General features: G+C 60.0%; 53 protein-coding genes and 1 pseudogene (1 of these 54 only partly in view). 31 read left to right on the top strand and 23 right to left on the bottom strand.

Annotated elements, in window-relative coordinates; translation table 11 throughout:
* Positions 1 to 437 carry the 5' end (the start) of an MFS transporter gene (locus ASG55_RS17700; protein WP_024013467.1) on the bottom strand. The gene continues 721 nt to the left of window position 1, outside the view, so the window shows 437 of its 1158 coding nt (coding positions 1–437); its start codon is at positions 435 to 437; its stop codon lies off the left edge, out of view.
* Positions 438 to 744: 307 nt separating this feature from the next.
* On the opposite strand from ASG55_RS17700, the gene sstT reads away from it, so the two are divergent.
* Positions 745 to 1977 carry a serine/threonine transporter SstT gene (gene sstT, locus ASG55_RS17695; RefSeq protein WP_024013468.1) on the top strand — a complete coding sequence of 411 codons (1233 nt, stop codon included), beginning with the start codon at positions 745 to 747 and terminating at the stop codon, positions 1975 to 1977.
* Between the two features lie 157 nt (positions 1978 to 2134).
* On the opposite strand, the gene ASG55_RS17690 is transcribed toward sstT, so the two are convergent.
* Complete coding sequence (locus ASG55_RS17690; RefSeq protein ID WP_041477165.1) at positions 2135 to 2644, bottom strand: DUF1993 domain-containing protein; 510 nt, start codon at positions 2642 to 2644, stop codon at positions 2135 to 2137.
* Between the two features lie 125 nt (positions 2645 to 2769).
* Here ASG55_RS17690 and ASG55_RS17685 point away from each other — a divergent pair, with 125 nt between their 5' ends.
* On the top strand, positions 2770 to 3414 hold the full coding sequence (locus ASG55_RS17685; protein ID WP_041477166.1) for a YceH family protein: 645 nt from the start codon (positions 2770 to 2772) through the stop codon (positions 3412 to 3414).
* Positions 3415 to 3543: 129 nt separating this feature from the next.
* On the opposite strand, the gene ASG55_RS17680 is transcribed toward ASG55_RS17685, so the two are convergent.
* Positions 3544 to 4062, bottom strand: a complete 519-nt coding sequence (locus tag ASG55_RS17680) for a cupin domain-containing protein (protein ID WP_056788746.1) — start codon at positions 4060 to 4062, stop codon at positions 3544 to 3546.
* Between the two features lie 187 nt (positions 4063 to 4249).
* Positions 4250 to 5068, bottom strand: coding sequence for a shikimate 5-dehydrogenase (locus ASG55_RS17675; RefSeq protein WP_056788742.1), 819 nt, complete (start codon positions 5066 to 5068; stop codon positions 4250 to 4252).
* A gap of 243 nt (positions 5069 to 5311) precedes the next feature.
* Between ASG55_RS17675 and ASG55_RS17670 the strand changes: the two genes are divergently transcribed.
* The 3 genes from ASG55_RS17670 to ASG55_RS17660 all read left to right on the top strand — a co-directional run bounded on the left by ASG55_RS17670 (position 5312) and on the right by ASG55_RS17660 (position 6402).
* Complete coding sequence (locus ASG55_RS17670) at positions 5312 to 5692, top strand: hypothetical protein (RefSeq protein ID WP_024013471.1); 381 nt, start codon at positions 5312 to 5314, stop codon at positions 5690 to 5692.
* A gap of 229 nt (positions 5693 to 5921) precedes the next feature.
* Positions 5922 to 6116, top strand: a complete 195-nt coding sequence (locus tag ASG55_RS17665; protein WP_056789862.1) for a hypothetical protein — start codon at positions 5922 to 5924, stop codon at positions 6114 to 6116.
* A gap of 103 nt (positions 6117 to 6219) precedes the next feature.
* Positions 6220 to 6402: a hypothetical protein gene (locus ASG55_RS17660; protein WP_041477171.1), complete on the top strand. Its 183-nt coding sequence runs from the start codon at positions 6220 to 6222 to the stop codon at positions 6400 to 6402.
* Here the strand turns inward: ASG55_RS17660 and ASG55_RS17655 are convergent.
* A complete protein-coding gene (locus ASG55_RS17655; RefSeq protein WP_041477173.1) occupies positions 6399 to 7460 on the bottom strand; it encodes an AI-2E family transporter in 1062 nt (353 codons plus the stop codon). The two genes, ASG55_RS17660 and ASG55_RS17655, sit on opposite strands and share 4 nt — an antisense overlap.
* Before the next feature lie 156 nt (positions 7461 to 7616).
* Here ASG55_RS17655 and trhP point away from each other — a divergent pair, with 156 nt between their 5' ends.
* Complete coding sequence (trhP, locus tag ASG55_RS17650; RefSeq protein ID WP_056788739.1) at positions 7617 to 8945, top strand: prephenate-dependent tRNA uridine(34) hydroxylase TrhP; 1329 nt, start codon at positions 7617 to 7619, stop codon at positions 8943 to 8945.
* 159 nt (positions 8946 to 9104) lie between these two features.
* Here the strand turns inward: trhP and ASG55_RS17645 are convergent, their stop codons facing one another.
* Both ASG55_RS17645 and ASG55_RS17640 read right to left on the bottom strand, forming a co-directional pair.
* Positions 9105 to 9335, bottom strand: coding sequence for a hypothetical protein (locus ASG55_RS17645; protein ID WP_056788736.1), 231 nt, complete (start codon positions 9333 to 9335; stop codon positions 9105 to 9107).
* Positions 9336 to 9426: 91 nt separating this feature from the next.
* Positions 9427 to 10140 (bottom strand): FadR/GntR family transcriptional regulator, encoded by a 714-nt coding sequence (locus ASG55_RS17640; protein ID WP_056788733.1) that lies wholly within the window; start codon positions 10138 to 10140, stop codon positions 9427 to 9429.
* A gap of 354 nt (positions 10141 to 10494) precedes the next feature.
* On the opposite strand from ASG55_RS17640, the gene ASG55_RS17635 reads away from it, so the two are divergent.
* Both ASG55_RS17635 and gudD read left to right on the top strand, forming a co-directional pair.
* A complete protein-coding gene (locus tag ASG55_RS17635) occupies positions 10495 to 11841 on the top strand; it encodes an MFS transporter (protein ID WP_024013478.1) in 1347 nt (448 codons plus the stop codon).
* Between the two features lie 25 nt (positions 11842 to 11866).
* Positions 11867 to 13210, top strand: coding sequence for a glucarate dehydratase (gene gudD / locus ASG55_RS17630; RefSeq protein ID WP_056788730.1), 1344 nt, complete (start codon positions 11867 to 11869; stop codon positions 13208 to 13210).
* A gap of 129 nt (positions 13211 to 13339) precedes the next feature.
* On the opposite strand, the gene ASG55_RS17625 is transcribed toward gudD, so the two are convergent.
* Positions 13340 to 14212 (bottom strand): LysR family transcriptional regulator, encoded by an 873-nt coding sequence (locus ASG55_RS17625; protein WP_056788727.1) that lies wholly within the window; start codon positions 14210 to 14212, stop codon positions 13340 to 13342.
* Positions 14213 to 14372: 160 nt separating this feature from the next.
* On the opposite strand from ASG55_RS17625, the gene ampC reads away from it, so the two are divergent.
* Positions 14373 to 15539 (top strand): class C beta-lactamase, encoded by a 1167-nt coding sequence (ampC, locus tag ASG55_RS17620; RefSeq protein WP_056788724.1) that lies wholly within the window; start codon positions 14373 to 14375, stop codon positions 15537 to 15539.
* Positions 15540 to 15636: 97 nt separating this feature from the next.
* On the opposite strand, the gene ASG55_RS17615 is transcribed toward ampC, so the two are convergent.
* A complete protein-coding gene (locus ASG55_RS17615) occupies positions 15637 to 15903 on the bottom strand; it encodes a hypothetical protein (protein ID WP_056788721.1) in 267 nt (88 codons plus the stop codon).
* Positions 15904 to 15919: 16 nt separating this feature from the next.
* A complete protein-coding gene (locus ASG55_RS17610; RefSeq protein WP_056788718.1) occupies positions 15920 to 16249 on the bottom strand; it encodes a DUF6124 family protein in 330 nt (109 codons plus the stop codon).
* Positions 16250 to 16729: 480 nt separating this feature from the next.
* Between ASG55_RS17610 and ASG55_RS17605 the strand changes: the two genes are divergently transcribed.
* Complete coding sequence (locus ASG55_RS17605; RefSeq protein WP_056788715.1) at positions 16730 to 18097, top strand: AAA family ATPase; 1368 nt, start codon at positions 16730 to 16732, stop codon at positions 18095 to 18097.
* Positions 18090 to 18719 (top strand): hypothetical protein, encoded by a 630-nt coding sequence (locus tag ASG55_RS17600; protein ID WP_056788711.1) that lies wholly within the window; start codon positions 18090 to 18092, stop codon positions 18717 to 18719. Before ASG55_RS17605 ends, ASG55_RS17600 begins: the two co-directional genes overlap by 8 nt.
* Before the next feature lie 67 nt (positions 18720 to 18786).
* On the opposite strand, the gene ASG55_RS17595 is transcribed toward ASG55_RS17600, so the two are convergent.
* From ASG55_RS17595 to ASG55_RS17585, 3 genes are all read right to left on the bottom strand, one after another.
* Positions 18787 to 19350, bottom strand: a complete 564-nt coding sequence (locus tag ASG55_RS17595; RefSeq protein WP_016775365.1) for a DUF4174 domain-containing protein — start codon at positions 19348 to 19350, stop codon at positions 18787 to 18789.
* A 185-nt stretch (positions 19351 to 19535) separates the two neighbouring features.
* Positions 19536 to 20321 (bottom strand): sulfite exporter TauE/SafE family protein, encoded by a 786-nt coding sequence (locus ASG55_RS17590; protein WP_041477188.1) that lies wholly within the window; start codon positions 20319 to 20321, stop codon positions 19536 to 19538.
* Positions 20322 to 20556: 235 nt separating this feature from the next.
* Positions 20557 to 21306, bottom strand: a complete 750-nt coding sequence (locus tag ASG55_RS17585; RefSeq protein ID WP_056788708.1) for a hypothetical protein — start codon at positions 21304 to 21306, stop codon at positions 20557 to 20559.
* A 277-nt stretch (positions 21307 to 21583) separates the two neighbouring features.
* Between ASG55_RS17585 and ASG55_RS17580 the strand changes: the two genes are divergently transcribed.
* From ASG55_RS17580 to ASG55_RS17570, 3 genes are all read left to right on the top strand, one after another.
* Complete coding sequence (locus tag ASG55_RS17580; protein WP_056788705.1) at positions 21584 to 22732, top strand: aldose epimerase family protein; 1149 nt, start codon at positions 21584 to 21586, stop codon at positions 22730 to 22732.
* A gap of 280 nt (positions 22733 to 23012) precedes the next feature.
* On the top strand, positions 23013 to 23834 hold the full coding sequence (locus tag ASG55_RS17575; RefSeq protein ID WP_056788703.1) for an aldo/keto reductase: 822 nt from the start codon (positions 23013 to 23015) through the stop codon (positions 23832 to 23834).
* Positions 23835 to 23858: 24 nt separating this feature from the next.
* Positions 23859 to 24329: a DUF1810 domain-containing protein gene (locus ASG55_RS17570; protein WP_056788700.1), complete on the top strand. Its 471-nt coding sequence runs from the start codon at positions 23859 to 23861 to the stop codon at positions 24327 to 24329.
* On the opposite strand, the gene ASG55_RS17565 is transcribed toward ASG55_RS17570, so the two are convergent.
* Entirely contained in the window at positions 24294 to 26654 is a 2361-nt protein-coding gene (locus ASG55_RS17565) for a DNA polymerase II (RefSeq protein WP_162245420.1), read from the bottom strand. The two genes, ASG55_RS17570 and ASG55_RS17565, sit on opposite strands and share 36 nt — an antisense overlap.
* A gap of 194 nt (positions 26655 to 26848) precedes the next feature.
* Positions 26849 to 27070 carry a hypothetical protein gene (locus tag ASG55_RS17560; RefSeq protein WP_056788695.1) on the bottom strand — a complete coding sequence of 74 codons (222 nt, stop codon included), beginning with the start codon at positions 27068 to 27070 and terminating at the stop codon, positions 26849 to 26851.
* Between ASG55_RS17560 and ASG55_RS17555 the strand changes: the two genes are divergently transcribed.
* Positions 27069 to 27509: a CBS domain-containing protein gene (locus tag ASG55_RS17555; protein WP_056788691.1), complete on the top strand. Its 441-nt coding sequence runs from the start codon at positions 27069 to 27071 to the stop codon at positions 27507 to 27509. The two genes, ASG55_RS17560 and ASG55_RS17555, sit on opposite strands and share 2 nt — an antisense overlap.
* 99 nt (positions 27510 to 27608) lie before the next feature.
* On the opposite strand, the gene ASG55_RS17550 is transcribed toward ASG55_RS17555, so the two are convergent.
* Entirely contained in the window at positions 27609 to 28232 is a 624-nt protein-coding gene (locus ASG55_RS17550; protein ID WP_056788687.1) for a glutathione S-transferase N-terminal domain-containing protein, read from the bottom strand.
* 1071 nt (positions 28233 to 29303) lie between these two features.
* Between ASG55_RS17550 and ASG55_RS17540 the strand changes: the two genes are divergently transcribed.
* From ASG55_RS17540 to ASG55_RS17485, 12 genes are all read left to right on the top strand, one after another.
* Complete coding sequence (locus tag ASG55_RS17540) at positions 29304 to 30119, top strand: energy transducer TonB (RefSeq protein WP_056788680.1); 816 nt, start codon at positions 29304 to 29306, stop codon at positions 30117 to 30119.
* A gap of 45 nt (positions 30120 to 30164) precedes the next feature.
* Positions 30165 to 30872 (top strand): MotA/TolQ/ExbB proton channel family protein, encoded by a 708-nt coding sequence (locus tag ASG55_RS17535; protein ID WP_056788677.1) that lies wholly within the window; start codon positions 30165 to 30167, stop codon positions 30870 to 30872.
* Complete coding sequence (locus tag ASG55_RS17530; protein WP_016775377.1) at positions 30872 to 31273, top strand: ExbD/TolR family protein; 402 nt, start codon at positions 30872 to 30874, stop codon at positions 31271 to 31273. Before ASG55_RS17535 ends, ASG55_RS17530 begins: the two co-directional genes overlap by 1 nt.
* Positions 31274 to 31484: 211 nt before the next feature.
* The gene (locus tag ASG55_RS17525) at positions 31485 to 34196 is read left to right on the top strand and encodes a TonB-dependent receptor (RefSeq protein WP_056788674.1); all 2712 of its coding nucleotides are present in this window, start codon (positions 31485 to 31487) and stop codon (positions 34194 to 34196) included.
* 225 nt (positions 34197 to 34421) lie between these two features.
* Positions 34422 to 36287, top strand: a complete 1866-nt coding sequence (locus tag ASG55_RS17520) for an extracellular solute-binding protein (protein WP_056788671.1) — start codon at positions 34422 to 34424, stop codon at positions 36285 to 36287.
* Between the two features lies 1 nt (position 36288).
* Positions 36289 to 37353: a microcin C ABC transporter permease YejB gene (locus ASG55_RS17515; RefSeq protein ID WP_056788670.1), complete on the top strand. Its 1065-nt coding sequence runs from the start codon at positions 36289 to 36291 to the stop codon at positions 37351 to 37353.
* Positions 37353 to 38375: an ABC transporter permease gene (locus tag ASG55_RS17510; RefSeq protein ID WP_056788667.1), complete on the top strand. Its 1023-nt coding sequence runs from the start codon at positions 37353 to 37355 to the stop codon at positions 38373 to 38375. The genes ASG55_RS17515 and ASG55_RS17510 overlap by 1 nt, the downstream gene beginning before the upstream one ends.
* A 1-nt stretch (position 38376) precedes the next feature.
* Entirely contained in the window at positions 38377 to 40011 is a 1635-nt protein-coding gene (locus tag ASG55_RS17505; protein ID WP_056788665.1) for an ABC transporter ATP-binding protein, read from the top strand.
* A 170-nt stretch (positions 40012 to 40181) separates the two neighbouring features.
* The gene (locus ASG55_RS17500; RefSeq protein WP_056788662.1) at positions 40182 to 40703 is read left to right on the top strand and encodes a DUF3455 domain-containing protein; all 522 of its coding nucleotides are present in this window, start codon (positions 40182 to 40184) and stop codon (positions 40701 to 40703) included.
* Positions 40704 to 40864: 161 nt separating this feature from the next.
* A complete protein-coding gene (locus ASG55_RS17495) occupies positions 40865 to 41392 on the top strand; it encodes a sigma-70 family RNA polymerase sigma factor (RefSeq protein WP_056788660.1) in 528 nt (175 codons plus the stop codon).
* Positions 41389 to 42081, top strand: a complete 693-nt coding sequence (locus ASG55_RS17490) for an anti-sigma factor (RefSeq protein ID WP_056788657.1) — start codon at positions 41389 to 41391, stop codon at positions 42079 to 42081. Before ASG55_RS17495 ends, ASG55_RS17490 begins: the two co-directional genes overlap by 4 nt.
* A gap of 132 nt (positions 42082 to 42213) precedes the next feature.
* Entirely contained in the window at positions 42214 to 42693 is a 480-nt protein-coding gene (locus ASG55_RS17485) for a hypothetical protein (RefSeq protein WP_024013496.1), read from the top strand.
* A 70-nt stretch (positions 42694 to 42763) separates the two neighbouring features.
* On the opposite strand, the gene ASG55_RS17480 is transcribed toward ASG55_RS17485, so the two are convergent.
* Positions 42764 to 43846 (bottom strand): DUF1615 domain-containing protein, encoded by a 1083-nt coding sequence (locus tag ASG55_RS17480; protein WP_056788655.1) that lies wholly within the window; start codon positions 43844 to 43846, stop codon positions 42764 to 42766.
* 268 nt (positions 43847 to 44114) lie between these two features.
* Here ASG55_RS17480 and ASG55_RS17475 point away from each other — a divergent pair, with 268 nt between their 5' ends.
* The 3 genes from ASG55_RS17475 to ASG55_RS17465 all read left to right on the top strand — a co-directional run bounded on the left by ASG55_RS17475 (position 44115) and on the right by ASG55_RS17465 (position 48614).
* Positions 44115 to 46319: a TonB-dependent receptor gene (locus ASG55_RS17475; protein WP_056788653.1), complete on the top strand. Its 2205-nt coding sequence runs from the start codon at positions 44115 to 44117 to the stop codon at positions 46317 to 46319.
* Positions 46320 to 46521: 202 nt separating this feature from the next.
* On the top strand, positions 46522 to 48048 hold the full coding sequence (locus tag ASG55_RS17470) for an FAD-dependent oxidoreductase (RefSeq protein ID WP_056788650.1): 1527 nt from the start codon (positions 46522 to 46524) through the stop codon (positions 48046 to 48048).
* Between the two features lie 122 nt (positions 48049 to 48170).
* Positions 48171 to 48614 carry a hypothetical protein gene (locus tag ASG55_RS17465; RefSeq protein ID WP_056788647.1) on the top strand — a complete coding sequence of 148 codons (444 nt, stop codon included), beginning with the start codon at positions 48171 to 48173 and terminating at the stop codon, positions 48612 to 48614.
* Between the two features lie 96 nt (positions 48615 to 48710).
* Here the strand turns inward: ASG55_RS17465 and hemB are convergent, their stop codons facing one another.
* On the bottom strand, positions 48711 to 49685 hold the full coding sequence (gene hemB, locus ASG55_RS17460; protein WP_016775388.1) for a porphobilinogen synthase: 975 nt from the start codon (positions 49683 to 49685) through the stop codon (positions 48711 to 48713).
* A gap of 255 nt (positions 49686 to 49940) precedes the next feature.
* The gene (locus tag ASG55_RS17455) at positions 49941 to 50639 is read right to left on the bottom strand and encodes a glutathione binding-like protein (protein WP_056788645.1); all 699 of its coding nucleotides are present in this window, start codon (positions 50637 to 50639) and stop codon (positions 49941 to 49943) included.
* A 283-nt stretch (positions 50640 to 50922) separates the two neighbouring features.
* Between ASG55_RS17455 and ASG55_RS17450 the strand changes: the two genes are divergently transcribed.
* Positions 50923 to 51597: a hypothetical protein gene (locus ASG55_RS17450; RefSeq protein WP_024013504.1), complete on the top strand. Its 675-nt coding sequence runs from the start codon at positions 50923 to 50925 to the stop codon at positions 51595 to 51597.
* A gap of 109 nt (positions 51598 to 51706) precedes the next feature.
* Here the strand turns inward: ASG55_RS17450 and mnmH are convergent, their stop codons facing one another.
* The 4 genes and pseudogenes from mnmH to ASG55_RS26940 all read right to left on the bottom strand — a co-directional run.
* Positions 51707 to 52813, bottom strand: a complete 1107-nt coding sequence (gene mnmH, locus ASG55_RS17445; protein ID WP_056788642.1) for a tRNA 2-selenouridine(34) synthase MnmH — start codon at positions 52811 to 52813, stop codon at positions 51707 to 51709.
* Complete coding sequence (gene selD / locus ASG55_RS17440) at positions 52813 to 53847, bottom strand: selenide, water dikinase SelD (RefSeq protein WP_056788639.1); 1035 nt, start codon at positions 53845 to 53847, stop codon at positions 52813 to 52815. Before selD ends, mnmH begins: the two co-directional genes overlap by 1 nt.
* Before the next feature lie 172 nt (positions 53848 to 54019).
* Positions 54020 to 55129 (bottom strand): hypothetical protein, encoded by a 1110-nt coding sequence (locus tag ASG55_RS17435; RefSeq protein WP_156388201.1) that lies wholly within the window; start codon positions 55127 to 55129, stop codon positions 54020 to 54022.
* Positions 55119 to 56643: pseudogene (locus ASG55_RS26940) on the bottom strand (toxin VasX); the annotation flags it as partial. The gene ASG55_RS17435 and the pseudogene ASG55_RS26940, both read right to left, overlap by 11 nt.

Raw genomic sequence — 56643 nt, 5'->3', positions numbered from 1 at the left:
ACCGGAATGCCAAACACCGTGGCGCAGACAATACCGAAGCCGATCTTGGCGATGGCGCGGCCGGCGAAATCCGGGCCGACGATGTCCACCGCCGTCTCACTGGCCAAAGCCCAGAACACCGGCAAACCCAACGCTGGAATCAAGCGCGCGATGGCCATCACCCAGATATTCGGCGCCAACGCTGCAACGGTATTGGCCAGACCGAACATGATCAGAATGCTGATGAACAGTTTGCGCCGTTCGAAACGGGCGAAATACGCGGTCAGGAATGGGCCGAACAGCGCCACGGTAAAGGCGAACAAGGTCACCAGCAGCCCGGCTTGCGGGATGCTGACTTCGAGGTCTCGGGCGATCGCCGGCAACAGGCCGACAATGACGAATTCCGTGGTCAGCACCGTGAACCCGGCGGCGGACAACAGAAGAATAGGCAACAGCATGCGCAACTCCAGCAAAACGACGACACCAGCGATGACCCGGAGGCCCGCTGGCAGAACTTGAAAATGAGGATGGCGAAGCTTAACAGACTGCGTCCGCACTGAGTTGCCCAAAACTGCCGATCTGCCGGGCCGATCCGGTGGCAGATCGTCACAGGCCTGAAGGTTCACGCCTACGCTGTGATAAAGTCCGCGCCCTGAAAATCGTACAGCTGTTCAACGTGCCGTTTGGCGGCGTTGATGTCACTTCGACAGGCGTTTCGTGACTGCCCACGACGCTTCGCACCCTATAAAAAACAGAGATGCCGCTATGACCGCTTCATCCCCTTCGTTACTGCAACGCCTGAAACGCCTGAGTCTGGTCAGCCAGATCGTCATTGGTCTGATCGCCGGTATTGCCCTGGCCCTGATTGCACCGGAGCTGGCGAAGTCCACCGCGTTCATCGGCAAAGTGTTTGTCTCGGCGTTGAAAGCCGTGGCGCCGATTCTGGTGTTCGTGCTGGTGATGGCCTCGATCGCCAACCACAAGCACGGCCAGGAAACCCACATCCGGCCGATCCTGTTCCTGTACCTGCTGGGCACATTCAGCGCTGCGGTGGTGGCCGTGGTCGCCAGCATGGCGTTCCCGTCGAATCTGGTGCTATCGACCGAAAACGTTGCCGTGACTGCGCCTGGCGGCATCGGCGAAGTCCTGCAAAGCCTGTTGCTGAGCGTCGTCGATAACCCGGTCAGCGCGCTGATGAATGCCAACTTCATCGGCATTCTGGCCTGGGCGATCGGCATGGGCATTGCCATCCGGCATGCCGGCGACACCACCCGCGAGGTACTGGGTGACTTGTCCAATGGCGTCACCGTGATCGTCCGCGTGGTCATTCGCTTCGCGCCGCTGGGCATCTTTGGCCTGGTCGCGTCGACACTGGCCACCTCCGGTTTCGGCGCGCTGCTCGGCTATGCGCACCTGCTGGCAGTGCTGCTGGGCTGCATGCTGTTCGTCGCGCTGGTGATGAACCCGCTGATCGTGTTCTGGAAGCTGCGCCGCAATCCGTACCCGCTGACCCTGATGTGCCTGCGTGAAAGCGGCATTACCGCGTTCTTCACCCGCAGCTCGGCGGCGAACATTCCGGTCAACCTGGAATTGAGCAAGCGCCTGGGCCTGCACGAAGACACCTACTCGGTATCGATCCCGCTGGGTGCGACCATCAACATGGCCGGTGCGGCGATCACCATTACCGTGCTGACCCTGGCGGCGGTGCACACCTTGGGCATCGCTGTGGACATTCCGACCGCAATCCTGCTCAGCGTCGTCGCAGCCATTTGCGCCTGCGGCGCGTCCGGTGTGGCCGGTGGTTCGCTGCTGCTGATTCCGCTGGCGTGCAGCCTGTTCGGCATCCCGAGCGAGATCGCCATGCAGGTCGTGGCGGTGGGCTTCATTATTGGCGTGCTGCAGGATTCGGCGGAGACCGCGCTGAACTCGTCGACTGACGTGCTGTTTACAGCGGCGGCTTGCCTGGGCGAAGAAGAGAAGGCTCAGCGTACGGCGTAACCGCCTTACCTTGTGGGAGCGAGCCTGCTCGCGAAAGGGGCGAGACATTCAGTATTAATATCGCCTGATACGCCGCATTCGCGAGCAGGCTCGCTCCCACAGAAAAACAAAAGCCCGCCAAGGCGCGAACCTTGGCGGGCTTTTCGTATCCGGGCGTTTAGAACGCGCCCATGTAATCGCGCTTGCCCACTTCAACGCCGTTATGACGCAGCAGCGCGTAGGTGGTGGTGACGTGGAAGAAGAACTGCGGCAAGCCGTAAGTCAGCAGATACGCCTGACCACTGAAGCGCTTCTCCTTCGGCGTGCCCGGACGGGTCACGATTTCGATGCCTTCCTTGCCGTCGATCTGCTCTGGCTTGATCTCGCCAATGAAGGCCAGAACCTTGGTGATCAGCGCTTGCAGTTCGGCAAAGGTAGTTTCAGTGTCGTCGTACTTCGGCAGTTCGACTTCGGCCAGACGCGCCGACACGCCTTTGGCGAAATCCACGGCGATCTGCACCTGACGCACCAGCGGGAACATGTCCGGGTACAGACGCGCTTGCAGGAAGACGCTCTGGTCGATGTTTTTCGCGCTGGCGTGGGCTTCGGCCTTTTTCAGCACATCGCTCAGGGCGTTGAGCATTTGTTGAAAAACCGGGACGGATGCGGCGTACAGTGAAATGGTCATGGCAGTCTCATGTGATGGCTGGGTAATACGTGGTGGCGATTATAGCCATGCTTGATGAGCACACGGCTTGCCTTTTGTTTGGCAAGGATTAGGCTAGGCGGCTTCGACTGCAGAGGGAACGCGCGATGAGCAACGAACAAGAATCCACCTCCGAACAGCCACGGTTAAATGCCACGGAAATCCGCATTCTCGGTGCGCTGATCGAAAAACAGGCCACCAGCCCGGAAACCTATCCGCTGACCCTCAACGCGCTGGTGCTGGCCTGCAATCAGAAAACCAGTCGCGAGCCGGTGATGAACCTCAATCAGGGTCAGGTCGGGCAGAGCCTGCGGGCGCTGGAAGGTCGAGGTTTCACCCGGCTGGTGATGGGCAGCCGTGCCGACCGCTGGGAGCACAAGGTCGACAAGGCGCTGGAACTGGTGCCAGCACAGGTGATTCTGACGGGTTTGATGTTTCTGCGCGGTCCGCAGACCGTCAACGAACTGCTGACCCGCAGCGGACGCATGCACGAGTTCGAGGACGCCGAGCAGGTGGTTCATCAGCTTGAACGGCTGATCGCACGCGGTCTGGCGGTATTGATTCCGCGTCAGGCCGGGCAGCGTGAGGATCGCTACACCCACGCCTTGGGCGATCCGGCGGATATCGAGGCGATATTGGCGGCGCGGCAAAATCCTGGGGAGCGCTCGAGCGCTGGTGTTTCCCTGGAGCGTATCGAAGAACTGGAAGCGCGGATCGCCGCACTGGAAGAACGCCTGGCCCGCCTCGAATAACCACCGCAAAGCCCTTGTGAGAGCGAGCCTGCTCGCGAAAGCGCAGTGTCAGTCACCACGATGTTGAATGACCCGCCGCCTTCGCGAACAGGCTCGCTCCCACAGGGGGGCATCCGCAAATTTCAGATTTTATTCCCCGTCCCAATAATCCACCCCATCCACCTGCCGCGCGACAGCGACAAAACCCGAGGCATTGCCGTCGGCATCCACCGCGAAATTATCCATCACCGCATACTTGTTCGAGTCCGGATACTCGCAGATCTCCGGCTGCTGCTGAGTGCTCACCGCCAGATAACGCAGTTCGCCCGCGCTGGTATTGATGATCTGATGTGCCTTCTCCGGTCCGCCCGGTGGGCAGGCGATCACATCACCGGCGCGGATCGGAAAACGCTCGCCTCCCAGGCGTACCTCGCCCTCCCCGGCCACCACGTAGAACATCTCCTCATTGACCCGATGGCTGTGGAACGGACTGCCGCGCATGCCCGCTGGCAGCGCATACAGGCGATAACCGAGTTTCTGCGCACCCAGTTGCTGACCGATCCGCGCGATACGCTGCTGATAACGCCCGGCGGTGTCGCCTTCAGGGGCCAGGGCTTCGGGAAGGGCTTCGAGTTCGACCTCGTTGAGATTGAGGATGGGCGGATGCATGGGCGGCCTCGGTTATGGTTTTTGTGGTGGGCACATCTGTGCGTGCTGGCGAGGATTATAGATAGTGATCCAGAACCGCAGCGCCGCCTTCGCGAGCAGGCTCGCTCCCACATTCAATCGCATTCCAGCTCAACCTGTGGGAGCGAGCCTGCTCGCGAAGAGGCCAGCCCAGCCACTAAAAGATCAATCAGCTACGCGCAAAATCCACCGCCGCCGCAAACTGCGCCTCATTCGGGCGCACCCCGGTGTACAGGACAAATTGCTCCAGCGCCTGAATCGCAATCACCTCAAGCCCGGTAATCACTCGCTTGCCCTCGGCCCGCGCCCGCACAATCAGCGGCGTCTCCGAAGGGATCGCCACCACGTCGAATACAGTCTCAGCCGCTTTGATCACTTCAGGATCGAACGCCAGTTGCCCCGCCTCCGGCCCGCCGTCCATGCCTACCGGGGTGACATTGATCAGCATCTGAGGGCGCTCGTCACCCAGCTCGGCCTGCCAGCGATAACCCAGCGAATCCGCCAGGGCGCGGCCGGCCCGCTCGTTACGGGCGACAATCAAACCGTTCTTGTAGCCACCATCGCGCAGGGCGCTGGCCACCGCTTTGGCCATTCCGCCGCTGCCACGCAGGGCGAAGGTGGAATCCTTCGGCACCGCGTGGCTCTCCAGCAATTGCGCGACGGCGATGTAATCGGTGTTGTAGGCCTTGAGGTGGCCGCCAGTGTTGACGATGGTGTTGATCGACTGGATCGCCGCCGCCGACGCATCCAGCTCATCGACCAGCGCAATGCAGGCTTCCTTGAACGGCATCGACACGCCGCAGCCACGAATGCCCAGTGCCCGGATGCCGCCGACCGCGCCGGTCAGGTCCTGGCTGCTGAACGCCTTGTAGTAGAAGTTCAGGCCCAGCTGTTCATACAAATGGTTGTGAAAACGCAGACCGAAATTCCCCGGCCGCCCGGACAGGGACATGCACAATTGGGTGTCTTTGTTCGGGTTCATCTGCATGAAACTTCTCCTTCAAACGCACTTTCGGATGGACGGGATTGGCCAGCCCACCGGGTTCTGAATCATCATTTGGGCTTGTTTGTGGCGCCGCGTAGCCGGGTAAAGAAGCCGGTACAGACCTTACACAAAATTTACCCAGCGGCTGTGCTGAATTTCGCAAATTTGCTGTCTTAGCTGTATCCCCGCGACAACTGTGGGCCTGATTCAGGCCGCGGCGCCGGGTCGAAGAACCGAGGACTTATCATGATTCGTAAACTTCCCATCATGGCTTTGTTGATTGGCGCACTTGCCGTCACCGGCCAGGCTGAAGCGGGTGGTGGCCATGGCTGGCAGGGCCCTGCAGTGTTTGGCGCGATCGTCGGCTCGGCCATCATCGGCTCGGCACTGATCAACCAGGATCGGCCGGTGTACGTGCAGCAGCAGCCGGTTTATGTACAGCCGCAACCGGTCTACGTGCAGCAACCGCCGCCACCGGTCTATTACCAGCCGGCGCCGGTGTATGTACAACAACCGGTCTACGTGCAGCCGGCCCCCGTCTATTACGGCCCGCCTCGTGGTTATTACGGTCGCCCCCACGGCTACTACGGCGGCCCGCATGGCTACTACGGCGGTCCACGCTGGTAAGCGCAACACAGAGCCCCGTTTTCAAGCGGGGCTTTTTTATGACCACTGGTCGGCCAACGTCTGAAAAAATCTCGCCAAGGTCGCTGTGAGAACAGTTTGAGCAGCTAAAGTCGGCATGATGGAATCGACCGTCGGGCTTTTTTCATCAAACGGTCACCGCTTTGTCATGACGGAACCGCAATCTGAATCCGTCCGCAAACAACAGATCGATAACAACAAGGACGACTGTATGCCCACACAAAACCCGCACCGCATCGTCGGTCTGTGCACCTCGAACAAGGTGTACAGCGCGCTCACCGAGCTCAAGCACCTGGAAGGCCATCGCTGCGCCAAGCTGCTGTCCCTGCTCGCCGAAAACCTCGTGCACAAGGGCCTGCTCAATGAGCGCGAAGTCATGCACATGCTCGATCAAGTGGTCGAATGACGCCAGACCTCACTGGCATCAATGACCACTATCGAAAGCGTTGATTGTCCGTCGTGCCGGCAAATCCCTAAGGTAGCCCCATCAGTTTGATGGAGGTTTTCCCATGGCACAGGTTCAAATCATGTCGGTCATCGGCAGCGCAGTTCCCGCTTCGCTGCGTGCATCCGGTTTGCTCGCTTGCTGGTATCTGGTGCGCGATGGCGAGCCGATCAGCGGCCCGCTCACCTCGTTACCAGCAGCGCAGGCCTTGTCGCAACAGGTCGCCAGCAGCACATTTCATGCTTAAGGCAGTTGCACCTTGGGCTTGGTCTCGACGAACAGCGCCCAGCTCGACAGGAACAATGCGGCAATCAGCGGCCCGATCACAAAGCCGTTGAGGCCGAAGACCGCGAGGCCGCCGAGGGTGGAAACCAGAATCAGGTAATCGGGCATCTTCGTATCCTTGCCCACCAGAATCGGGCGCAGCACGTTATCGACCAGGCCGATCACGAATACCCCGAACAAGCCCAGCACCACACCCTGCCAGATCATGCCGCTGAGCAGGAAGTACACCGCCACCGGCGCCCAGACAATCCCCGCGCCCACCGCTGGCAACAGCGACAGAAACGCCATCAGTACCGCCCAGAGCAATGCGCTGGGAATGTCGAGAAACCAGAAAATCAGCCCGCCCAGCGCACCTTGGGTCACGGCCACCACCACGTTGCCTTTGACTGTCGCGCGCACCACGCGGTTGAACTTCAGTTGCAGGCGGCGCTTGTGGTTTTCTTCCAGCGGCACGGCAGTGCGCATCTTGCGCGCCAGCTCGGGGCCGTCACGCAGAAAGAAAAACAGCAGATACAGCATGATGAAAAAGCTCACCACGAATTCGAACGTGCCCTGACCGAAACTGAACGCCTGAGTCGCCAGCGCCTGGCTGCCCTGCATCGCCGCTTTGACGATCTTCTCGCGCAAGCTGTCGAGTTCGCCCATGCCAAAGCGGTCGAGCAAGTGCTGAAAGTACGGCGGCAGGCTGTGCTTGAACTGCGCCAGATACGCAGCGATGTCCAGCTCGCCACTTTCGATGTTCTTGTAGACAGTCGCGCCTTCCTGCACCAGCAGGATGCTGACGATGATCACCGGTAGAATCGCGACCACCAGGCACAGGCTCAAGGTGCACAGCGACGTCACGTTGCGTTGCCAGCCGAACTTCTGCTGCAACCTGCGCTGTACCGGCGCAAACAGAATGCCGAGGATGACAGCCCAGAATACCGCGCCGTAGAACGGCAGCAGAATCCAGATAAAGGCCACCGTGACCAGCACCAGCAGCACTGTCAGGGATTTGAATTGCAGACTCTTTTCGTTCATATCCGGTCCATGTCAGTCAGGCGTCACGCACGCCCGCCCCACTTAGTCAGCCGCCGAGCGCGCGAGTGCCATGTTTATTCATGGAGCATAGATCCAGATCAATGAACCCTCGCAACAGCTGCCCTACCCTGCGCGGCTTTTGCGACCGACATCCAAATGCCAACTCTCATCGCCCCCGAGCTTCTCGCCCCCGCCGGCACCCTGAAAAACATGCGCTACGCCTTCGCCTACGGCGCCGATGCGGTCTACGCCGGCCAGCCGCGCTACAGCCTGCGGGTGCGCAACAACGAGTTCGATCATGCCAACCTGGCGCTGGGCATCCGTGAGGCGCAGGCGCAGGGCAAGCGCTTCTACGTCGTGGTCAACATCGCCCCGCACAACGCCAAGCTGAAGACGTTTCTCAAAGATCTGGCGCCAGTGATCGAGATGGCCCCGGATGCGCTGATCATGTCCGACCCGGGCCTGATCATGCTGGTGCGCCGGCATTTTCCGCAAATGCCGATTCACCTGTCGGTGCAGGCCAACACGGTGAATTGGGCGAGCGTCGAGTTCTGGCAGCAACAGGGGCTGAGCCGGATCATCCTGTCGCGCGAACTCTCGCTCGAAGAAATCGGTGAAATCCGCGAGCAGGTGCCGGGCATGGAGCTGGAAGTGTTCGTGCACGGCGCGCTGTGCATGGCCTATTCCGGGCGCTGCCTGCTTTCCGGTTACATGAACAAGCGCGATGCCAATCAGGGCACCTGCACCAACGCCTGCCGCTGGAAGTACACGGCGCAAGAAGCGACGGAAAACCAGCTCGGCGAGATCGTCCAGACCTTTGAACCCGAGCCGACGCTGGGTCTCGGCGCACCGACCGATCAAGTCTTCCTGCTCCAGGAAGCCAATCGCCCCGACGAATTGATGCCGGCGTTCGAAGACGAACACGGCACCTACATCATGAACGCCAAGGACCTGCGCGCGGTGCAGCATGTCGAGCGGCTGACGCGCATGGGCGTGCACTCCTTGAAAATCGAAGGCCGGACCAAATCGCATTTCTACTGCGCACGCACCACCCAGGTATATCGCCGGGCGATCGATGATGCCGTGGCCGGGCGCGAGTTCGATCGCAGCCTGATGCTGGATCTGGAATCGCTGGCCCAGCGCGGCTACACCGAAGGTTTTCTGCGCCGACATGTGCACGACGAATATCAGAATTATCAACACGGCAGTTCGGTGTCGGAGCGGCAGCAGTTCGTTGGCGAGCTGACCGGCGAGCGCCGGGATCGCCTGGCCGAAGTAAAAGTGAAGAATCGTTTTGCCGTGGGCGATCATCTGGAACTGATGACGCCCAAGGGCAATTTCCATTTTGATCTGCATGAGTTGCAGAGTGTCAGCGGGCAAGCGATCGAAGTGGCGCCGGGGGACGGGCATACGGTGTACGTGCCGATTCCGGATGCGGTGGATTTGCGCTTTGGGTTGTTGATGCGGGATTTGCGTGTTGGTTGACTGGCGATCTTGTCTGGCACTCGCAGCATGGCCGTAATTTGCTGCGAAGCCGATGCCGTCTTCGCGAGCAGGCTCGCTCCCACAGGGAGTTTGTGTCATCCACTGTGAGAGCGAGCCTGCTCGCGAAGAGGCCGGCCCACTCAATGAATAATCCAGACCTCAGCGCAAATCATCCGACAACGGCGTCGGCTCGTCCGCCGGCGGTACATTGTCGTCATCCGGCGGATCCTTCCAGTCATCCGGCCGGTCGGCATCGCTCAATGGGTCGCGGCCCGGATCCATGCCCGGCGGTGCGTCGTGATCGCTCAGGGTCGGCTCGTCAGTGCCGGATACAGGGCGGGTCTGCCCGGTGGGCGCCATGCCACGGGGAACAAGCGAGTCATCAGCCATGCTGCACCTCACAATACTGGCCCGGATTATCCGGGGCCTATTACTTGGAAGCGCGGGTGCTAAGGGCGTGCGGTAGATCAGACCAGCGGCATCAGCCTTGGGCGGTAAAGCGATCGCGACTGTTGGTCAGGTGCAACCACATCGCGGCACGGGCGGCATCGGCGTCCTGACGCTTGATCGCATTCAGAATCGCCTCGTGTTCCAGATTGGCCAAGTGGCCGAGCTTGCTCAGATCCGCCGCGCCGCGCTCGGCGGCATTCAGGCGATTGCGCGGGATCATCGCACTGCCCAGGTGCTGCATGATCTCGCTGAAACAAGCGTTGCCGGTGGCCTCGGCGATCAGCAGATGAAAACGCCGATCGGCCTCCACGCAGCTGTCGTTGTTCGCCAGCAGCCGTTGATAGTCATCCAGCGCCTGACGCATCTGCTGCACCTGCTGCTCACTGCGCCGCTGCGCCGCCAGCGCCGCCGCTTGCGTCTCCAGGCCCATGCGCAATTCGAGAATGCTGCGCACGCCGAGCGCCGTATCGACGTTCAGGCGCAGGCCCTGCTCCGCTGCACGCTCGATGACGAAAGTGCCGATGCCATGGCGCGTCTCCACCAGCCCCGAGGCCTGCAACTTGGAGATCGCCTCGCGCACCACCGTGCGGCTGACCCCGTGCTCCTGCACGATGGAGTTCTCCGAAGGCAGCTTGTCACCGGGCGACAGTTGTCCGAGCAGGATGCTCTGGGTGAGCTTTTCCACCAGGTCATGAGCGAGGTTGTGCGTGCGTTTGCGCGCGGGCGCGTCGAGGTCTTCTTGCATGATCGGTTCCGGTGATCGGGGCTTGCCGATCGTAGCACTGCGGGATGACGGTTGAGATGGATTTTAGCGGTCGATGGGTCGTCAGCTTGTATGACAACACTCCATTACCTCGAATATTTTCGATAGCCAGCCATCACGCATCATCATTCATATCTCAAAAAGGCGCTGCGCTCGACTGGCGAAATGTTCAATGAATACGAGCTAGAATCCGGTTTTCGCATAAAAAACCGAACAATCAGAAGAATTTGATCGCCCTCCCCACTTGTAGGACAAAAAATTACAGTTGTATGATGTCTAGCAACAACGCAGCACCCAGTCCTACCCGCATAAAAATAATCAGTGGGAGAAACATCAGTGAAAACCTCCATCTCCGGGATGCAGGACAGCGTCGATCCGACGCTCGCCTCTGCCATATCCAAAGTCAAACGCCATGTCCTGCCGCTCTTCGTGATCATGTTCATCGTCAATTACATTGACCGGGTGAACATCGGCTTCGTCCGCACCCACATGGAAACCGATCTGGGCATTGGTGCTGCCGCCTATGGCTTCGGCGCCGGGCTGTTCTTTATCGGTTACGCGCTGTTCGAAGTGCCGTCCAACATGCTTTTGCAGAAAGTCGGCGCACGCATCTGGCTGACCCGCATCATGTTCACCTGGGGCATAGTCGCGGCCTGCATGGCCTTCATCCAGAACGAAACCCACTTCTATATCCTGCGTTTCCTGCTCGGTGTCGCCGAGGCCGGGTTCTTTCCCGGGGTGATTTATTACTTCACCCGTTGGCTGCCTGGCGTCGAGCGCGGCAAGGCGATCGCGATCTTCCTCAGCGGCTCGGCCGTGGCCTCGCTGATCTCCGGTCCGCTGTCCGGCCTGCTCCTGCAGATCAACGGACTGGGCATGCACGGCTGGCAGTGGATGTACTTCATCGAGGGGATGTTCTCGGTGTGCCTGTGCGTCTTCGTCTGGTTCTGGCTGGACGCCAAACCCCACGACGCGAAATGGCTGAGCCGCGCCGAACAGGATGCACTGGTCAGCGCCATCGACGACGAGCAAAAGGCCCGCGAAGCCGCGACGCCGATCCGGCCGTCGCTGGGCAAACTGCTCAAGGACCGGCAGATCATTCTGTTCTGCCTGATCTACTTCTTCATTCAACTGACTATCTACGCCGCGACCTTCTGGCTGCCGAGCATCATCAAGAAGATGGGCGAACTCAGCGACGTGCAGGTCGGCCTGTTCAACTCGATTCCATGGTTGCTGTCGATCGTCGGCATGTACGCCTTCGCCTCGCTGTCGGCGAAGTGGAAACATCAACAAGCTTGGGTCGCCACCGCCCTGTTGATCGCCGCAGCGGGGATGTTCATGTCCACCACTGGCGGGCCGATCTTTGCCTTCGTCGCGATCTGCTTTGCGGCGCTGGGTTTCAAATCCGCCTCGTCGCTGTTTTGGCCGATTCCCCAGGCTTATCTGGATGCACGCATTGCGGCGGCAGTAATCGCGCTGATCAACTCGGTGGGCAACCTCGGCGGCTTCGTCGCGCCAACCACCTTCGGCCTGCTCGAACAACACACCGGCTCGATTCAGGGCGGCCTCTATGGTCTGGCCGCGACCTCGATCATCGCCGCAATCATCGTCTTCGCCGCGCGCACCACGCCGAAACCCGCTGCAGAAAAGGCTGTGGCCGACGCCGCGCCGAAACACGCCTGACTTCGTCTCGACAAGGAAAACAATAATGACTGTTCACGACACCGCCAAAGCTCCGATCATCACCGACATGCAGGTCATTCCGGTGGCCGGTCACGACGGCATGCTGCTCAACCTGAGCGGCGCCCACGGGCCGTTTTTCACCCGCAACATCGTCATCCTCAAGGACAACGCCGGCCATACCGGCGTCGGCGAAGTGCCCGGTGGCGAGCGCATTCGCCAGACCCTCGAAGACGCGCGCAGCCTGGTGGTCGGCAGCCCGATCGGCACTTACCAGAAAATTCTCAATCAGGTGCGCCAGACCTTCGCCGACCGCGATGCCGGCGGCCGTGGTCTGCAGACATTCGACCTGCGCATCACCATTCACGCGGTCACCGGCCTGGAAGCCGCCCTCCTCGACCTGCTCGGCCAACATCTGGACGTGCCGGTGGCGGCGCTGCTCGGTGAAGGTCAGCAACGCGACGAAGTGAAGATGCTCGGTTATCTGTTCTACGTCGGCGATCAACACGAAACCGATCTCGCCTACCGCAGCGAACCGGACGCCGACAACGACTGGTTCCGCGTGCGCCACGAGAAAGCCATGACCGCCGAAGCGGTCGTGCGTCTGGCGGAGGCGGCGCACGCCAAGTACGGCTTCAAGGATTTCAAACTCAAGGGCGGCGTACTCAGTGGCGATGCCGAAATCGAAGCGGTCACGGCACTGGCCGAGCGCTTCCCCGACGCGCGGATTACCCTCGACCCGAACGGTGCATGGTCATTGAAAGAGGCGATTCGTCTATGCCGCGATCAGCATCACGTACTCGCCTACGCCGAAGACCCGTGCGGCGCGGAAAACGGCTATTCCGGTCGCGAAGTCATGGCTGAATTCCGCCGCGCCACCGGGCTGAAAACCGCGACCAACATGATCGCCACCGACTGGCGCGAAATGGGCCACGCGATTCAGTTGCAGTCAGTGGACATCCCGCTGGCCGACCCGCACTTCTGGACCATGCAGGGTTCGGTGCGCGTCGCGCAGATGTGCCACGAATGGGGCCTGACCTGGGGTTCGCATTCCAACAACCACTTCGATATCTCTCTGGCGATGTTTACCCACGTCGCCGCTGCGGCACCGGGCGAGATCACGGCCATCGACACCCATTGGATCTGGCAGGACGGCCAGCGCCTGACCAAGGCACCGCTGCAAATTGTCGACGGCTGCGTGCAAGTGCCGCAGAAACCGGGACTGGGCGTGGAGCTGGATCTGGATCAAGTGGCCAAGGCCCACGAACTGTACAAAGGCATGGGCCTCGGCGCGCGGGATGACAGCGTGGCGATGCAGTTCCTGATTCCGGGGTGGAAATTCGATAACAAACGGCCGTGTCTGGTGCGGTGATCCAGCAGGCGCCGCTGATTTCAATTGTGGGAGCGAGCCTGCTCGCGAAGGCGTCAGGTCAGTCGATAGTGCTGTCGCTGATGCACCGCTTTCGCGAGCAGGCTCGCTCCCACAAGGGGGGGGTTTGTGTCAGGCAGAAACTTGCAGTAACCACGCCTTGAACGCGTTCATCGCCGCCGTTTCCGCTCGCGACTGCAACCGCGTCAGCCAGTAACTGCCGGTGGTGATCTCGATCGCGAACGGCTGGCAAATCGCATCAGCCGCCAGTTGCCGGGCGAACATCAGCGGTGGTGCCAACGCCACGCCGCCGCCCTGCAACGCCGTTTCCATCATCGCCAGTGAAGAGTCGAAGACGATGCTTTGCGGTGGCGCAGCCTGGGTCGCCAGGCCCGCCGCCTGAAACCACTGCGGCCATTCATCAGTGCGATAGGAACGCAGCAAGGTCTGCTGCAACAGGTCCGCCGGCGCGTGCAGTTGCCGGGCAATCTCCGGCACGCATAACACCGACAACGGCGCATCGAGCAAGCGTGTCGCCTCAATGCCATGCCAGGCGCCAGCGCCGAACCGAATCGCGTAATCCAGCCCTTCCGCCGCCACATCGACCCGGTTGTTGTGGGTCGACAGGCGTAAATCGATCAGCGGATATTTCGCCCGAAAGTCCGCCAGCCTCGGCAACAGCCAGCCCACGGCAAACGTGCCCACCGCGCCGACCGTCAACATGTCGCGATACTGCCCACCAGCCAGACGCTCGAGCATCTGCGCAATGTGGTCGAATGAGGTGCTGAGCACCGGCAGCAAGGTTTCGCCCTCACTGGTCAGCATCAGCCCACGGGGCAGGCGTTTGAACAGGGTCAGGTTGAGCTGCGCTTCCAGGCTTTTGACCTGATGGCTGACCGCTGCCTGCGTTACGCACAGTTCGACGGCGGCGCGGGTGAAGCTCAGATGACGTGCCGAGGCTTCAAACGCGCGCAGAGCGTTGAGCGGCAGTTGCGGTCGAATCATGGGTTGTCCCAAATTTTTCTAAGGCTTCGTGCGAGTTTTCATCGTTTGTCGAAGGTCGGCAAAGTGCCTAAATTAACCGCGCTGATCAGCCGCCCGATGAAAAAATCACCCGCAGTGTAGCGGGATACAACAAACGACACTCATGGAGAGTGATTCACTCATGTGTTCCTTCAAACCGAGCAAGGTCTTTTCCTACAGCGCTTTCGCACTGTTCTTCGGCAGCGTTGCCTGCCATGCCGCGACGCCGACCGATGGGCAATTGCAGGCACTGGTCAGCCAAGCCGTCACCCCAGTGATGCAACAAAACAACATCCCCGGGATGACCGTGGCGATCACCCTGAACGACAAGGTGCATTACTTTAATTACGGAGTCGCTGCCAAAGACACCGGGCAAAAAGTCAGTGAAAACACCCTCTTCGAAGTCGGCTCGGTGAGTAAAACCTTCACCGCCACCCTCGCCGGTTACGCCCAGGCCACCGGCAAACTCGACCTGTCGAGCAAGGCCAGCCAGCTCTGGCCTGAGCTCAAGGGCAGCGCCTTCGACAACATCAGCGTGCTGCAACTGGGCACCTACAGTGCTGGCGGTCTGCCGCTGCAATTTCCTGCCGAGGCGGATTCTTCCGACAAGATGCTCGGCTATTACCAACAGTGGAAACCGCAATTTCCCGCCGGCAGCCATCGCCTGTATTCCAACCCGAGCCTGGGCCTGTTCGGCTACCTGACGGCGAAAAGCCTCGGCCAACCGTTCGAGCAGTCAATGACCCAATCCCTGCTGCCGAAACTCGGTTTGCAGCACACCTTCCTCAGCGTGCCGTCAGCGCAGTCGAAGCTTTACGCCCAAGGCTACGACAGCGCCGACCAACCCGTGCGCGTCAGCCCCGGCGCCCTTGACGCCGAGGCCTACGGTATCAAAACCAGCGCCGCCGACCTGCTGCGTTACGTCCAGGCACAACTGAAACCGGCCAGCCTTGCGCCTGATCTGCACCAAGCCATCGCCAACACCCACATCGGTTATTACCGCGTCGGCGACATGACCCAAGGCCTGGGCTGGGAACGCTACGCCTACCCGATCACTTTGGAAAAACTGCAAAACGGCAACTCGACCCCCATGGCCATGGAACCTCACAAAGTCGAGTGGCTGACCCCACCGCAAGCTGAGCCGGCCAATGTGCTGTTCAACAAAAGCGGTTCTACGCGGGGCTTTGGTGCGTATGTAGCGTTCGTGCCGTCGCGGGACATGGGCATCGTGATTCTGGCCAACAAGAATTACCCGAACATCGAACGGGTGAAGATTGCGCATGAGATTTTCAGTCAGTTGACCGAATAAAGATCAAAAGATCGCAGCCTGCGGCAGCTCCATTGACCGAGTGAAAACCCGATCCTGTAGGAGCCGCCGCAGGCTGCGATCTTTTTCGTTTCAGCGCTTAAAGCTGCGCCTGCAAGCGCCAGCCAATGACATCCATCAAGTCACAGCTATCGCGCAACGGAATCGCCAGCACCTGGGCGAAATCCTGCAACAGCAATGCATCGTGTCCCTTGCCCTCGTCCAGCGAAAGGCTCTCCATCAGCTGCGTCACACAGCGCAAGCGGTAAGCCGCGGTGCCGTGCAACACGTCGATGGGGGCTTCGCTGTCGATCAGCAGACAAGGAATCTTGCAGTCGATCCCGGTGATCGGTATGTAGCGCGCCATGGTAGAACCTCCCTGTTCAATGTTGAGTCGCCGTTGCGGGTGAATCGAGATTGTCCAGCGCGCGGTTGACCAGCAGTTCTCCGACTACCGCCAATTGCTGGATCGACAACGTCAGGCTGCGCTGCGCACCGCTCAATTCACAGGCAAGGTCGGTGGTCAGTACGTTCAGTGAGGCAAGGGTTTCGCAGGCATGGCTCAGCAGTGTCGCCGTGTCGATGTCGGGGAGAATGGTGAAAACGTGGCTGATGGGATCGGGTTGGCCGGGGTGGCGCAGACGCGGGTTATTGGAGTCGACGGAGCTTGAATCCATGGGGGATTCGGGGGGATTTGGAGTGTGTTTTTTCATTAATAAATCCTCGGGACATTTAAAGAAAAAACTGCCGAACTCACTTCCACGAGAGGGTGGCAGCTTTGCGCAGGTGTGGAAGTCCGGGGAAGCCCGAGGAACCCGGTGCACTCGAGAGTGCTCCTGCGCATAGCTGCCATAAGCAAACAATGTTGGCATAAAAACCACCAACATGTGTCTACAGGCGCAATGCGCGCTCGGGAATCACCGGACTTCCACATCCGACCACTGTGTTTTTCAGCGGCCGAAAGAGGTTATCCCCCTGCGCCACAACGCACCAGTTCACCACGGCCGCCGCGTCTTGCAGGAAAAATCCACTGGGTTTGAAGGGTGTTGGCGTCAGACGTTTCGGCAGGCACACCCTGCAACGAGTTTTGATTAGCGGATAAATTCGTTGTATCTACACTGATCGATTCAATCCGGGGACGGTGATGACATAATGCGCATAACTTCATATCGACAGAATCTAAGGGTGACGCATTGCAAGTTTTCAGCCTAAGCCTTACCGATGTCGGCCGGTTCGCCGATCTGACGATCTACTTGGCACCGACCTCCAAGAATCCATCCAATGTGACAGTGTTGGTGGGGAACAACGGGGCTGGCAAAACCACGGTTTTGAAATCGCTTGCGACATCCTTGAGCTGGCTGGTCGCCAGGATCCGTTCCGAAAAAGGTGTCGGAAGTCCCATAACTGATGATGTTATTCGTAACAATAGTTCTATTGCGATGATTAACGTCGCTGTGATCGACACATGCAATGCGCAGTCCGAAACACTTGAGGAATGGGCAAAAGAAATTTTGTTTAGCTGGACAGTTGCCCGCGGCAAAAGAGGACGAAAGTCTGCGTCTCATAGCGTGTTGGCGGACGCTACCTTAGTAGCCGATCACTATCGCACTCAACTTTTAGGCGACGACAGCGCTTCCCTACCACTGATTGCCTACTACCCAGTTGAACGCTCCGTTCTTGAAATACCGCTAAAAATTCGCACCAAACATTCCTTTGACCAACTCGATGGTTACGATAACTCACTCAATAGAGGCGTTGATTTTCGCCGTTTTTTCGAATGGTTTCGCCAGCGCGAAGACAGTGAGAACGAGACAGGTATTTCAGATACCGCACTGACCGAAATTTCTGAAATATTCGGTTCAAACAGTGACGTATGGAAGACTCTTGCCGAGTTAAGGGCATCCACCAGAGATCGCCAACTAATAGCGGTACGCTCAGCCATAAGCGCATTTATGCCAGGCTTTAGCAATCTGCGCGTCAAACGCAAACCACGACTACACATGGCAATAGATAAGGACGGCGTCACTCTAAACGTCGCCCAACTCTCTCAAGGTGAGAAATCGATAATGGCACTCGTCGGCGATATTGCTCGTCGTTTGGCGATGATGAATCAATCGATGGAAAACCCACTGCACGGTGACGGCATCGTGCTCATCGACGAGGTCGATTTGCACCTGCATCCGAAGTGGCAACGCAGCCTGATCCGTCAGTTGAGCGAAACGTTCCCGAACTGCCAGTTCGTACTAACTACCCACTCCCCCCTCGTCATCAGCGATGCTAAGGAGGTGCTGGTTTACGTACTCAATGACGGCGAACTCCACGAACACAACGGCCTTTACGGACTCGACGCCAATCAGATACTGCTGGAAGTCATGGACACCGACATCCGCAACAGCGACGTGCAGAAGCGCCTGAATCAGCTGTTGAAGGAAGTACAGGATGGAAATCTGGATAAAGCCAAATTGCTGTTCGCTGAGCTTTCCTCAGAGCTCCCCGAAGGTCATATCGAACTAGCGAAAGCCGCTCTACTGATCCGCAAGCTGGAGTTGCGTCGTGCGTAAGATAATCAAAGGAGCTGAGCCGGACTCATTTGCGAAATGGAAGCTGAAAAACAAGACCGCCACCTACCCTGACCTTCCGCACGAAGAACGTCAAACCGTCAGGGCCGCTTGCGTCACCGAGCAGTTCGGACTTTGCGCTTATTGCTGTCAGTCCATCACGGTCGATGGTTCCCACAATGAGCATGTTGAAGCTCAGAATCGCGTCCACAACCGCACATTGGATTTCACCAACATCGTAGCCAGTTGCGAGAATCGCCCTCATTGCGGGCACGGTCGAGGAACGCAGCCGTTGGGGCTGACTCCTTTCATGGATGAGTGTGAAACCGAACTCAAGTTTTACCTTTCAGGCTTGGTCGCGGGAAAAACTGCACGCGCAAAAGATGCCATAGAAACGTTGAATCTGGGCCACACCGAAGAGAGCAATCGCGCTCTTATCGGCAGAAGAAGAACCTTGGTTGAAGCGCTGATTTATAAGGTTGGGGTCCAACCCGGCGAATTGCCGGAGATTGAGGATAAGGAAATACTCGACCTGCTCCTGGATGATTTACTTCTGCCGAAAGCGCAAAAGCTCGAACCCTTCTCGCCCGTGCTAGTAAACATCATTCGCCAGATGCCAGCGTAAAAAAGGGGCGAGAAGATAAATCTTCTCGCCCCTTTTTTACGCTTATGAAACATCTCTCAAAAACCGATCAATCATCCGGCATCTGCGGCGGTTTGCTCGGTTTTGCCGGTTTGCTGCCCTTCGCGCCTTTGGCCGGTTCCGGCTCGGTGGCGGCAGGCGTTTGTGCGGCGGCGGCCGCAGCGGCGGCTTCTTTTTCGGCCATGGGCATGGCGTCGATGGTTTCGAAGATTTTCGCCAGGCTCAATGCCTTGGCTTCGTCACCCGAGGCGGAGAGCTTAGTTTCGCCGTCCTTGCCCACCAGGAACACTTTTGGATAAGCGCCGGCGCCGAGCTTCAGCGAGCGCAGCAGGGCCATGGTGTCCTGCTGGCCCATGTCCTTGCCGTCGAGCTGGCCGGACATGCTGAGGATGGTGTAGACCTTGATGTTGCGGTCGGTGACGCCCTTTTTGTTGGCCGGGTCTTCCAGTGACTTTTTCAAGCTCAGCCAGACCGGGTCGACGGTGCTTTGCGCAATCACGATCAGCGGACGGGCGCGGCCCACGTCCCCGGCCAAGGGTGAATCGCTGTCGGCGGCGAACAAGGGGCCGGCGATTGCCAGCAAGAGGGTCAGGGTCAGGGACCTGATGAGCATGCGCATCTCCTTTTGATATCCACGCACTACTGATTGCGCATCGTGGCGATTGTTCCGGCGGCGTCTGGCAAAAAGGCATTGCCCTGTCAGAAGCTTAGGTCAGGGAGAACTTTGCGCAACATGACGTAAGCGATCATCGGCACCCCCTACGGCCGCTGCACAGGAACTGTTTTCTCCAGGCTGACTCAGAACGCCAACTTGTAACCAATCAACACCAGCATCGTCGCCAGGCACGGGCGCAGGACTTCGTCGGAGATGCGTCCGGTCAGGTGGCTGCCGAGCCAGATGCCCGGCAGCGAGCCCATCAGCAGGAAGCCCAGCACGCCCCAATCCATGTTGCCCATGCTTGCGTGGCCGAGGCCGGCGACGAGGGTCAGTGGAACGGCGTGGGCGATTTCGGTGCCGACCAGGCGGCGGGTTGGCAGTAGCGGGTAGAGGATGAACAAGGCGACGGTGCCCAGTGCGCCGGCACCGATCGAGGTCAGGGCGACCATGGTGCCGAGAATCAGACCGGTGATCACCGTCATCACGTTAAGCCGCGAACCGCTCGGGTTGTAGTTGCCGCCGGCGCGTTTGTGGGCAAATTCGAGCAAGCGTTTCTTGAAGAAAATCGCCAGGGCGGTGGCGAAGAGGACGAAGCCGAGCGCCTGCTTGATGATGGCGTTCATCGCGTCCGGCGCGGTGTGCAGGGTGCTGAGGAACCACAGGGTCATGGCCACGGCTGGCACGCTGCCGAGGGTCAGCCAGCCGGTGATCGCCCAGTCGATGTTCTTGTTTTTTTTGTGAACGAGGACGCCGCTGGATTTGGTGATCGCGGCGTACAGCAGGTCCGTACCCACCGCCGTCGCCGGGTTGATGCCGAACCACAGCAGAATCGGCGTCATCAACGAACCGCCGCCGACACCGGTCATGCCTACGATAAACCCCACCACCAGCCCGGCAATCACCAAGCCGAAATTTGCCAATTCCATTCAAACGTCCAGAAAACGACAGGAAAATCTGGCCCGCAGCATAGCGATTTTTCTTATAACCACATATATCGATGCGGTCTATGGTTATGCCATATCGAATTTACCGCAGATCCCTGTGGGAGCGAGCCTGCTCGCGAAGGGGGTGTCAGCCGACCGATGAGTTGAATGATGCAACGCTTTCGCGAGCAGGCTCGCTCCCACAGTGGATCTTTGCGCTACAGAAAACCTGCCGTGCTCACTGCACCGGCAGGAAATTCAGAAACAGCAGGCTCTGCGCGTAATTCAGTCCGATCCTGCGATAGCGCTCATCGAGCATCTGCGTGAGCAGGTCGAGGCGTGCGACGATTTTGCTGAATTCGGTGGCGAAGCTGAGGTTGCTGCCCTCCTCCGAGATTTCGTTGGAGAACAGCAACGGCTGGCCTTCCTTGTTTTGTCGTTGCGACAAAATCCACATGGCTTTTTCGATGTTGCGCGCGGCGTTGTGCACGAAAGTCGGGTTGATCGCGTCGGTCATGTAGAACTCGGTGCGATTGCCGTGAGCGGTAACCAGCATGCTGCCGATCGCATAGATGAAGGCGCCGACGCGGTCGCCGAGGAATTCCGGACTCATCGCATAGCTCAGTGCCGCCAGATCCTTGCGTCCGCCCAGCACGGGCAACGGCTGCTGTTGCTCGACAGCGAGACGCACCTGTTTCACGGCGGCGTTGACGGTGAGGAAACCGGATTTGCGCAGTTCTTCCGGGTTGCGCAGGTAGAGCTTGCCCATCAGCCGGTAAAGGCTGTCGAGGTTGTCGCGCATCGCCAGGGTGGCCATGCGGTCGACGCTGGTCTGCAGAAATTCCTGCGGCTGCCCTTCTCGTATCTGATTGAAAAATCCATTGCCGTTCTGGTGGCTGCAGCCGCTGAGCAACAGCGACAACAGGCAGGCCAGCAGCAGGCACGGGCGGCGGTGAGCGACGGTGATCAGGGCAAAAACACTCGGCATGAAATCTCGGACAGGCACATTCCTGTGCGGCGGGAGTCACCGCATCCTGGCCATGCATAGAGCCGCCGATTACGAAAAAGTGCAGTGCTCCGGCGGTGAAGCCGACCTTCGGCGCTTTTCGCCATGTCAATTAGTCGGACTTTATATTTGCCAACAGCGGTAAATCCGCTATAAATCTTCTTTCTCGACTCAAATAGCATGACTAGTGACATATAGGAGCAGCCTTCGGCAGCTCCCACGGTCAATACGAAAACAACAACAAAAAGGAAGGTCAACCATGCTTCAATCCCGTCACCTGCTCTCCGGCCTCGGACTGTCCCTGATGATCGCTACCCTTTCCGCCAACGCGGCGGGCCTGACCGCCGAACACAAAGCCTTCGGCAAAACCAATGACGGCACGCCCGTCGAACAATACATCCTGCGCAACAGCCACGGCATGCAGGCCACCGTGATCACCTACGGCGCGACCCTGCAAGCGCTGAAAGTCGCCGACAAGCACGGCAAGTTCGACGACATCGTCTTGGGTTTTGACGATGTGCAGGGCTATCAGAAAGGCACCGCGTACTTCGGCGCGACCATCGGCCGTTTCGGCAACCGCCTGGCCGAAGGTGCTTTCGAACTTGATGGCAAGCGTTATCAAGTGCCGCAGAACGACAAATCCAACGCCCTGCACGGCGGCCCCGAAGGTTTCGACAAGAAAGTCTGGAAGGCCAAAGAAACCAAGGACAAGGATTCGGTTGGCGTAACCCTGACCTACCTCTCGGCCGACGGCGAGATGGGCTTCCCGGGCAATCTGACCACCGAAGTCACCTATCGCCTGACCGACAACAACGAGCTGCGCATCGACTACAAGGCCAGCACCGACAAGCCGACCGTGCTCAACCTGACCAACCATAGCTACTTCAACCTGGCCGGCGCCGGTAATGGCGATATTCTCAAGCAAGTCGCCATGATCAACTCCAGCCATTACACGCCAGTCACCGCCAAACTGATCCCGACCGGGGAGCTGGCGGCTGTCGCCGGCACGCCGATGGACTTCAGCAAACCGACGGCAATCGGCACGCACATCAAGGCTGATCATCCGCAGCTGAAATTCGCCGAGCCGAAACAGGGCGGCTTCGATTTCAACTGGGCGCTGGACACCAAGGGCGATGTCAGCAAGCTCGCCACCGAAGTCAGCGATCCGCAATCCGGACGGGTCCTGCAACTGTTCACCAGCGAGCCGGGCGTGCAGTTCTACACCAGCAACTTCCTCGACGGCACGGTCAAGGGCAAGGGCGGCAAGGTCTATCCACACTGGGGCGCATTCACCCTCGAGACCCAGCACTATCCGGATTCGCCGAACCAGCCAGACTTCCCGAGCACGCGGCTTGATCCGGGGCAGACTTACGCCCACAGCGTGATCCTGAAGTTCTCCACCAAGTAACCTGCCATGCTCCCCCTGTGGCGAGGGGATTCATCCCCGTTGGGATGCGAAGCAGCCCCGATCCTGCAACACGCGCTGTACCAGACAGCGTTCTATTGCAGGTTTTTGGGGCTGCTTCGCATCCCAGCGGGGATGAATCCCCTCGCCACAAATCCCCTCGCCACCAGATCCCGTCGCCACGATTGACCGGTTTCATCCTTGACTCCTCCTTCCTTCCGGGAACCCTTGCTCTATCCTGCTGCCCACTAAAGATATCGACTCTTTAAGGCAGGAGGTTTGAATGCGTACCCTTGAGTTGGCCGGCGTGCAGGTTCCCGTGATTGGCCAGGGCACCTGGCGCATGGGCGAAGATCGTTCGGCGCACAGCCGTGAAGTGGCGGCGCTGCGCACGGGCATCGAGCTCGGCATGACCCTGATCGACACCGCCGAGATGTACGCCGAGGGCGGTGCCGAAACGGTGGTCGGCGAAGCCATCGCCGGTCTGCGCGATCAAGTCTTTCTGGTCAGCAAGGTCTACCCGCACAACGCCAGCCGCCAGGGCATCCCGCAAGCCTGCGAGCGCAGTTTGCGTCGGCTCGGTACCGACTACATCGATCTGTATCTGCTGCACTGGCGCGGTCAGTATCCGCTGGAGGAAACCGTCGAAGCCTTCGAACGCCTGCGCGAGGACGGCAAGATCGGCCGTTGGGGCGTGTCGAATTTCGATGTCGACGACCTCGAAGAACTGTCCAGCTCGGCCTGCGCCACCAATCAGGTGCTGTACAACCTCGAGGAGCGCGGCATCGAATTCGATCTGCTTCCGTGGTGCCAGCATCAGCGCCTGCCGTTGATGGCTTACTGCCCGATCGGCCAGGGCGGCGCGATGCTCGCCGAGCCGGTCCTGCAAGACATTGCCAGCCGTCACAACGCCACCCCGGCGCAGGTTTCGCTGGCGTGGCTCCTGCGCCAGGACGGCGTGATTGCGATTCCCAAGGCTGTGCGCCCGGAGCATGTGCAACTCAATGCCGAGGCGGCGCAGTTGCAACTGGACGCCGGGGATCTGGCGGCGCTGGACAAGGTGTTTCCGGCGCCACAACGCAAGCAGCGACTGGCCATGGTCTGAGCTGCCGACTGCGAGGGCTTCGCCATGAGAAGCACAGATCTGCACGACCCGTACAACCTGCAACGTTTTGTCCAGGCTCAGGACCCGGTGTTCGAACGGGTCCAGCGTGAACTCGAGACGGGCCGCAAGCGCAGCCACTGGATGTGGTTCGTCTTCCCGCAGTTCGCCGGGTTGGGCGGCAGCGAGATGGCCCGGCGCTTTGCCATTGGTTCAGCCGAGGAAGCCCAGGCCTATCTGGCCCACGAGCTGCTCGGGGCGCGGCTGCGCACTTGCACGCAACTGGTGCTGAATGTGCCGCAGCGCTCGATTGCAGACATTTTCGGCCATCCCGATGACCTGAAATTTCATTCTTCGATGACTTTGTTCGCCCAGTTCAGCGCCGAGGACAGCCTGTTCCATCAGGCACTGGAGCGCTACTTCCACGGCATTCTCGATGAATGGACGCTGCAATTGCTCGACTCAAAACAGGCCCAGTTGCCCACCGATCAGGGTTGAGAAGTCGTCGTCGACAAACGGCAGAATCGCATCCGCCACTGGTTGCAGCTGCCGAGTGATGTAGTGGTCGTAGTCGATGGCGGCGCGGCGCACCTCCAGCGGCTCCGGGCCGGCCAGGGTGATGACGTAGCTGATCCAGCCGCCGTTCTGATATTGCCGTGGCCGCCCGTGCTCGGCATTGTATTCGTCGGCCAGCCGCGCCGCGCGGACGTGCGGCGGCACATTGCGTTCGTAGTCGTCGAGGGTGCGGCGCAGGCGCTTGCGGTAGATCAGCCGATCGTCGAACTCGCCAGCGAGGGTCTTGCGCACGTAGTCGCGCACGTAATCCTGATACGGCTTGCGCTGGAAAATCCGCTCATACAGCTCCTGCTGAAATTGCCGGGCCAGCAGCGACCAGTCGGTGCGCACGGTCTCCAGGCCCTTGTAGACCATTTCTTCGCTGCCATCGGCGCGGGTAACGAGGCCGGCGTAGCGCTTCTTGCTGCCCTCCTCGGCGCCGCGAATCGTCGGCATCAGGAAGCGCTTGTAGTGAATCTCGAACTGTAATTCCAGCGCGCTTTCCAGCCCGTATTGCTCGCGCACATGCGCGCGCCACCAATCATTGACGTACTTGACCAGCGCATGGCCGATCTGCGCTGCTTCATCCTGACCGTGCAGACTGCGCAGCCAGACGAAGGTTGAATCGGTGTCGCCGTAAATGACGGCGTGGCCCTGTGCTTCGATCAACTGGCGAGTGCGCAACATGATTTCGTGGCCGCGCAAAGTGATCGACGAGGCCAGCCGGGTATCGAAAAAACGGCAACCGCTGGAGCCGAGCACGCCGTAGAAGGCGTTCATGATGATCTTTAACGCCTGGGACAGCGGCGCGTTGTGTTCGCGCTTGGCGGTTTCGCGCCCTTCGGCCACCCGCGCCACGATGGACGGCAGGCAATGGCGGGTGCGCGAGAAGCGTGCGCCACGGAAACCTGGTACCGAGTCAGCGTCGTCCGGGTGTTGCAGGCCCTCGATCAAGCCCACCGGGTCGATCAGAAAGGTGCGGATGATCGACGGGTAAAGGCTTTTGTAATCGAGGACCAACACCGATTCGTAAAGCCCCGGGCGTGAATCCATGACAAACCCGCCGGGGCTGGCCTGCGGTGGATTGGTGCCCAGATTGGGTGCAACGAAGCCCTGGCGATGCATCAACGGCATGTACAAATGGGTGAACGCGGCGACCGAACCGCCGCTGCGGTCGGCCGGCAAACCGGTGACGCTGGCGCGTTCAAGCAAAAACGTCAGCAGTTCGGTCTTGGCGAAGATCCGCGTGACCAGTTCGCAGTCCTTGAGGTTGTACTTGGCCAGCGCCGGTTTGTCCTCGGCGAACATGCGGTTGATCTCGTCCATGCGCTGGTATGGGTTGTTGATCGCCTTGCCTTCGCCGAGCAGGGTCTGCGCGACGTTTTCCAGGCTGAACGAGGGAAAACTCCAGGTCGCCGAACGCAACGACTCGATGCCATCGATGATCAGCCGCCCCGCTGCCGAGGCGAAGTAGTGATTGCGGCTGCCGTGCTCGCGCCACTGCATTTCTTCGCCGCCACGACCGATCTTCAGCGGCACGCCGAGACGCCGTGCGTGTTCGTGAAGGATGCGCAAGTCGAACTGCACAACGTTCCAGCCAATGATCGCGTCAGGGTCGTGGCGGGCGAACCAGTCGTTGAGCTTCTTCAGAATGAGCGTGCGCGAATCGCAGTATTCAAGGTCGAAATCGACAATGCTGGCGTCGCCGTTCGGCGCGCCGAGCATGTACACCTGGCGCTCGCCACAGCCTTCCAAAGCGATGGAATACAGCTCGCCGTTTTCGGTGGTTTCGATGTCGAGTGAGACCAGGCGCAGTTTCGGCCGGTAAGGAGGGTCGGGTTTCAGTTGGGCGTTGATCAGTACGCCGTCAGCATCAGGCGTGCCGCCAAACAGCACCGGCGCGGTGATGAAGCGCTCCATCAGATAGCGTTCCGGTGGGCGCACGTCGGCTTCAAAAACATCGATGCCGGCGCGGTTCAGCGCGGTTTCGAGGCGCATCAACTGGCCGTGCTGCTGGCAATACAGACCAAGCACCGGACGATGCTGGAAATCCAGCAGCGCCAACGGTCGCAGCTCCACATTCTTTTCATCGTGCAACAGCCGTTCGGCCGCTTCCCGCTGAGCGGCGGGAATAAACGCCACCGATGGCTGAGGCGCCAGACGCACGCGGCGCGGCCCGGCGTCCGTTGCCAGCCAGAACTCGACTTCGGTGCCGGCCGGCGTATCGCGCCAATGCCGGGTCAGGACGAAGCCCTGCTGTAAATCCACCACTGCGACCTCAACGTTTCAATCAGAACGCCATTCTACGCAGGATCTGTGGCGAGGGGATTTATCCCCTTTGGCCTGCGCAGCAGGCCCTTTCATTAAAAGCGGGGCCGCTTCGCGGCCAGCGGGGATAAATCCCCTCGCCACAGATAAATCCCATCACCACAGATAAATCCCATCACCACAGATAAATCCCATCACCACAGATAAATCCCATCGCCACAGAAAATCCTCTGCCACAGATAATCCCCCTTGTTACAGATAAATCCCTTGGCCACAGATGCTTCATTCACCGATACAAAGATGTTTTTTCCGGCAAATGGCGTTTTTTGCACGCTAACTGCCGCTTTGCCACCTTGCTCTGCGCGGCTGCGTCTACGATGCTTGATGAACAACGACAACACCTGAGTAACCGCCATGAAGACCGTCGCCCAACTGCTCAAGCTCAAAGATCAGAAAAATCAGGAAGTGCACCAGATCAAACCCGATCACATGGTGCTCGAAGCGCTGATGAAGATGGCCGAGAAAAACGTCGGCGCCTTGCTGGTGGTCGAAGACGACAAAGTGGTCGGCATCATCAGCGAGCGCGACTACGCACGCAAACTGGTACTGCACGGACGCTCTTCGGTGGGCACGCCAGTGCGCGACATCATGGTCAAGGACGTGATCACCGTGGATACCCGACAAACCGTCGACACCTGCCTGGGCATCATGTCGGACAAACGCCTGCGCCACTTGCCGGTGGTCGAGGACGGCAAGTTGATCGGCCTGTTGTCGATCGGCGATCTGGTGAAGGAAGCGATTGCCGAACAGGCCGAACTGATCAAACAGCTGGAGCAGTACATTCGCGGCGACTGAGCCCACCGCCGTGATCCCCTTGTGGGAGCGAGCCTGCTCGCGAATGCGCCAGGTCAGAGATGATCGTTCCCACGCAGAGCGTGGGAACGATCTCGCCTGTCAGGCCGGCCAATGCCGCTCAAACACCGGTGCCAGCACCGGGTGTCGGTCGATCCTTTGCAGCCACGCATAAAAGCCCGGGCGGGTCTGGCGCAGGTGTTCGCGGCTGCCGGCCCAGCGGCTCACCACGGCCGCCAGCACATCCAGTGCACCGGGCGTTTCATCATCCAGATACAGCTCCCCGGAAAACTGATCGGCGAATACCTCCCAACTGAAGTGCAGGCGCTGGCGGGTGCCGGCGATCAGGTTTTGCCGTGCGCTCTCGTCGGGCGTGCTCAGCCAGCGCTCGGGGTAATCGATGATGCCGACCGCCGCGTAGCAATTGCTGACGATATAGGCGAGGCCGCGAATCGCCTGATCACGATCGGCTGCCTTGCTCGGCAGCAGGCCGGACTTGGGAAACGTCAGGCCCAAGTGAATCAGGATCGCCGCACTTTCGGTCATGGCGCTGCCGTCCGGCGGTTGCAGGGTCGGTATCTGTTTCAGCGGATTGAGTTTGCCCAGCGCCTCGTCGGCCTCGGCGCTGGCTTCGGTATCAATGAAGCGATAGGCGATCTGGCACAACTCCAGTGCCGCCTCGATGGCAGCCGCGCCGGAATTCTTCTGCCCGTAGAGCTGGTACATGTCCGTTCCCCCGATAAGGCCTTTGCACAGGGTAGATGGCTGGCTTGCCTGACGTAGAAAATTCTGCATATGTGTCGTGATTGGCACGTTTTTCCCATGCACTGCCGACTTGCGAAATCAACCTTCGCCAATCAGCGCTGGCGGTGCCCATCCCGCACCAAGAGCATTCATCGAACGCTATCCGCGTTCTTGTAAGGTGCGACAGCGAACCAAAAGTTCGCCTGTCCGAGCTGGCAATAAGGAGTTCACCCGTGAATCTTCAAATGCTCCGCCGTACGACATACCCGACTTACTCGCAAATCCAGCCCCAAGTTCAGCCGAGCCTATTCAGCCTGGCGCGTTTCTCCTTTATTACCTGAAACCCAATGCACACTCTGCGTGCCTGGCGATCGAGCGATCGCCGGGCGCCAAGTGTTATTTATTTTTTAAATACGGGAATTAATAAAAGGCACAACAACAAGATTGTCGAACAATGACTACCCGTCATTGAAGCTGCACCAAAAGCGCACGCCCGAATGTGATGCAGTTACCAATACTCCAGAATCAAAATAAGGAACTTGTCCCGTGAGCCGCTGAATGATTGACCTGCACCAAATCGATTCGCTACGCACCGATAGGTGCTAAGCCTGATCACCGAGCAGCCGCTCTATCCCGCCGATTGGCGTGATACAGCGTTCCCTCTGACTCGCTCTGGAAAAAGCCCTTCTGCGAGGACTTGAGGACCGCTTCGCGCCGAATAAACAGTGGGCGAAACTGAAACTTATATAAATGCGACATCAGTAACACCGAAGATATGCGTTCAACCCGTTTCAGCAACATCTGGCACACCTGTTGCAAACTGTAACAAACCTGAGACAGCTCACGACTCCACACAACAACAAGCCACGGAATGGATAATGAACAATCGATATAGATGCTACTAAGCCATTAAGTTTGTTCGAGGCCGTTTAAACAGATAGTCCAACTATCGGCTCGCGTACACCTTGAAGAAAGTTGCACCCACTCACTCGAACATCAGCCATATGTTCGGACGGCACCTTATTGCCCTTCATCTGACCCGAGGGAGCTTTAATGAACGATGCGGTAAAGCACAAAACCCTGCCGGGGCCGTTGCGGCAAGCGCCGGTCCCGCCGGCAACGGGCAGGCCGGCGTTTACAGCCAATACGTCACGACCCGGCGGGTTGAACAAACCACAGATGCTCTTGCTGATCGCCGTGTCGGCGCTGATACACGGCGGCGCGTGGTGGTTCTTCCATCAGGCGCGGCCGGAGCCACTGCCGACGCCGCCGGAAATTCCGGAAATGACCGTCGAGCTGACCAGCCCGACGCCTCCGGCCCCGCCAACACCGGAACCACCACCGCCGCCCCCGCCTCCACCGCCGCCGGAACCCGAGCAGCCGGTGGAAGACGAGGACGCGGTCAAGCCGCCGCCCAAACCGGTGGAGAAGCCCAAGCCAATCGAAAAACCAAAACCGGTCGAGAAACCCAAACCGGTGAAGAAAGTCGAGCCACCGAAAGCGCCGCCGGCCCCGGCGCAACCTGCCGCACCTGCGGCGCCGACAACACCGAGCGCACCACCTGCTGCGCCCGCTCCGGTCAAGGAATCGGCGGCGATTTCCGGCCTGGCCAGCCTTGGCAATCCGCCGCCGGAATACCCGTCGCTGGCGCTGCGCCGCAACTGGGAAGGCAGCGTGGTGCTGCGCATTCAGGTGCTGGCCAACGGCCGTGCCGGTGCGGTGACGGTGACCAAGTCCAGCGGCAAGCCGCAACTGGATGAAGCTGCGGTCGCCGCCGTGAAGAACTGGAAATTTATTCCGGCCAAGCGCGGTGACACGCCGATCGACGGCTTCGCCACCCAGACCATCGATTTCAAATTGCCGCAATGACGGCGCAACCGACTCATTACTGATTAACGCAAGCGAGGTGTAGCCATGAACGATTCACTGTCTTCGATGATTGTCCCCGGTGTGCTCTGGGGCCTGGTGCTGTTTTCCGTGGTCAGTTGGGCGATCCTGCTGGTCAAGTCGGCCCAGTACCTGCGCCAGAAAGCGCAGAACAAACAGTTCACCAAAGCCTTCTGGAGAGCGCCGGACCTGCTCACCGCCGCTGAACACGCCAGCCAGTATCCGGGCTCGCTGGCGCGCATCGCCAGCAGCGGTTTCGAAGCCCTGCTGGTGGAAGAGTCGCCGCGCACCACGCAGCAACTGGCGCACACCATCAACCGTTCCGATCGCCTGGAACGCAACCTGCGCCAGCAGATCCAGAAAGAACGTCGCTCGCTGGAAAACGGCCAGGCGATTCTCGCCAGTATCGGCAGCACCGCGCCGTTCATTGGTCTGTTCGGCACCGTGTGGGGAATCATGGAAGCCCTGCAAAGCATTGGCGAAACCGGCTCGGCCAGCCTTGAAGCGGTCGCCGGGCCTATCGGCCACGCGCTGATCGCAACCGGCGTGGGCATCGCCGTCGCCGTGCCGGCAGTGCTGATCTACAACTTCTTCCTGCGTCGGCTGAAACTCGCCTCGGCGGACATGGACGACTTCGCCCACGACTTCGACGCCCTCGCCTCGCGCAGTGCCTTTTCCATCAGCCGCCAGGCCATCGCCAGCAAAAGCACCAACGCCGTGCGGGAGGCCAGCTGATGTCCTTCTCCACTCAAGACAGCGATGAAGTGCTCAGCGAAATGAACGTCACGCCGCTGGTCGACGTGATGCTCGTGCTGCTGGTGGTGTTCATTGTCACCGCGCCGCTAATGACCAACGCGATCAAGGTCAACCTGCCGAAAACCGACGCCGTCGCCCCTGCCGAAAAGAAAGACCCGGTGGTGGTCAGCGTCGATCAGGATGGCAAGTTCTATCTGGCCAAGACCGAACTGGCCCCGGAATCCCTCGAGGCCAGCCTCAAGGAGGTCAAGGCCAAAGACGCCGAAGTGCGTGTGCAATTGCAGGCCGATGCCGCCGTCAATTACGGCCAGGTGGCCAAGGCGATGGCATCGATCGAACGCTCCGGCATCAGCAAGATTTCGGTGATGACCACCCACTGAGTGCGGTGCCGGGCGGCTGTTGAAAGCTCCCGCCCGGCACCGCTGAAAAAAGAAATCCCGTCGCACCCGGCCGACCGAAAAAACGCCACGCGTCTTCGGAGGGGATCGGCTTGCTTGAAGAAAGTGGTTTTCCGCGCGCGGTATCACCGGAAGCGGAGCAATGAGCGGCTCACAAGGCCAATTCGATAACGTCTGAAAATCGGAAACAACCATGCTGATGAACACTCCACGCTTCACGCTCAAACCTTTGGTGGCAACGATGTCTCGCCACCGTTTCGTTCCGCTGTATCTGGTGGCCATGGGGATGGGCGCCGGGACCGTGCAAGCGGCCGAGGACGACAACAGTGCCACGCCGGCAGCCGCTGTCGTGGCGGCGCCGACCACGCAACTGCAACGGGTCGAAGTGACCGGTTCGGCGATTCGCCGGGTCGATGCGGAAACGGCGGTGCCGATCACCATCCTCAAGGCTGACGAGCTGCGCAAACAGGGCGTGACCACCACCGCCGAACTGGTCCAGCGCATCACTGGCAGTCAGTCGATCAACAACAGCGCCGGCTCCGTCGGCGCGGCAACGGGCGGTGCGTCGTTTGCCGACATGCGCGGCATCGGCGCGAACAAGACGCTGGTGCTGCTCAATGGTCGACGCCTGGCCAACAACGCCCTGTCGGGGACCAACTCGGCCGGCGGCGCGGTGGACCTGAACATGATCCCGTTCGCCGCCATCGAGCGCGTGGAAGTGCTGCGCGACGGCGCCTCGGCCCTGTACGGCACCGACGCCATCGGCGGTGTGATCAACTTCATCACCAAGAAATCTCTCACCGATGGCGCCCTGACCCTGGGCGGCGAAACGCCGACCCACAGCGGTGGCGGCGCGACCAAAGACATGAGCGCCAGTTGGGGCTACGGCGATCTGGAAGAAGACCGCTTCAACGTCCTCGGCGTGTTCAACTACAACAAGCAGCAGAACCTCGACGCCAACGACCGCTCCTTCGCCACCGACTATGCGCCCGGTCGCGGTCTCGATCAGACTTCCGGCACCGCGTTCCCCGGCAACTACAGCCAGAACGGCAACGCCACCAACCCGTTGGCCAACAGCAATTGCAACGGCCCCAACCTGATCGCCCGCGACGGCTTGTGCCGCTTCAGCACCCGTGAATACATCGATCTGGTGCCACAGACCGAGAAGACCTCGTTCTTCGGCAAGACCACTGCCAAGCTCGGCGATGATCACAATGCCAACCTTGAATATTTCTGGTCGCGCAACAACAACGCCGTCGCCGTCGGCCCGGCGCCACTGACTGGTCTGAGCCTGGATTCATCGTCGCCCTACTACCCCGGCAACGGCATCACCCCGGCGCCCACCGATTTCGCCCTCGACCCGACGCAGCCAGTCGACGTCAACTGGCGCGAGACTGCCGCCGGCCCGCGTGAATCGAAAGACCAGAACACCAGCCAGCGCTTTCTGCTGAGCTTCGATGGTCTGGTTGGCGGCTGGGATTACAACGTCGGCGCCTCGTACAACCAGAACAAAATCGTCTCCAGCGTCACCAGCGGCTATGTCAGCGATCAGGCGATGATTGACGGCCTGGCCAGCGGTTTGCTCAACCCGTTCGGCCCGCAGACCGCTGCCGGCCAGCAGTACATCGATGCCGCCGCGTACCACGGCGCCTACTCCACAGCCGTGGGCCGCGTCGCCGGTTTCGATGGTCGCGTCAGCCGTGAAATCGGCGACTGGTTCGGCGCCGGTCCGTCCGGTCTGGCTCTGGGCGGCGAGTACCGCAAGGAGAAATTCCATCAGGACTTCGAAGAGTTTGCCGGCGACATCCAGAGCCTCGGCATCGACCCGGCCGGCAGCGTCGAGGGCGACCGCAGCGTCAAGGCCGCCTATGCCGAACTCAACGTGCCGGTGCTCGACAGCCTCGAACTGTCCGCCGCTGTGCGCCACGACAAATACAGCGACTTCGGCAGCACCACCAACCCGAAATATTCGTTCCGTTATCAGCCGATCAAAGAGCTGGTGGTACGTGGTGCCTACAGCGAAGGTTTCCGCGCACCATCGCTGTACGAGCTGTATTCGCCGCGCAGCATCACGTTCACTCAGGGTTACTACAACGACCCGGTGCTGTGTACCGGCGGTGTGGTGCAACCGGGCGGTAACGGCGGGCGCGATTGCGGTCAGCAATTCCTCAACCAGATTGGCGGCAACGAGGATCTGGCCCCGGAGAAGGCGCGCAACGTGACGTTGGGCTTCGTCTACCAGCCGATCAGCAATCTGTCGGTGGGTCTGGATTTCTGGTGGATTCACATCTCCAACCAGATCCAGCCGTTCCCGGAATCCACCGTGTTCGATCAGGCCGGCTCCTACCCGGACCGCTTCGTGCGCAACGCCGACGGCACGCTCAACTACATCGTTACCGGCAACGCCAACCTCGGCATCGTCGAGACCAACGGTGTCGACGTGTCGCTCGACTATCGCTTCCCGAACACGCCGTACGGTCAGTTCGGCCTCGGCCTGCAAGGCACCTATGTCGACGAGTACGACTTCCAGAGCACCATCAAAGGCCCGTTCACCGACAAGGTCGGCGACTTTCAGGGCGACGGCGTGATCGCGCGTTGGAAGCACAACCTCACCGGCAGCTGGAGCCTGGGGGCGGCGCGGGCAGCGCTGACCAACCGCTTCACCACCGGTTACAACGATTACGACCGCGAAACGCACGCGCGGGTGGCGTCGTATTCGGTGTGGGATCTGTCGGCCGGTTACACCTTCAACAAAGTGCTCGACGTTGATGCCGGGATGAAGAACGTTTTCGACCGCAACCCGCCGTTCTCCAACCAGGCCTACAACTTCCAGAGCGGCTATGACCCGCGCTACACCGACCCGCTGGGCCGGACATTGTTTGCGCGCATGACTTACCACTTCTAACCCCAAATAAAACGTTTCCCTCTGTGGGAGCGAGCCTTTGTGGTGAGGGGATTTATCCCCGATGGGGTGCGAAGCGCCCCCAAGACCTGCCAACGCGGAGAATCAGAAGTACCGCATGCATTGATCTTGCGACTGCTGCGCAGCCGATCGGGGATAAATCCCCTCGCCACAAGGGCTCGCCTCACATCGGGTCCGGGTTCCTTCAGGGATTTCAAGGGTGACTTCATGAGTTTTTTGCGCAACATGGCTGGCCTGCTGCTCGGCAGTGCGCTGCTGTGCTCCGGCACTTCGGCACTGGCCGCCGGCAGTTATGCGCTGACGGTGTACGGCGAGGCGCCGAAGTATCCGGCCGGCTTCAAGCATTTCGATTTTGTTAACCCCGACGCGCCCAAGGGCGGTTCGCTCAGCCGTGCGTCGATGGAGATCGGTCAGTACAACTACATCACGCCGTATGCCGATCAGGGCATTTCGGTGGTGCAGGTCAATGACTGGGTATACGCGCCGCTGGCGTTCCGCTCGCTGGACGAGCCCTACACGGTTTACGCTCTGGTCGCGCAGCAGATCGAGCGCGACCCCGAGGGCTTGTGGGTGCGTTTCACCCTCAACCCAAAGGCACGTTTCGCCGACGGCGCGCCGATCACCGCCGAAGACGTGCGCTACACCTTCAACCTGCTGATGACCAAGGGCAGCCTGAGTTACCGCCAGCAATACGCCGACGTGCAGGACGTGCTGGTCGAAAGTCCACGGCAGGTCCGTTTCACCTTCAAGAACAACCTCAATCGCACCCTCGCGCTGGATCTGGCGACGCTGCGCGTGCTGCCTGAGCACTGGTGGAAAACCCGCGACTTCGCCAACGGCGGCGGCTTCGAGCCACCGCTGGGCAGCGGCCCGTACCGGGTGAGCAAGGTCGACGCCGGGCGCAGCATCAGTTTCCAGCGTGACCCGGACTGGTGGGGCAAGGACCTGCCGGTCAGTCGCGGCATGTACAACTTCGACAGCCTGACGGTGAATTTCTACGGCGACACCGACGTCGCCCGCCAGCTGTTGCAGGCCGGCGCGTTCGACTACAACCGTGAGTTCTCCTCCTCTGGTTACGTGGTCGGCTATGACAGCCCGGCACTGCGTGACGGCCGCTTGCAGCAGTCGATCCTCGCCCCGGACAAACCCACCGCCGCTCAGGGCTTCGTGTTCAACCTGCAGAACCCGTTCTTCAAGGATCGCCGCGTACGCGAGGCGATCAGCCTGCTCTGGGATTTCGAGTGGACCAACAAACAGATGATGCGCGGCTTCTACGTGCGTCAGAACAGCTTCTGGCCCAAGAGTGAAATGGCCGCCAGCGCCCTGCCCGATGCCGAGGAATTGAAGATCCTCGAACCGTTGCGCGGCAAGGTCCCTGACGAGGTGTTCACCACGGTGTATGAAGCGCCGAAAACCGATGGCAGCGGCTACATCCGCGACAAGCAACTGCAAGCGCTGAAGCTGCTCGCCGAAGCCGGTTGGACGGCGAAAAACAATCGTCTGGTCAACGCCGCCGGCGAGCCGCTGGAATTCACCTTTCTCGATGGCCAAGGCGGCTTCGATCGCATGCTGCTGCCGTTCAAACGCACCCTCGCGCAGATTGGCATCACGCTCAATCTGCGCCGCATCGATTCGGCGCAATACATCAACCGTCTCAACGCCCGCGATTACGACATGATCGTCTGCGCTTTCCCGCGCAGTGGCGATCCGATCGTCTCCCCGGGCCGCGAGTTGTACAGCCTGTACGGCTCGCAAAGTGCAACGCAAGTCGGCAGCTCGAACGCGATGGTGCTGGCCGATCCGGCAATCGATCAACTGATTGACGGGCTGGTCCAGGCCAACAGCCGCGAAGCCATGGTGCATTACGCCCGCGCCCTCGACCGGGTGCTGCAATGGGGTTACTACATGATTCCCAACTACTACTCCAAAGGCACGCCGACGGTGTATCAGAACCGCTTCGGCATGCCCGCTGTGCAACCTTCGTATGACGAAGGTCTCAACACCTGGTGGGAAGTCTCGGCCAGGCCGCTGACGACTCAGCAGATGAGCGCTCAGCTTGCGGGAGGCCAGTGACATGCTGCGTTATCTGAGTCGCCGATTGCTGCTGATCATCCCCACGCTGTTGTGCATTCTGGTGGTGAATTTTCTTATCGTGCAGGCCGCGCCCGGCGGCCCGGTGGAACAAGCCATCGCCCGTCTGCAAGGCTTTGGCGGGCACAGCATGGGCGGCGGTGGCGAAGTCGCGGCGGTCGGCGGTGCCGGGCGCAGCAGCCGTGGGCTGGACCCGGCGCTGATCGAGGAAATCAAACACCATTATGGCTTCGACAAACCGCTGCACGAACGCCTGTGGCTGCTGCTGAAAAACTACGCACAACTGGATCTGGGCAACAGTTTCTTTCGCGGCGCCAAGGTCACCGACCTGATCGTGCAGAAGCTGCCGGTGTCGCTGTCGCTGGGCTTGTGGGCGACGCTGATCACCTACCTGATTTCAATCCCGCTGGGCATTCGCAAGGCAATCAGGAACGGCAGCGCCTTCGATGTCTGGAGCAGCACGGCGATCATCGTTGGCTATGCGATGCCGGCGTTTCTCTTCGCCATTCTGTTGATCGTGGTGTTCGCCGGGGGCAGCTACGTCAACTGGTTTCCGGTGCAGGGGCTGGTGTCGGACAACTTCGACAGCCTCAGCACATTGGGCAAGGTCGGCGACTACCTCTGGCACCTCGTACTGCCGGTCACGGCGCTGGTGATCGGCGGCTTCGCCACGCTGACGATCCTGACCAAAAACAGCTTTCTCAACGAGATCAGTCGCCAGTACGTGATCACCGCACGAGCCAAGGGCCTGACCGAGCGGCGCGTGCTCTACGGCCACGTGTTTCGCAACGCCATGCTGCTGGTGGTGGCCGGCGTGCCGTCGGCGCTGATCGAAGTGTTTTTCGCCGGTTCCCTGCTGATCGAAACCATCTTCAACCTCGACGGCCTCGGGCGCATGAGCTACGAAGCGGCGGTGTCGCGTGACTATCCGGTGGTGTTCGGCGCGCTGTTTCTGTTCACCCTGTTCGGCCTGCTGATCAAGCTGATCGGCGACCTCTGCTACACCCTGCTCGACCCGCGCATCGATTTCTCGGCGAGGACTGCCTGATGTTCACACTGTCGCCTCTGGGCCAGCGCCGCGTCGCGCAATTCAAGGCCAACCGCCGTGGGCGCTGGTCACTGTGGCTGTTTATCGGCCTGTGCCTGATCTGCCTCGGTGGCGAGCTGATCGCCAATGACAAGCCGCTGGTGATCCGCTACCACGACGCCTTCTACTTTCCGATCCTCAGCGATTATCTGGAAACCGATTTCGGCGGCGAGTTGCCGTTCCAACCGGATTACGCCAGCAGTTATGTGCACAAACTGATCGAGGATCAGGGCGGCTGGATGCTGTTTCCGCCGATCCCGTTCAGTTACGACACGGTCAACTACGACCTCACCGAACCGGCGCCCAGCCCGCCGTCATCAAGCAATTGGCTGGGCACCGATGATCAGGCTCGCGATGTTCTGGCGCGGGTGATTTTCGGCACGCGGATCTCGATTCTGTTCGCGCTGATCCTCACCGCGATCAGCGCGTTGATCGGCATTCTCGCCGGGGCCTTGCAGGGCTACTACGGCGGCTGGGTCGACTTGCTCGGGCAGCGCGTTCTGGAAATCTGGTCGGGGCTGCCGGTGCTGTATCTGCTGATCATTCTGTCCGGCTTCGTCTCGCCGAGTTTCTGGTGGCTGCTGGGGATCATGGCGCTGTTTTCCTGGCTGGCGCTGGTCGACGTGGTGCGCGCCGAGTTCCTGCGGGGGCGCAATCTCGAATACGTGAAAGCCGCGCGCGCGCTGGGCCTGACCGACAGCGAACTGATGCGCCGGCACATTCTGCCCAACGCCATGACTTCCACCCTCACCTACCTGCCGTTCATTCTCACCGGCGCCATCGCCACCCTGACCGCGCTGGATTTCCTCGGCTTCGGCATGCCCGCCGGCACCGCATCGCTGGGCGAGTTGATCGGCCAGGCCAAACGCAATCTGCAGGCACCGTGGCTGGGGCTGACGGCGTTTTTTGCCTTGGCGCTGATCCTGTCTTTGTTGGTTTTCATCGGTGAAGCGTGCCGAGATGCCTTTGATCCGAGGAGCTGACATGCAAGACCATTTAATCGAGATCCGCGACCTGCGCGTCGCCTTCGCAGGGCAAGAAGTGGTGCACGGTGTGAACCTCGATATTCGCCGTGGCGAGTGTCTGGCGCTGGTCGGCGAGTCCGGCTCGGGCAAGTCGGTGACGGCGCATTCGATCCTGCGTCTGCTGCCGGGCCAGAGCGTCAGCAGCAGCGGTGCGATTCGCTACAACGGCGTGGATTTGCTGCATGCCAGCGAACAGCAGATGCGCGGTTTGCGTGGCAATCGCATTGCGATGATTTTCCAGGAGCCAATGACCTCGCTGAACCCGCTGCACACGGTGGAAAAACAGATCAGCGAAGTGCTGGAAATCCACAAGGGCCTCAAGGGCCGCGCCGCCCGCGCGCGGACGCTGGAGCTGCTGGAACTGGTGGGTATTCGCCAGCCGTTGCAGCGACTCAAAGCCTATCCGCATCAGCTTTCCGGTGGTCAGCGCCAACGGGTAATGATCGCCATGGCGCTGGCCAACGAGCCGGAACTGTTGATTGCCGATGAACCGACCACGGCGCTGGACGTGACCGTACAGCAGAAGATTCTTGAGCTGCTGATCGAGTTGCAGCAGCGCCTCGGCATGTCGCTGTTGCTGATCAGCCACGACCTCAATCTGGTACGCCGGATCGCTCAGCGCGTGTGCGTAATGCGTCAGGGCGAGATCGTTGAACAGGCCGATTGCGAGACGCTGTTCCAAGCGCCGCAACACCCCTATAGCCGGTTGTTGATCGAAGCGGAACCGAGCGGCGCGCCAGTGCCCAGTGAGTACGAGCACAACCTGCTGGAAGTCGATGATTTGAAGGTGTGGTTTGCCCTGCCGAAAAAACTCTTCAGCCGCCAGCAGGATTACATCAAAGCGGTGGACGGCGTCAGTTTCACCCTGCAACGCGGCAAGACCCTGGGGATTGTCGGCGAATCGGGGTCGGGCAAGTCGACGCTGGGCCAGGCGATCCTGCGCCTGGTCGAATCAGAGGGCAATATCCGTTTCGGCAACAAGCAGTTGAGCCTGCTCAATCAGCGTCTGATGCGCCCGTTGCGCCGGCAGATTCAGGTGGTGTTTCAGGACCCGTTCGGCAGCCTCAGCCCACGCATGTCGGTGCAGCAGATCATTGCCGAAGGCTTGCTGACCCACGGCATCGGCAGCGAGGCCGAGCGCGAGGCAGCGGTGATTCGCGTGCTGGAGGAAGTCGGCCTCGATCCGCAAAGCCGCCATCGTTATCCCCACGAATTTTCCGGCGGCCAGCGCCAGCGCATCTCCATCGCCCGCGCACTGGTGCTGGAACCGGCGCTGATCCTGCTCGACGAACCGACGTCGGCGCTGGATCGCACGGTGCAGAAGCAAGTGGTGGAATTGTTGCGCCAGTTGCAGATCAGGCATGGGCTGACCTATCTGTTCATCAGCCATGATCTGGCGGTGGTACATGCGCTGGCGCATGACTTGATGGTGATCAAGGATGGCAAGGTGGTTGAACAAGGATCGTCGCGGGAGATCTTCGCTGCGCCGCAACATCCGTATACCCAGGAACTCCTGAAAGCCTCGGGCCTCAAGCCTGATGAAGAACCTTGTGGGAGCGAGCCTGCTCGCGAATGCGGTGCATCAGTCACATAAGTGCTGGCTGGCCCGACGCTTTCGCGAGCAGGCTCGCTCCCACAGGTTTGATAGGTGGTGTTTGAAATTTATTTTTCCGGCACTGCATCCAATCGCCTCCGCCACGGGTAGTCCCTGTAACAGCCCACTCTGGTGCTGTCAGCGCCCTTCCCTTTTCGGAGAATCATCGGATGAACATCACCCAGCTGATTGGCTTCACCGGTTTGCTCGCCTTCACCGCGACCACCTTCGCCCAGAGCAGTTATCCCGACGCGATCAAGGTGCCGGACGGGCACAAGATTGCCCTGGAAACCACCGGGGTTGGCGAGATCACCTACGAATGCCGCGACAAACCCAATATGGCCGGGCAGACCGAATGGACCTTTGTCGGCCCGAAAGCGGTGCTCAATGATCGCAGCGGCAAACAGGTCGGCACCTATTTCGGCCCGCCAGCGACGTGGCAAGCCAAGGACGGTTCGAAAGTCACCGGCACGCAACTCGCCGTGGCACCGTCGAGCCCGGGCAACCTGCCTTATCAACTGGTCAAGGCCAATCCGGCCGAGGGCAAAGGCGCGATGACCGGGGTCAGCTATATCCAGCGTGTCGCGCTCAAGGGCGGCGTCGCGCCGGGCAGTGAGTGCAACATGGCGAACAAGGGCAAGCAGGAAGTGGTGAAGTACCAGGCGGATTATATTTTCTGGGCGGCGAACTGATATCCGGAAGCAGTGCACAATCCTGTGGGAGCGAGCCTACTCGTGAAGACGGAGTGTCAGTCGCCTTATTACTTTCTGACCCACCGCATTCGCGAGCAGGCTCGCTCCCACTGGGAACAATGCATCTGGATGTTTGGGAAATGTGAGCTAGATTGCACCCCATGCCTTTACCCGAATCCGTTTTCGATTATGAAGCCCGCCTCGCCGCCTGTGCCCGGGGCGAGCGCGCGGCTTTGCGCGATTTGTATGTGCAGGAAGGCCCGCGCCTGCTCGGCGTGGCCAAGCGGCTGGTGCGCGATACGGCGCTGGCGGAGGACATTGTGCATGAGGCATTCATCAAGATCTGGCACGGCGCGGCCGGGTTCGACCCGGCGCGCGGCTCGGCGCGGGGCTGGATGTTCAGCGTGACCCGGCACCTGGCCTTGAATCAGTTGCGCAAGCAAAGTCGGGAAACGCCGTTCAGTGAAGAACATGAGGCAGCGGCGTCTGATGAGCTGGCCGATATTCACTCGGCGCGCATTCATCGCTGCCTCGAACAACTGGAGCCGCAGCGGCGCAGCTGCATCCTCCACGCCTACGTCGACGGTTACAGCCACGCGCAGATTTCCGCACGCCTCGACACGCCGCTGGGCACGGTCAAAGCGTGGATCAAGCGCAGCCTCAATGCTTTGCGGGAGTGCATGGGATGACCGGCGAATCAGCGCAGGAACGGGATGAACTGGCCGGCGAATACGTGCTCGGCACCTTGTCCTTCGAACAGCGCATCGAGGTGCAACGGCGCCTGCCGAACGATCCTGAGTTGCGCGCGGCAGTCGACGCATGGGAGCGACGTCTGCTGGAGCTGACCGATCTGGCCGAACCTCAGCAACCCTCGGCGCAGTTATGGCCACGTATCGAGCGCAGTCTCGAGCGGCTGACGGTGAGAAAACCTCTCGCTTCCTGGTGGAACCTGCTGCCACTGTGGCGTGGCTTGAGTGCGGCGGGCCTGGCTGCGACGCTGATTCTGGGCGCGATGCTACTGACCCAGACTGCGCCGAAACCGAATTATCTGGTGGTGCTGGTGGCGCCGCAGGACAAGGCGCCGGGTTGGGTGATTCAGGCGAGCAATGCGCGGGAGATCCAGTTGATTCCACTGGGCGTGGTCGAGGTGCCGGCGGACAAGGCGCTGGAGTTCTGGACCAAGGCTGACGGCTGGTCGGGACCGGTGTCATTGGGACTGGTCAAACCGGGGCAAGCGTTGTCGGTGCCGCTGGACAAGTTGCCGCCGCTGCAACCGAACCAGCTGTTTGAGCTGACCCTGGAAGGCGCCAATGGCTCACCGATCGGCAAACCGACCGGGCCGATTCAGGCGATCGGGCGTGCGGTGAAGGTGCTCTGAGGCTCTGCTACGCGGTTGTCCGCAACCATCATCGACGTCGATGTTCACCATCACGGCAATGAAGTTCTCATAAAAAATTCCGGGCGTAACATCAGCTCCATACCAACCAACAACACCCCGGAGCACACCATCATGAAACGCCAGACTCTTCTCAGCATCGCTTTCTCGGTTTTCGCAGTTAACGCTTTCGCCGCCACCCCGGCGCACACCATGATCGCCGAAGGCGGCTCGGACAAACTGATCGAAAGCCGTCTGGCTGAAGGTGGTTCCGATCGTCTGATCGAACGCCGCGTTGCCGAAGGTGGTTCGGATCGTCTGATCGAACGCCGCGTTGCCGAAGGTGGTTCGGATCGTCTGATCGAACGCCGCGTTGCCGAAGGCGGTTCGGATCGTCTGATCGAACGCCGCGTTGCCGAAGGTGGCTCTGATCGTCTGATCGAACGCCGCGTTGCTGAAGGTGGTTCGGATCGTCTGATCGAACGCCGTGTTGCTGAAGGTGGTTCGGATCGTCTGATCGAACGCCGTGTTGCTGAAGGTGGTTCGGATCGTCTGATCGAACGCCGCGTTGCTGAAGGTGGCTCGGATCGTCTGATCGAACGCCGTGTTGCCTGATGCATCACTGCAAGCGCAACACCGCAGAGAAACCCGGCTCCCGCAGCCGGGTTTTTTATGTCTGCGTGTTTTATCCGGCCTTCGCCATGCAGCGCTTGTAACGCTCGTCCACGCGCTTGGCGAACCAGGCAGTGGTGAGTTTGCGGGTGATCTTCGGACTCTGCAGCACAATCCCCGGCAATACCGCGCGCGGTAACGCCTTGCCTTCGGCCCGCTCCGCCAGTTCGAACACGCGTTGATAGAGTCTGGTCTCTTCGAATTCCAGGGTTTTGCCCTTCTCCAGTTGATCGCGAATCGTCGGGTTGCGCATGCCCAGCGACTTGCCGAGGGTGCGCACCGCCAGTTCGGTACTGCCGGGCATGATCGAGTCGTAGCGAATCAGGTCGCCGTCCAGGGTCAGCGGGATGCCGGAAGCGCGGCTCACCGCATTCTGAAACGCGGCATTGCGACTGGCGTACCAGCCGGCGTTGAAATCGGCGAAACGATACAACGGCTCGCGGTAATTCACCGGGTAACCGAGCAAATGGGCGATGCCGAAATACATGCCGCCGCGCCGGCTGAACACTTCACGACGGATCGTGCCGTCCACCGTGTACGGATAATCCTTGGCGTGCTCCTCGGCGAATTCGATGCTGACCTGCATCGGCCCGCCGGTGTGCACCGGGTTGAAGCCGCCGAACAGCGTGCGGCCCATCGGCACCATGCCGATGAAGTCGTCGAAAATCGCGCTCAGTTCCTTTTCACTGCGCGCCGCATTCAGACGCTCGCTGTAGGTCTTGCCGTTGGGCGAGCGCACTTGTAAAGCGCCGCTGACCAGCAGGCTGGGGATGTGCACCTTGGCGGCGCGGCGATCGATTTCGTCGCGGGCGATCTTGCCCAGCCCGGGCACCGTCGGGTCGGCCTGGAAAGTCGATTCCTGCTCGGCCACGGCCAGTACCGAACACAGATTCTGCGTGGTGGTGTTGATGCCTTGCGCGGCGAACGCGGCGTAGATGTCCGTGGCCCAACCCTGACGGTCGGCAGTTTTCGCCGGCAACAGCCGAACGATTTCAGCCTTCACTTCGGCCGGCGGACGCGGCGCCGGTTCGTTGCTGCGCTGGCTGGCGCAACCGGCGAGCAGTAGCACGGCGCCGAGAGTAATGAGTAATCGCATGTTGCTCCATCCAATCAAATTAGCCACAACACCATACACAACCCCCGTAGGAGCTGCCGCAGGCTGCGATCTTTTGATCTTGCTTTTTGCAGATCAGATCAAGATCAAAATAAAAAGATCGCAGCCTTCGGCAGGTCCTACACGCTGATGACAAACTGATTGCAAAACGTTACTGCGAAACCCTATCATTCGCGCCTGGAGTCGCATTAGCGCAAGGAGTTCCGCGCCGCCCTTATTTTTCTTTGGCCGCTCGCCTCCAGGATCCGACATGCCCGCTTCAGCTCGACTCGGCGCTCCATTTCGCCCGACTTTGCTTGCCCTGCTGTGCACCCTGACCGTTACCGCCCACGCCGCTGAACAAAACAGCAAAGAGCTGGTGCTCGACGACGTCAACGTCAATGCCCAAGCCCCGACACCCAACGCCCTGCCCCCGGTCTACGCTGGCGGTCAGGTTGCGCGCGGCGGCCAGTTGGGCGTGCTCGGCAATCAGGACATGATGGACGTGCCCTTCAGCGCCGCGTCCTACACCGAGCAATTGATCCAGGATCAGCAGGCGGAAAACGTCGCCGATGTACTGCTCAACGATTCTTCCGTGCGCCAGGCCTCGGGCTTCTCCAACCAGGCGCAGGTCTTCATGATTCGCGGCCTGCCGCTCAATGGCGACGACATTTCCTATAACGGCCTGTACGGCGTGTTGCCCCGGCAAATCATTTCCACCGATGCGCTGGAGCGCGTGGAAGTGTTCAAAGGCCCCAACGCTTTCATCAACGGCGTGACCCCGACCGGTTCCGGCATCGGCGGCGGCGTCAACCTGCAACCCAAGCGGGCCGGCGACGTGCCGCTGCGTCGTTACACCACCGACATCAACAGCGAAGGCCGCATCGGTCATCACTTCGACATCGGCCAGCGTTTCGGTGAAGACAACCGCTTCGGTGCGCGGGTCAACCTGTCGCAACGCGAGGGCGACACCGGCATCGATCACGAGAACCAGCGCTCGAAACTGTTCGCCATCGGTCTGGATTATCGCGGCGATGCGCTACGGGTTTCCGGTGACTTCGCCTATCAGAAGGAACGCGTCAACGGCGGCCGCAGCTCGGTCAACCTCGGCACCGCCACGCACATCCCGGATGCGCCATCGGCGGACACCAACTACGCGCCGAAATGGGGCTACACCGACATCGAAGACACCTTCGGCATGCTCCGCGCCGAGTACGACCTCAACGACAACTGGACCGCTTACGCCGCCGGTGGCGCCAAGCACACCCGTGAAGTCGGGCGCTATAACTCGACCACGCTGGTCGGCAACAGCGGCGCCTCGTTCACCACCGGCTCGTTCGTCCCCCACGATGAGGACAACACCAGCGTCATGGCCGGCCTCAACGGCAAATTCAACACCGGGCCAGTCAGCCACAAGCTGAATTTCGGCCTGACCGGGATCTGGGCCGAGCAGCGCAGCGCTTATGACTTCGACCTGACCCGCTACTCCAACAACATCTATCACCCGATCACTACCCCAGCGCCGGTCGGCAACTTCGCCGGTGGCGATCTCAACGATCCGGGCATCGTCGGCAAGACCTTCAACCGCAGCGTGGCGATTTCCGACACCCTCGGTTTCTTCGATGATCGCCTGCTGGTCACCGCCGGTCTGCGTCGCCAGCAACTGGTGGTGCAGGGTTACAGCTACGCCAGCTACGGCAGCGGCCCGCGTTCGTCGAGCTACGACGAATCGATCACCACTCCGGTGTACGGCATCGTGTTCAAGCCGTGGGAGCATGTGTCGTTCTACGCCAACCATATCGAAGGCCTGGCCCAAGGCCCGACTTCGCCGACCAGCTCCGGCGGTTTCCGCGTCACCAACGGCAACGAGGTCTACGCACCGAAACGCTCCAAGCAGACCGAACTGGGCGTGAAAGTCGACATGGGCACCTACGGTGCGAGCCTCGGTGTTTACCGCATCGAACAGCCAAGCGATGGCTACTGCGAAATCAACAGTCCGACCACTTGCACCTACGTCCGTGAAGGCGAACAGATCAACAAAGGCGTGGAGATGAACGTGTTCGGCGAGCCGATCGACGGCCTGCGCCTGATCAGTGGCCTGACCCTGATGGACACCGAACTGAAAAACACCCTCAATGGCGCCAACGACGGTAACCACGCCATCGGCGTACCGACCTTCCAGTTCAACGCTGGCGTGGACTGGGACGTGCCAGGCCTGCAAGGCGTTGCGCTGAACGCGCGGATGCTGCGCACCGGCGGACAATACGCCGACGCAGCAAACAACCTCAGCCTGCCGACGTGGAACCGCTTCGATGCAGGCGCGCGTTATGCGTTCAAGGTGTCGGAGAAGGATGTGACCGTGCGGTTCGGTGTTGAGAACCTGGCGAACAAGAAGTACTGGGAATCGGCTCAGGGCGGCTACCTGACCCAGGGCGAACCGCGAGTGGCGAAGTTGTCGGGGACGATCGACTTCTAAGCGTCATTGCGTCGTAAAAAAAGGCCCCGCAGCTTCACGGTTGCGGGGCCTTTCTGGTTTTTGTGGTGCTTGACCGGACGCTTCGCGAGCAGGCTCGCTCCCACACTGGAATGCGTTCCCTGTGGGAGCGAGCCTGCTCGCGAAGAGGCCGGAACTGGCGACCTGATCCATACTTGCTGCACAGCCACAGGGGGACAGCCTCATGAACCGCAGCGACGTGCTGATCATCGGCGCCGGCCCGACCGGTCTGGTCCTGGCGCTGTGGCTGAGCAAACTCGGCGTGCGCGTGCGCATCATCGACAAGACCTCGGCGCCAGGCACCACTTCCCGCGCTCTGGCCGTGCAGGCACGCACCCTTGAGCTGTATCGCCAACTCGACCTCGCCGACACCATCGTGCGTCGCGGCCATCAGGTCGCTGCGGCGAATTTCTGGGTCAACGGCAAACCGGTCGCGCAGTTGCCCCTCAAGCGCATCGGCGAAGGCCTGACGCCCTACGCGTTTGTCGAGATTTTCCCGCAGGACGAGCACGAACGGCTGTTGCTCGAGCGCCTCGAAGATTACGGCGTCAGTGTGGAGCGCAATACCGCACTGGACAGCTTCGAGGAAACCGGCGACACCCTCACCGCCCACCTGCGCCTGCCCGATGGCCGGCAGGAAGTTTGTCAGGCCTGCTATCTGGCCGGTTGCGACGGCGCCCGTTCGGTGGTGCGCAAAGCCCTCGACACCGACTTCCCCGGCGGCACCTATCAGCAGATTTTCTACGTCGCCGATATCACGGCCAGCGGCCCGGCGCTCAATGGCGAGTTGCATCTGGACCTGGACCAAGCGGATTTTCTCGCGGTGTTTCCACTGGCCGGCGAAGGCCGCGCGCGACTGATCGGCACGGTGCGTGACGAACGCGCCGAGCGTGCCGAAACCCTGCAATTTGCCGACGTCAGCAGCCGCGCCATCGAACACCTGAAAGTGCATATCGAAGACGTGCACTGGTTCTCCACCTACCGCGTGCATCACCGCGTGGCCGAGCACTTTCGCAACGGCCGGGCGTTTCTGCTCGGCGATGCCGCCCATGTACACAGTCCGGCCGGTGGCCAGGGCATGAACACGGGCATTGGCGATGCAATCAATCTGGCCTGGAAGCTCGCCGCCGTGCTCAGCGGTGGTGCCGAACCGAAACTGCTCGACACCTACGAAACCGAGCGCATCGCCTTCGCTCGCCGACTAGTCTCCACCACCGACAAGGTCTTCAGTTTCGTCACCGCGCAGGGTCGCATGGCCGATCTGCTACGGATGCGTGTGGCGCCGTTTCTGCTGCCGAAAATGGCCGGGTTCGAAGCCAGCCGCGAATTCCTGTTTCGCACGGTCTCGCAAGTCACCCTCAACTATCGCGGCATGCCACTGAGCCAGGGTGAAGCCGGCCACGTGCACGGCGGCGACCGCTTGCCGTGGGCGCATGATGGCGAAGGGGATAATTTCGAACCGCTACGGCAGCCATGCTGGCAGGTGCATGTCTATGGCGACACCAGCGACGAGATGATCGCCTGGTGCGCCGAACACCACTTGCCGCTGCACGTCTTCGACTGGCGCCCGGCGTTCAAAGCGGCGGGGTTGGGGCGCAACGGGTTTTACCTGCTGCGGCCGGATACCTATGTGGCGATTGCCGATAGCAGCGCCGATCCGAAGGTGATCGAACGCTACTTCCTCGATCACGGCATCCGGCCTTTTCAGTGACCTTCACACTTTGTTGGCCAGCCATTCGTCGGAAAGACCTGAACACCTGTCAACTCTGACAGTGGACGCATTGCGCAGCGCCACCTCTAATCATTGCTCACCGTTTTCAAGGAGCAATCAAGATGGAACTGTCCACCGCAGACCAAGTGCAAGACATAGAGGTCACTGGAACATTAAACGCACTGTTCGAAGTCGCCGACCACCAACCTTTAAATGCTGCTTTGATCGAGTTGCGTTCAACCCAGCGGGTAAAATATGAGTTCCGAGGGAGAACGGAGGCCAACGACAGGTCTTTTATATTTCAAATTTTCAGCGATCTGGAAGATGGAACATATGAAATACCTTCGACCTACTACCAGTACGCCGCATTCTACTTTGCAAATCATGCAGGTTGGACGTACGCATCGCCCAATCAATCAATCTTGCATCTAACGATTTCTGAAAATAAAACTCGTTTCAGTGGAGTAATCAAAGCTGATTTCGATCCAGTCGAACACAAAATTGGTGCTTCAACGCTGTATGTCACTGCGTCGCTAGGTGTCAAACTCAGCAAAGCTCTTTTCTGATAAAAATCGAATCATGGAGACGATCGCAACCTGACGCCTCTGCCTACAAGGAGCAACCATTCCATACAGGCAATGCTGCAAGTTGCGATTCCTTTCTCAGATCCCCGCCAACGCCAGATCCATCGCAAAGTAAGTGAAGATCAGATCCGCCCCCGCACGCTTGATTGCGCCAAGGCTTTCGCGGACCACGCGATCCTCATCGATCGCCCCAGCCTGGGCGCCGAACTTGATCATCGCGTACTCGCCGCTGACCTGATACGCCGCCAGTGGCAGGTTCGAGGCCTGGCGGATGTCGCGGATGATGTCGAGGTAAGCACCGGCCGGTTTGACCATCAGTGCATCGGCACCTTCCTGCTCATCGAGCAGCGATTCGCGCAGGGCTTCGCGGCGGTTCATCGGGTTCATCTGATAGCTTTTGCGATCGCCCTTGAGCGCGCTGCCGCCAGCCTCGCGGAACGGGCCGTAGAGTGCCGAAGCGAATTTGGTCGAGTAGGCCATGATCGGAATCTGCGTGAAGCCGGCGGCGTCGAGCGCCTGGCGAATCGCGCGCACCTGGCCGTCCATTGCTGCCGACGGTGCGATCACGTCAGCCCCGGCGCGGGCGGCCGCTACGGCTTGCTTGCCGAGGTTGATCAGGGTCTGGTCATTGTCGACCTCGTGGTTGTGCATCACGCCGCAATGGCCGTGATCGGTGTACTCGCAAAAACAAGTGTCGGACATCACGATCATTTCCGGCACGGCGTCCTTGGCAATGCGCGACATGCGCGACACCAGACCGTCTTCGCGCCAGGTGTCACTGCCGTTGGCATCGAGATGATGGGACACGCCAAAGGTCATCACCGACTTGATGCCGGCGCGGGCGTAGCGCTCGATTTCACTGGCCAGTTTACGCTCGGGGATGCGCTGCACGCCGGGCATGCTGGTGATCGGCACGAAGTCGTCGATGTCTTCCTCGACGAAGATTGGCAGGACCAGATCGTTCAGGCTGAACTCGGTTTCCTGGAACAGACTGCGCAGGCTCGCATTGCGGCGCAGACGGCGGGGACGTGCTTCGGGGAACTGACTGGACATGGGGCCTTTCCTGAAAACAGCGGATGAGACGAAAGTCGTAGGGGGCGAAGCTTATGCCTTGCGGCGGGTGCGGGACAAACCTGGATCGATCAAGAGAGCGTTACCGGGCTTGTAATAATCCTGCATGTACGTTTCAAATTCCTGTGGGAGCTGGCTTGCCAGCGATGGCGGCAGGTCAGTCACCAATGATGTTGACTGTGCTGGCTTCATCGCTGGCAAGCCAGCTCCCACAGGGGGCATGTGTACAACTGAAAGTCAGGACGGGATGGTCAGGCCACGAATGACGGCCGGGCGAGCTAGAAACCGCTCCAGCACTCGGGTGACATTGGGGAAATTCTCAATCCCGACCAGATCCCCGGCCTCATAAAACCCGAGCAGATTGCGCACCCACGGGAACGTGGCGATGTCGGCGATGGTGTAGCGCTCGCCCATGATCCAGTCGCGGCCTTCGAGGCGAGTGTTGAGCACATTCAGCAGGCGTTTGCTCTCCTCGACATACCGATCGCGTGGACGCTTGTCCTCGTAATCCTTGCCGGCGAATTTGTTGAAGAAACCGAGCTGGCCGAACATCGGGCCAATGCCGCCCATCTGCCACATCAGCCATTGAAGGGTCTCATAGCGCAGCGCGCCTTCCTGAGCGAGCAGCTGGCCGCTCTTGTCGGCCAGATAAATCAGGATCGCGCCGGATTCGAACAACGGCAGGGGTTTATCTTCAGGGCCATGCGGGTCGAGGATCGCCGGGATCTTGTTGTTCGGGTTCAGCGAGAGAAATTCCGCCGAGGTCTGGTCGTTGGTGTCGAAACCGACGCGGTGCGGCTCGTACGGCAGGCCGATCTCTTCGAGCATGATCGACACTTTGACGCCGTTGGGGGTCGGCAGGGAGTAGAGCTGAATCCAGTCCGGGTACTGCGCCGGCCATTTCTGAGTAATCGGGAATGCAGACAGATCGGTCATTGGAAGCATCCAGTCACAAATTGAAAACCGATCATAAAGTAGGCCTGCTGCCGCGCCTACACGAACCGTAACATCCTGTCGCTAACCTGCCTGCATGCCCGCAAAGGTTGCCGTTAGAGTGCTGCGCACTGGCCCGGATCGAACCAAACGGGCATTACAGGACTCTGAGTTATGCCTTTCTCGCAGAGGAAGCTGTTTATGACAGGGAAACACCCGGTGCTGGGAGCCCGCGGTGCAAAGGTTTGTCAGCCTTAACCGATATTGCTGAAGAACCTTCGAATTGATGACGAACCTGATGAGTTTCGCCAAACGTTTCAAACATCGCGCGTACGTGGCCCTGCCCTCCCTGCTGGCAGTCAGCGCGCTTTTTCTGTCCCTCGAATCCAGCGAAAGCCGCGCCCAACCGGCGGACGGCACACAGACGCTGGTGTTCCTGCGCCATGCGGAAAAGCCCGAAGGCGGCCTCGGCCAGCTCAACTGCCAGGGCCTGAACCGCGCCATCGACCTGTCGACGCTGCTGCCGGAAAAATTCGGCAAGGCCGATTACGTGTTCGCCGCCAACCCGACGCGCAACGTCGAGGAAGGCGAGCTGGATAATTCCTACAGCTACATTCGTCCGCTGATGACCATCAGCCCGGCCGCGATCAAGCTCGGCCTGCCGGTGAACATCGAATTCTCTGCCAACGACACCAGCGATCTGGCCCGCGAGCTGCTGGACGAGAAGTACCACAACTCGACGATCTACACCGCCTGGTCCCACGGTTATCTGCCGGATCTGATCAACAAGGTCGCCGGCAACGCAGTGGGCGAGCGACAGAAGATCACCGATGACTGGGCCGGCGATGACTTCGATTCGCTGTATGTGCTGACCCTGAAGTGGCACAACGGCAAGGCCAGTTTGCAGAGCCATGTCTACAAACAGGGGCTGGATAACGGCAAGGACACTTGCCCGACCTGAGTTTTGTATCGCCCGATCTTGCGTCTTCGCGAGCAGGCTCGCTCCCACAGGGGAACGCATTTCAACTGTGGGAGCGAGCCTGCTCGCGAAGAGGCCAGTTGCTTGCACCTCAAGCCTTCTGGCTCACCCGCTCGCGCAAATACTCGATCACCGCCTGACGCTCCCCGGCAAACTCGATCCGCCCGCCCTTCTTCTCGCGCTGGAATACATACATCGGGTCGTAGTACTCGCGCAGCAACACGCTTGTCCAATCGCGAAACAGCTCGACCGAACCGCTACGGGCCTGTTCGGCCAGTGCCGCCTCCATCTGACCGTACAGTCGTTGATAGCGCTCGCCACCCAGGCGACGCTGAATATTGTTCAGGCTGGCAATCAATCGCTCGGCATATAGGGCGAAACCCACCTGCTCGCCATGCAAGGCGACGAACTCGGCGTGCAGGTCAATCACGTAATCCTGCAGGATTCGCTCTACCCGATTCTCGAGGCTGTCTTCAAGCCAGACCAGCGGTGCCGCTTGCATGCCCCGGTACAGCGGCAACGGCAAGGCACAGCTGCCGACCACCCGACTCTCATCTTCCAGGACAAATTGCCCGATCCCGCGGGCGCGCTTTTTCAGCACATCGACAGCCAGGTGATTTTCGAAATCGATGTTGCCCGGTTGCCCGGTGGCGCGCTTGCCGAAACTCGAACCGCGGTGATTGGCATGGCCTTCCAGATCCAGACCATTGCTCAACTGCACCAGCACTTCGGTCTTGCCAGTACCGGTCATGCCACCGAGCAGAACCAGATCGCATTCGGCCACAGCCTGATCGACGGTTTCCAGGAGGAACGTGCGCATGGCCTTGTAGCCACCGCCCACACGCGGGTAATCGATGCCACCCTCGTCCTTGATCCATTGCTGGACGATCTGTGAACGCAGGCCACCGCGGAAACAATAGAGATAGCCGTCGGGGTGGTTACGGGCGAATTCGACCCAGCCCTGGATGCGTGCCTCCCGAACCTCGGCCGACACCAGCCGCTCACCCAGTGCAATCGCGGCTTGCTGCCCGTGCTGTTTGTAACAGGTGCCGACCTGTTCGCGCTCACGGTCGTTCATCAGCGGCAGATTGATCACACCCGGGAACGCGCCGTGGGAAAATTCAACCGGCGCGCGGACATCCATCATTGGCCGGTCGTTGAGGAAAATATCGCGGTAGTCGGTGCAGTCGCGGAGCATCAAATCACCTCGACCGCATTCGTCTGTCGCTCAACCAGTTCGCCGATCGGCGCAAGGTTCAGGCCCAGTTCGGCGGCAACACCGAGGAACTCGTCATTGCCTTCAGGCGTGACCGCAATCAGCAGACCGCCGCTGGTCTGCGGATCGCACAGCACGCGTTTGTGCAGTTCCTGCACGCGGCCAACCTTGCTCGAATAGCTGTCGTAGTTGCGCAGCGTACCGCCCGGCACGCAGCCCTGATCGAGGTAGTACTCGACGCTGTCCAGACGCGGCACGCGGTCGTAGGCGATGCGCGCGGTCAACTGGCTGCCGTCGGCCATTTCCACCAAGTGCCCGAGCAGGCCGAAACCGGTGACGTCGGTCATCGCCGTAACGCCGGCGAGTTTGCCGAAGCGGCTGCCAGGCTTGTTCAGGGTGCACATCCAGTCGCGGGCGACACCGACGTCGGCGGCGCGCAACTTGCCCTTCTTTTCGGCGGTGGTGAGGATGCCGATGCCCAGCGGTTTGGTCAGGTACAACAGGCAACCGGCGGTGGCGGTGTCGTTGCGTTTCATGTGGCGCTTTTCCACGAGGCCGGTGACGGCGAGGCCGAAGATCGGCTCCGGCGCATCGATCGAATGCCCCCCCGCCAACGGAATGCCCGCCGCGTCGCACACCGAGCGACCGCCACGAATCACTTCCCGCGCCACCTCCGGCGCCAGCACATTCACCGGCCAACCGAGGATCGCGATCGCCATCAACGGATCGCCGCCCATCGCATAGATATCGCTGATCGCATTGGTTGCGGCGATGCGGCCGAAGTCGAACGGGTCATCGACAATCGGCATGAAAAAATCGGTGGTCGACACCACACCGCGCTCGGCATCGATCGCATACACCGCCGCGTCATCACGCGATGCATTGCCGACCCAGAGTTTTGGATCGAGGTTCTGTGCGCCGCTGCCGGCGAGGATCACTTCCAGCACCTGTGGGGAAATCTTGCAGCCACAACCGGCGCCATGGCTGTATTGGGTCAGACGAATCGGCTCGCTCATGGGAGAGTCTCTGGCAATGAATGGGGCGGATTCTAGCAGAGCGCGAGAGCGCAGATTTTTGTGCTGACCGAGCGGCCCCTTCGCGAGCAGGCTCGCTCCCACATTTGTACGGTGGTCTCCTGTGGGAGCTAGCCCGCTCGCGAAAGCTATCGAACCTGCCTGCACCGCCCAGTCAGCCCCGCCTGCAAACCTCAGCGAAAATCTGCGTAATCGGCCGATGCGGCTGGCGCTTGTGCATCTGCCGCACTTGTTCGCTTAGTCGCAACAGCTCTTCACTGGGCTTGGCCCATTGCTCTTCGGGCAGCGGCTCGGACCAGGCGCGCATGACTTCCGGCAGCGCCTGCTTGCCGATTCTTTCCAGACGGCGCACTTCCCATTCGACCAAACGATTGGGAATCGTCCATAAAGTCATGACGTGATACAGGTACCAAAAAAATCCCGACAACCGCGAGCGGCGGCCTTCACGGATCTGCTGGTGCATCCGCGCGCGGGCGTTACGAAAAGTGTGCAGGCCTTCGTGGGGCGGGTCGTCCGGGCCTTGCAGATCCTGCAAATCCTGAATTGATTTGAGGTCGTTGACTTCGTACTCCATGTAGCCACGAATCGCTTCCCAATGACTGATCGCGAGCTCCAGGCCGGCGCATTGGAATTCCTGGCTTATGAGGGTTTCACCTTGGTAGAAACCGATGCCCATACCGTATTGGCGATGGATGCCGAACTGGGTGGCACCCTTGGCTTCGATGATCCAGGCGCTGAGCGACTCCCACGGGACAAAGACCGGCTCGGTGGCGCCTTCGGGCATGAAGCAGACTTCGCGGCGTTGGCGGTTGAAGCGGGTTGGGATGAGGGAGAGACGTTTTTTGTGGTGGTGATGCCAGACACCAATACCGATGAGCAAGATCAAGGGACCGCAAAATAATTCATTTTCCAACCCCACTTCGAATATTCCAACCATTGATTCCCAAATCGCCTCGTTTCCATAGCCATAAAGAATCCCTAGCAAGCCCGTGAACAAAGGAAATAAAACGAGAACCATCAAAGTTCCTGCGGTCGTCCCGCCGAGAATCAACTGCCACGTAAATGCCTCTGGCAATCCGAGACCAAAGTCCATGTAACCTTGGTTCAATTCCCCGATGTGAGGCCCATAAGGTGGTATAGGTGCTGGCAATGGCAAAGGTGATAGATAGGTAATTTTCCCGCTTGGGAACGGCTCAATATCGCCCGCTTTTTTTAACCCCTCATATTCCGAACTGGAAAGAGGATTACTGCGATTATTCAGCATGGTCAGCCCATTCGAGATAGTGAGTTTCTACCAGTAGAACCGGAGGGTTCTCCTTGACCGAACCCGGAACCACTACAGCAAAATGGCCGGTATCCCGGGGGGCGATATGAATCACACGAGTTCGTGACTCCGACTCGCCTTTGCCATTGACGGTCTGGATACATATGGCAAGTTCGAGCGTTTCCTTTGCAGGCGTATAGTCAGAATCGGGACGGATTGGGTACTGAAGACAAAGCACCAAACCATCTGGTGATGACTTCACGATTCGCAGACTGCTCAATATCTCGTCACTGATGACTTCCTTGCGCACTTGCGGCACACCGCGACCATACAGCGGTGCGACAAGTCGATGGGCACCGATTCCCAAGCGTTGACTCGGTTTACCGTTTAACGGTGGGAGAAGATCATTTAGCGCCAGCCTCGGCAGAACCAAATGAATATCACTGGGTTTGGCGCCAAATAATAAAGTCTTCAGCCAGGTGTCACTGGGATCAGGTCCTGATTGGGCGTAGGGAGCGTGTATCAAAAATGCCAGATAATTTTGATAATCATCCAGGGAGTGGTCACCGCGCATCTCTTCATCACGGCTCCAGGGCGTGATTTTCAACCACTTATCGTGTGCAGAGAGATTGTACCGATTGAACAGCCATGTCCCGGCGAACTCTAGCACCGTGAACAACGCACCAGCCAAATTGAATCGAAAAAATACAGTAGAAAGACGTGTGCCAGCGGCGGCCCAAGCAGTTGCTCGCGCCGAACGGTTCGGTGCAGTTAAAATTTTAATGGAGGCAGATACTGTATTACCAAACCCGTAGCCACTAGTCGCAATCATGCCTGCCGCGCCCGAGGTCGCCATCGCAGCTGCTCTCTGCTCAGATTGAGTACCACTTCGAACCGCGTCTTGCCACTTTCGATCTTTGATTCTGAAGCTGGTTAAGGAAGTTCTCAAACTCAAAAGATAGGTAAACATGCCCAACCCAACATGCAACTTTCCCATCTGCACATGAACCTGTTGCAGCGCCTCAACCTGCATACCGGCAATAAGACTCGCGCTTCGAGCCTTGAGCGCAGTATCGGCAAGCCCTTGCGCAGCGGTAAATCCGGCTGCGCCTGTCGCGATAATGGCAGCAAAAAAATCCGCCCGTTTCTTCCTGTCCCTCGTCTGCTTCATCACCTCTCGATAAGCCCCCACCAAATTCACCACCTGCACCATCACCACCAACAACCCCATCCCCTCCGTCCGCACCAGACTCGCCTTCGAAACCCCCGCCACCCCCGCGCGAATATTCTCCAGCAACCCTCGCAATTCCCCGTGCTGCGCCGGCGGAAACACCACCGTCACGCCCGCTTTCGCCGGGGTGGCGCCATACAGCCGTGCCGAGCGATCCGGCAGTTCATCAATCGGGCTCAACGCCGCCGCGAGGCGGCCTTCGAACAGCGCCAATTGCGTGCGCACGCGGACGATTTCCTGCTGCAATTCCACCGCCCGGGCGGTTTTGTGGCCTTGGCGGTTT

This window comes from Pseudomonas sp. Leaf434 (genome assembly GCF_001425545.1).
Taxonomy (GTDB): Bacteria; Pseudomonadota; Gammaproteobacteria; order Pseudomonadales; family Pseudomonadaceae; genus Aquipseudomonas; species Aquipseudomonas siliginis.
Note: the sequence above shows the minus strand (reverse complement) of the source record. Positions and strands in the feature narration are given on the sequence as shown.

Bases quoted from the DNA above. Each gene is read 5' to 3' on its own strand.
- sstT (WP_024013468.1), top strand. From the start codon at position 745: ATGACCGCTTCATCCCCTTCGTTACTGCAACGCCTGAAACGCCTGAGT.
- ASG55_RS17690 (WP_041477165.1), bottom strand. From the start codon at position 2,644: ATGACCATTTCACTGTACGCCGCATCCGTCCCGGTTTTTCAACAAATG.
- ASG55_RS17685 (WP_041477166.1), top strand. From the start codon at position 2,770: ATGAGCAACGAACAAGAATCCACCTCCGAACAGCCACGGTTAAATGCC.
- ASG55_RS17680 (WP_056788746.1), bottom strand. From the start codon at position 4,062: ATGCATCCGCCCATCCTCAATCTCAACGAGGTCGAACTCGAAGCCCTT.
- ASG55_RS17675 (WP_056788742.1), bottom strand. From the start codon at position 5,068: ATGCAGATGAACCCGAACAAAGACACCCAATTGTGCATGTCCCTGTCC.
- ASG55_RS17670 (WP_024013471.1), top strand. From the start codon at position 5,312: ATGATTCGTAAACTTCCCATCATGGCTTTGTTGATTGGCGCACTTGCC.
- ASG55_RS17665 (WP_056789862.1), top strand. From the start codon at position 5,922: ATGCCCACACAAAACCCGCACCGCATCGTCGGTCTGTGCACCTCGAAC.
- ASG55_RS17660 (WP_041477171.1), top strand. From the start codon at position 6,220: ATGGCACAGGTTCAAATCATGTCGGTCATCGGCAGCGCAGTTCCCGCT.
- ASG55_RS17655 (WP_041477173.1), bottom strand. From the start codon at position 7,460: ATGAACGAAAAGAGTCTGCAATTCAAATCCCTGACAGTGCTGCTGGTG.
- trhP (WP_056788739.1), top strand. From the start codon at position 7,617: ATGCCAACTCTCATCGCCCCCGAGCTTCTCGCCCCCGCCGGCACCCTG.
- ASG55_RS17645 (WP_056788736.1), bottom strand. From the start codon at position 9,335: ATGGCTGATGACTCGCTTGTTCCCCGTGGCATGGCGCCCACCGGGCAG.
- ASG55_RS17640 (WP_056788733.1), bottom strand. From the start codon at position 10,140: ATGCAAGAAGACCTCGACGCGCCCGCGCGCAAACGCACGCACAACCTC.
- gudD (WP_056788730.1), top strand. From the start codon at position 11,867: ATGACTGTTCACGACACCGCCAAAGCTCCGATCATCACCGACATGCAG.
- ASG55_RS17625 (WP_056788727.1), bottom strand. From the start codon at position 14,212: ATGATTCGACCGCAACTGCCGCTCAACGCTCTGCGCGCGTTTGAAGCC.
- ampC (WP_056788724.1), top strand. From the start codon at position 14,373: ATGTGTTCCTTCAAACCGAGCAAGGTCTTTTCCTACAGCGCTTTCGCA.
- ASG55_RS17615 (WP_056788721.1), bottom strand. From the start codon at position 15,903: ATGGCGCGCTACATACCGATCACCGGGATCGACTGCAAGATTCCTTGT.
- ASG55_RS17610 (WP_056788718.1), bottom strand. From the start codon at position 16,249: ATGAAAAAACACACTCCAAATCCCCCCGAATCCCCCATGGATTCAAGC.
- ASG55_RS17595 (WP_016775365.1), bottom strand. From the start codon at position 19,350: ATGCTCATCAGGTCCCTGACCCTGACCCTCTTGCTGGCAATCGCCGGC.
- ASG55_RS17590 (WP_041477188.1), bottom strand. From the start codon at position 20,321: ATGGAATTGGCAAATTTCGGCTTGGTGATTGCCGGGCTGGTGGTGGGG.
- ASG55_RS17585 (WP_056788708.1), bottom strand. From the start codon at position 21,306: ATGCCGAGTGTTTTTGCCCTGATCACCGTCGCTCACCGCCGCCCGTGC.
- ASG55_RS17580 (WP_056788705.1), top strand. From the start codon at position 21,584: ATGCTTCAATCCCGTCACCTGCTCTCCGGCCTCGGACTGTCCCTGATG.
- ASG55_RS17575 (WP_056788703.1), top strand. From the start codon at position 23,013: ATGCGTACCCTTGAGTTGGCCGGCGTGCAGGTTCCCGTGATTGGCCAG.
- ASG55_RS17570 (WP_056788700.1), top strand. From the start codon at position 23,859: ATGAGAAGCACAGATCTGCACGACCCGTACAACCTGCAACGTTTTGTC.
- ASG55_RS17555 (WP_056788691.1), top strand. From the start codon at position 27,069: ATGAAGACCGTCGCCCAACTGCTCAAGCTCAAAGATCAGAAAAATCAG.
- ASG55_RS17560 (WP_056788695.1), bottom strand. From the start codon at position 27,070: ATGGCGGTTACTCAGGTGTTGTCGTTGTTCATCAAGCATCGTAGACGC.
- ASG55_RS17550 (WP_056788687.1), bottom strand. From the start codon at position 28,232: ATGTACCAGCTCTACGGGCAGAAGAATTCCGGCGCGGCTGCCATCGAG.
- ASG55_RS17540 (WP_056788680.1), top strand. From the start codon at position 29,304: ATGAACGATGCGGTAAAGCACAAAACCCTGCCGGGGCCGTTGCGGCAA.
- ASG55_RS17535 (WP_056788677.1), top strand. From the start codon at position 30,165: ATGAACGATTCACTGTCTTCGATGATTGTCCCCGGTGTGCTCTGGGGC.
- ASG55_RS17530 (WP_016775377.1), top strand. From the start codon at position 30,872: ATGTCCTTCTCCACTCAAGACAGCGATGAAGTGCTCAGCGAAATGAAC.
- ASG55_RS17525 (WP_056788674.1), top strand. From the start codon at position 31,485: ATGCTGATGAACACTCCACGCTTCACGCTCAAACCTTTGGTGGCAACG.
- ASG55_RS17520 (WP_056788671.1), top strand. From the start codon at position 34,422: ATGAGTTTTTTGCGCAACATGGCTGGCCTGCTGCTCGGCAGTGCGCTG.
- ASG55_RS17515 (WP_056788670.1), top strand. From the start codon at position 36,289: ATGCTGCGTTATCTGAGTCGCCGATTGCTGCTGATCATCCCCACGCTG.
- ASG55_RS17510 (WP_056788667.1), top strand. From the start codon at position 37,353: ATGTTCACACTGTCGCCTCTGGGCCAGCGCCGCGTCGCGCAATTCAAG.
- ASG55_RS17505 (WP_056788665.1), top strand. From the start codon at position 38,377: ATGCAAGACCATTTAATCGAGATCCGCGACCTGCGCGTCGCCTTCGCA.
- ASG55_RS17500 (WP_056788662.1), top strand. From the start codon at position 40,182: ATGAACATCACCCAGCTGATTGGCTTCACCGGTTTGCTCGCCTTCACC.
- ASG55_RS17495 (WP_056788660.1), top strand. From the start codon at position 40,865: ATGCCTTTACCCGAATCCGTTTTCGATTATGAAGCCCGCCTCGCCGCC.
- ASG55_RS17490 (WP_056788657.1), top strand. From the start codon at position 41,389: ATGACCGGCGAATCAGCGCAGGAACGGGATGAACTGGCCGGCGAATAC.
- ASG55_RS17485 (WP_024013496.1), top strand. From the start codon at position 42,214: ATGAAACGCCAGACTCTTCTCAGCATCGCTTTCTCGGTTTTCGCAGTT.
- ASG55_RS17480 (WP_056788655.1), bottom strand. From the start codon at position 43,846: ATGCGATTACTCATTACTCTCGGCGCCGTGCTACTGCTCGCCGGTTGC.
- ASG55_RS17475 (WP_056788653.1), top strand. From the start codon at position 44,115: ATGCCCGCTTCAGCTCGACTCGGCGCTCCATTTCGCCCGACTTTGCTT.
- ASG55_RS17470 (WP_056788650.1), top strand. From the start codon at position 46,522: ATGAACCGCAGCGACGTGCTGATCATCGGCGCCGGCCCGACCGGTCTG.
- ASG55_RS17465 (WP_056788647.1), top strand. From the start codon at position 48,171: ATGGAACTGTCCACCGCAGACCAAGTGCAAGACATAGAGGTCACTGGA.
- hemB (WP_016775388.1), bottom strand. From the start codon at position 49,685: ATGTCCAGTCAGTTCCCCGAAGCACGTCCCCGCCGTCTGCGCCGCAAT.
- ASG55_RS17455 (WP_056788645.1), bottom strand. From the start codon at position 50,639: ATGACCGATCTGTCTGCATTCCCGATTACTCAGAAATGGCCGGCGCAG.
- ASG55_RS17450 (WP_024013504.1), top strand. From the start codon at position 50,923: ATGACGAACCTGATGAGTTTCGCCAAACGTTTCAAACATCGCGCGTAC.
- mnmH (WP_056788642.1), bottom strand. From the start codon at position 52,813: ATGCTCCGCGACTGCACCGACTACCGCGATATTTTCCTCAACGACCGG.
- selD (WP_056788639.1), bottom strand. From the start codon at position 53,847: ATGAGCGAGCCGATTCGTCTGACCCAATACAGCCATGGCGCCGGTTGT.
- ASG55_RS17435 (WP_156388201.1), bottom strand. From the start codon at position 55,129: ATGCTGAATAATCGCAGTAATCCTCTTTCCAGTTCGGAATATGAGGGG.